The 57,671-nt window shown below is 61.1% G+C and carries 59 protein-coding genes; 36 read left to right on the top strand and 23 right to left on the bottom strand.

Annotated features, from left to right (window positions below; translation table 11 throughout):
• Window positions 1–908 precede the first annotated feature (908 nt).
• The 20 genes from VMH22_06910 to VMH22_06815 form a co-directional block, all read right to left on the bottom strand.
• A complete protein-coding gene (locus tag VMH22_06910; protein ID HTW91425.1) occupies window positions 909–1,814 on the bottom strand; it encodes a TlpA family protein disulfide reductase in 906 nt (301 codons plus the stop codon).
• Between the two features lie 78 nt (window positions 1,815–1,892).
• On the bottom strand, window positions 1,893–2,726 hold the full coding sequence (locus VMH22_06905; protein HTW91424.1) for an arsenite methyltransferase: 834 nt from the start codon (window positions 2,724–2,726) through the stop codon (window positions 1,893–1,895).
• Window positions 2,713–3,087, bottom strand: coding sequence for a metalloregulator ArsR/SmtB family transcription factor (locus tag VMH22_06900; protein ID HTW91423.1), 375 nt, complete (start codon window positions 3,085–3,087; stop codon window positions 2,713–2,715). The genes VMH22_06905 and VMH22_06900 overlap by 14 nt, the downstream gene beginning before the upstream one ends.
• 105 nt (window positions 3,088–3,192) lie before the next feature.
• The gene (carB, locus tag VMH22_06895) at window positions 3,193–6,426 is read right to left on the bottom strand and encodes a carbamoyl-phosphate synthase (glutamine-hydrolyzing) large subunit (GenBank protein ID HTW91422.1); all 3,234 of its coding nucleotides are present in this window, start codon (window positions 6,424–6,426) and stop codon (window positions 3,193–3,195) included.
• A gap of 112 nt (window positions 6,427–6,538) precedes the next feature.
• A complete protein-coding gene (gene carA / locus VMH22_06890; protein ID HTW91421.1) occupies window positions 6,539–7,636 on the bottom strand; it encodes a glutamine-hydrolyzing carbamoyl-phosphate synthase small subunit in 1,098 nt (365 codons plus the stop codon).
• Window positions 7,637–7,862: 226 nt separating this feature from the next.
• Window positions 7,863–8,651: an HAD family hydrolase gene (locus VMH22_06885; GenBank protein HTW91420.1), complete on the bottom strand. Its 789-nt coding sequence runs from the start codon at window positions 8,649–8,651 to the stop codon at window positions 7,863–7,865.
• Window positions 8,652–8,757: 106 nt separating this feature from the next.
• Window positions 8,758–9,297, bottom strand: coding sequence for a DUF2284 domain-containing protein (locus tag VMH22_06880; protein ID HTW91419.1), 540 nt, complete (start codon window positions 9,295–9,297; stop codon window positions 8,758–8,760).
• A 67-nt stretch (window positions 9,298–9,364) separates the two neighbouring features.
• On the bottom strand, window positions 9,365–10,654 hold the full coding sequence (locus VMH22_06875; protein ID HTW91418.1) for a [Fe-Fe] hydrogenase large subunit C-terminal domain-containing protein: 1,290 nt from the start codon (window positions 10,652–10,654) through the stop codon (window positions 9,365–9,367).
• 122 nt (window positions 10,655–10,776) lie between these two features.
• Window positions 10,777–11,205 (bottom strand): ATP-binding protein, encoded by a 429-nt coding sequence (locus tag VMH22_06870; protein HTW91417.1) that lies wholly within the window; start codon window positions 11,203–11,205, stop codon window positions 10,777–10,779.
• 19 nt (window positions 11,206–11,224) lie between these two features.
• Window positions 11,225–11,569 (bottom strand): DRTGG domain-containing protein, encoded by a 345-nt coding sequence (locus VMH22_06865; GenBank protein ID HTW91416.1) that lies wholly within the window; start codon window positions 11,567–11,569, stop codon window positions 11,225–11,227.
• 84 nt (window positions 11,570–11,653) lie between these two features.
• A complete protein-coding gene (gene gltA, locus VMH22_06860; protein HTW91415.1) occupies window positions 11,654–13,090 on the bottom strand; it encodes an NADPH-dependent glutamate synthase in 1,437 nt (478 codons plus the stop codon).
• A 156-nt stretch (window positions 13,091–13,246) separates the two neighbouring features.
• Window positions 13,247–14,080 carry a sulfide/dihydroorotate dehydrogenase-like FAD/NAD-binding protein gene (locus VMH22_06855; protein ID HTW91414.1) on the bottom strand — a complete coding sequence of 278 codons (834 nt, stop codon included), beginning with the start codon at window positions 14,078–14,080 and terminating at the stop codon, window positions 13,247–13,249.
• Between the two features lie 3 nt (window positions 14,081–14,083).
• A complete protein-coding gene (locus VMH22_06850; GenBank protein ID HTW91413.1) occupies window positions 14,084–16,726 on the bottom strand; it encodes a molybdopterin-dependent oxidoreductase in 2,643 nt (880 codons plus the stop codon).
• Between the two features lie 3 nt (window positions 16,727–16,729).
• The gene (locus VMH22_06845) at window positions 16,730–18,601 is read right to left on the bottom strand and encodes an NADH-quinone oxidoreductase subunit NuoF (GenBank protein ID HTW91412.1); all 1,872 of its coding nucleotides are present in this window, start codon (window positions 18,599–18,601) and stop codon (window positions 16,730–16,732) included.
• On the bottom strand, window positions 18,598–19,077 hold the full coding sequence (nuoE, locus tag VMH22_06840; GenBank protein HTW91411.1) for an NADH-quinone oxidoreductase subunit NuoE: 480 nt from the start codon (window positions 19,075–19,077) through the stop codon (window positions 18,598–18,600). Before nuoE ends, VMH22_06845 begins: the two co-directional genes overlap by 4 nt.
• A 48-nt stretch (window positions 19,078–19,125) precedes the next feature.
• Window positions 19,126–19,452 (bottom strand): serine kinase, encoded by a 327-nt coding sequence (locus tag VMH22_06835; GenBank protein HTW91410.1) that lies wholly within the window; start codon window positions 19,450–19,452, stop codon window positions 19,126–19,128.
• Between the two features lie 25 nt (window positions 19,453–19,477).
• Complete coding sequence (locus VMH22_06830; GenBank protein ID HTW91409.1) at window positions 19,478–20,008, bottom strand: hypothetical protein; 531 nt, start codon at window positions 20,006–20,008, stop codon at window positions 19,478–19,480.
• A 164-nt stretch (window positions 20,009–20,172) separates the two neighbouring features.
• Complete coding sequence (locus tag VMH22_06825; GenBank protein ID HTW91408.1) at window positions 20,173–21,138, bottom strand: GNAT family N-acetyltransferase; 966 nt, start codon at window positions 21,136–21,138, stop codon at window positions 20,173–20,175.
• Between the two features lie 4 nt (window positions 21,139–21,142).
• A complete protein-coding gene (locus tag VMH22_06820) occupies window positions 21,143–21,448 on the bottom strand; it encodes a hypothetical protein (GenBank protein HTW91407.1) in 306 nt (101 codons plus the stop codon).
• Between the two features lie 5 nt (window positions 21,449–21,453).
• Entirely contained in the window at window positions 21,454–22,353 is a 900-nt protein-coding gene (locus VMH22_06815) for a cation diffusion facilitator family transporter (GenBank protein ID HTW91406.1), read from the bottom strand.
• Between the two features lie 84 nt (window positions 22,354–22,437).
• On the opposite strand from VMH22_06815, the gene VMH22_06810 reads away from it, so the two are divergent.
• The 22 genes from VMH22_06810 to ribA all read left to right on the top strand — a co-directional run bounded on the left by VMH22_06810 (window position 22,438) and on the right by ribA (window position 42,134).
• The gene (locus VMH22_06810) at window positions 22,438–23,445 is read left to right on the top strand and encodes an ATP-binding protein (GenBank protein ID HTW91405.1); all 1,008 of its coding nucleotides are present in this window, start codon (window positions 22,438–22,440) and stop codon (window positions 23,443–23,445) included.
• Window positions 23,446–24,804, top strand: a complete 1,359-nt coding sequence (locus VMH22_06805) for a sigma-54 dependent transcriptional regulator (protein ID HTW91404.1) — start codon at window positions 23,446–23,448, stop codon at window positions 24,802–24,804.
• Window positions 24,805–24,870: 66 nt separating this feature from the next.
• Window positions 24,871–25,158, top strand: coding sequence for a nucleotidyltransferase family protein (locus VMH22_06800; protein ID HTW91403.1), 288 nt, complete (start codon window positions 24,871–24,873; stop codon window positions 25,156–25,158).
• Entirely contained in the window at window positions 25,155–25,499 is a 345-nt protein-coding gene (locus VMH22_06795) for a DUF86 domain-containing protein (GenBank protein HTW91402.1), read from the top strand. The genes VMH22_06800 and VMH22_06795 overlap by 4 nt, the downstream gene beginning before the upstream one ends.
• A complete protein-coding gene (locus VMH22_06790) occupies window positions 25,468–25,680 on the top strand; it encodes a helix-turn-helix domain-containing protein (GenBank protein HTW91401.1) in 213 nt (70 codons plus the stop codon). Before VMH22_06795 ends, VMH22_06790 begins: the two co-directional genes overlap by 32 nt.
• A 137-nt stretch (window positions 25,681–25,817) precedes the next feature.
• On the top strand, window positions 25,818–25,952 hold the full coding sequence (locus VMH22_06785; GenBank protein HTW91400.1) for a hypothetical protein: 135 nt from the start codon (window positions 25,818–25,820) through the stop codon (window positions 25,950–25,952).
• Window positions 25,945–26,931 (top strand): hypothetical protein, encoded by a 987-nt coding sequence (locus VMH22_06780; GenBank protein HTW91399.1) that lies wholly within the window; start codon window positions 25,945–25,947, stop codon window positions 26,929–26,931. The genes VMH22_06785 and VMH22_06780 overlap by 8 nt, the downstream gene beginning before the upstream one ends.
• Before the next feature lie 4 nt (window positions 26,932–26,935).
• Window positions 26,936–27,577 (top strand): hypothetical protein, encoded by a 642-nt coding sequence (locus VMH22_06775; GenBank protein HTW91398.1) that lies wholly within the window; start codon window positions 26,936–26,938, stop codon window positions 27,575–27,577.
• Between the two features lie 123 nt (window positions 27,578–27,700).
• Complete coding sequence (locus VMH22_06770) at window positions 27,701–28,861, top strand: FtsX-like permease family protein (protein ID HTW91397.1); 1,161 nt, start codon at window positions 27,701–27,703, stop codon at window positions 28,859–28,861.
• A 105-nt stretch (window positions 28,862–28,966) separates the two neighbouring features.
• A complete protein-coding gene (locus VMH22_06765; GenBank protein HTW91396.1) occupies window positions 28,967–30,127 on the top strand; it encodes an ABC transporter permease in 1,161 nt (386 codons plus the stop codon).
• A gap of 50 nt (window positions 30,128–30,177) precedes the next feature.
• The gene (locus tag VMH22_06760; GenBank protein HTW91395.1) at window positions 30,178–30,954 is read left to right on the top strand and encodes an ABC transporter ATP-binding protein; all 777 of its coding nucleotides are present in this window, start codon (window positions 30,178–30,180) and stop codon (window positions 30,952–30,954) included.
• Window positions 30,944–31,801, top strand: coding sequence for an ABC transporter ATP-binding protein (locus VMH22_06755; GenBank protein ID HTW91394.1), 858 nt, complete (start codon window positions 30,944–30,946; stop codon window positions 31,799–31,801). The genes VMH22_06760 and VMH22_06755 overlap by 11 nt, the downstream gene beginning before the upstream one ends.
• Window positions 31,798–32,187: a hypothetical protein gene (locus VMH22_06750; protein ID HTW91393.1), complete on the top strand. Its 390-nt coding sequence runs from the start codon at window positions 31,798–31,800 to the stop codon at window positions 32,185–32,187. Before VMH22_06755 ends, VMH22_06750 begins: the two co-directional genes overlap by 4 nt.
• 10 nt (window positions 32,188–32,197) lie before the next feature.
• Window positions 32,198–32,863: a YHS domain-containing protein gene (locus VMH22_06745; GenBank protein HTW91392.1), complete on the top strand. Its 666-nt coding sequence runs from the start codon at window positions 32,198–32,200 to the stop codon at window positions 32,861–32,863.
• Between the two features lie 1,155 nt (window positions 32,864–34,018).
• Complete coding sequence (locus VMH22_06740; protein HTW91391.1) at window positions 34,019–34,477, top strand: hypothetical protein; 459 nt, start codon at window positions 34,019–34,021, stop codon at window positions 34,475–34,477.
• A gap of 41 nt (window positions 34,478–34,518) precedes the next feature.
• Window positions 34,519–35,889, top strand: coding sequence for a 3'-5' exonuclease (locus VMH22_06735; protein ID HTW91390.1), 1,371 nt, complete (start codon window positions 34,519–34,521; stop codon window positions 35,887–35,889).
• A 1-nt stretch (window position 35,890) separates the two neighbouring features.
• Window positions 35,891–36,586, top strand: a complete 696-nt coding sequence (locus VMH22_06730) for a DarT ssDNA thymidine ADP-ribosyltransferase family protein (GenBank protein HTW91389.1) — start codon at window positions 35,891–35,893, stop codon at window positions 36,584–36,586.
• Window positions 36,529–38,430, top strand: a complete 1,902-nt coding sequence (locus VMH22_06725) for an ADP-ribosylglycohydrolase family protein (GenBank protein HTW91388.1) — start codon at window positions 36,529–36,531, stop codon at window positions 38,428–38,430. Before VMH22_06730 ends, VMH22_06725 begins: the two co-directional genes overlap by 58 nt.
• Before the next feature lie 250 nt (window positions 38,431–38,680).
• Window positions 38,681–38,986, top strand: a complete 306-nt coding sequence (locus VMH22_06720; GenBank protein HTW91387.1) for a cupin domain-containing protein — start codon at window positions 38,681–38,683, stop codon at window positions 38,984–38,986.
• Window positions 38,987–39,189: 203 nt separating this feature from the next.
• Entirely contained in the window at window positions 39,190–40,401 is a 1,212-nt protein-coding gene (locus tag VMH22_06715) for a hypothetical protein (GenBank protein ID HTW91386.1), read from the top strand.
• Between the two features lie 285 nt (window positions 40,402–40,686).
• On the top strand, window positions 40,687–41,538 hold the full coding sequence (locus tag VMH22_06710) for a hypothetical protein (GenBank protein ID HTW91385.1): 852 nt from the start codon (window positions 40,687–40,689) through the stop codon (window positions 41,536–41,538).
• 11 nt (window positions 41,539–41,549) lie between these two features.
• The gene (gene ribA / locus VMH22_06705; GenBank protein ID HTW91384.1) at window positions 41,550–42,134 is read left to right on the top strand and encodes a GTP cyclohydrolase II; all 585 of its coding nucleotides are present in this window, start codon (window positions 41,550–41,552) and stop codon (window positions 42,132–42,134) included.
• A 555-nt stretch (window positions 42,135–42,689) separates the two neighbouring features.
• On the opposite strand, the gene VMH22_06700 is transcribed toward ribA, so the two are convergent.
• Window positions 42,690–43,451, bottom strand: coding sequence for a class I SAM-dependent methyltransferase (locus tag VMH22_06700; protein ID HTW91383.1), 762 nt, complete (start codon window positions 43,449–43,451; stop codon window positions 42,690–42,692).
• 647 nt (window positions 43,452–44,098) lie between these two features.
• Here VMH22_06700 and VMH22_06695 point away from each other — a divergent pair.
• The 5 genes from VMH22_06695 (at window position 44,099) to VMH22_06675 (ending at window position 47,655) form a co-directional block, all read left to right on the top strand.
• Window positions 44,099–45,169: an AIR synthase family protein gene (locus VMH22_06695; GenBank protein ID HTW91382.1), complete on the top strand. Its 1,071-nt coding sequence runs from the start codon at window positions 44,099–44,101 to the stop codon at window positions 45,167–45,169.
• On the top strand, window positions 45,166–45,729 hold the full coding sequence (locus tag VMH22_06690) for a thiamine-phosphate synthase family protein (GenBank protein ID HTW91381.1): 564 nt from the start codon (window positions 45,166–45,168) through the stop codon (window positions 45,727–45,729). Before VMH22_06695 ends, VMH22_06690 begins: the two co-directional genes overlap by 4 nt.
• Window positions 45,726–46,115: a hypothetical protein gene (locus tag VMH22_06685; GenBank protein HTW91380.1), complete on the top strand. Its 390-nt coding sequence runs from the start codon at window positions 45,726–45,728 to the stop codon at window positions 46,113–46,115. Before VMH22_06690 ends, VMH22_06685 begins: the two co-directional genes overlap by 4 nt.
• 155 nt (window positions 46,116–46,270) lie before the next feature.
• Window positions 46,271–46,474 carry a hypothetical protein gene (locus VMH22_06680; GenBank protein HTW91379.1) on the top strand — a complete coding sequence of 68 codons (204 nt, stop codon included), beginning with the start codon at window positions 46,271–46,273 and terminating at the stop codon, window positions 46,472–46,474.
• A 35-nt stretch (window positions 46,475–46,509) separates the two neighbouring features.
• On the top strand, window positions 46,510–47,655 hold the full coding sequence (locus tag VMH22_06675) for a cupredoxin domain-containing protein (protein ID HTW91378.1): 1,146 nt from the start codon (window positions 46,510–46,512) through the stop codon (window positions 47,653–47,655).
• Between the two features lie 155 nt (window positions 47,656–47,810).
• Here VMH22_06675 and VMH22_06670 read toward each other — a convergent pair whose 3' ends face one another.
• On the bottom strand, window positions 47,811–48,203 hold the full coding sequence (locus VMH22_06670) for a cupin domain-containing protein (GenBank protein HTW91377.1): 393 nt from the start codon (window positions 48,201–48,203) through the stop codon (window positions 47,811–47,813).
• A gap of 272 nt (window positions 48,204–48,475) precedes the next feature.
• On the opposite strand from VMH22_06670, the gene VMH22_06665 reads away from it, so the two are divergent.
• From VMH22_06665 to VMH22_06625, 9 genes are all read left to right on the top strand, one after another.
• On the top strand, window positions 48,476–49,474 hold the full coding sequence (locus VMH22_06665) for a hypothetical protein (GenBank protein ID HTW91376.1): 999 nt from the start codon (window positions 48,476–48,478) through the stop codon (window positions 49,472–49,474).
• A 53-nt stretch (window positions 49,475–49,527) separates the two neighbouring features.
• A complete protein-coding gene (locus VMH22_06660; protein ID HTW91375.1) occupies window positions 49,528–49,776 on the top strand; it encodes a hypothetical protein in 249 nt (82 codons plus the stop codon).
• A 139-nt stretch (window positions 49,777–49,915) separates the two neighbouring features.
• The gene (locus VMH22_06655; protein HTW91374.1) at window positions 49,916–50,497 is read left to right on the top strand and encodes a nitroreductase family protein; all 582 of its coding nucleotides are present in this window, start codon (window positions 49,916–49,918) and stop codon (window positions 50,495–50,497) included.
• A complete protein-coding gene (locus tag VMH22_06650) occupies window positions 50,494–50,787 on the top strand; it encodes a hypothetical protein (GenBank protein ID HTW91373.1) in 294 nt (97 codons plus the stop codon). The genes VMH22_06655 and VMH22_06650 overlap by 4 nt, the downstream gene beginning before the upstream one ends.
• Window positions 50,788–50,936: 149 nt before the next feature.
• Window positions 50,937–51,887, top strand: coding sequence for a hypothetical protein (locus VMH22_06645; protein HTW91372.1), 951 nt, complete (start codon window positions 50,937–50,939; stop codon window positions 51,885–51,887).
• Window positions 51,888–52,097: 210 nt separating this feature from the next.
• Entirely contained in the window at window positions 52,098–52,778 is a 681-nt protein-coding gene (locus tag VMH22_06640; protein HTW91371.1) for a sigma-70 family RNA polymerase sigma factor, read from the top strand.
• Window positions 52,775–53,299, top strand: a complete 525-nt coding sequence (locus VMH22_06635; GenBank protein HTW91370.1) for a zf-HC2 domain-containing protein — start codon at window positions 52,775–52,777, stop codon at window positions 53,297–53,299. The genes VMH22_06640 and VMH22_06635 overlap by 4 nt, the downstream gene beginning before the upstream one ends.
• A gap of 30 nt (window positions 53,300–53,329) precedes the next feature.
• A complete protein-coding gene (gene mnmA, locus VMH22_06630) occupies window positions 53,330–54,655 on the top strand; it encodes a tRNA 2-thiouridine(34) synthase MnmA (protein HTW91369.1) in 1,326 nt (441 codons plus the stop codon).
• A 170-nt stretch (window positions 54,656–54,825) separates the two neighbouring features.
• Window positions 54,826–56,397 carry a mucoidy inhibitor MuiA family protein gene (locus VMH22_06625; GenBank protein HTW91368.1) on the top strand — a complete coding sequence of 524 codons (1,572 nt, stop codon included), beginning with the start codon at window positions 54,826–54,828 and terminating at the stop codon, window positions 56,395–56,397.
• Between the two features lie 689 nt (window positions 56,398–57,086).
• Here the strand turns inward: VMH22_06625 and VMH22_06620 are convergent.
• Window positions 57,087–57,419 carry a hypothetical protein gene (locus VMH22_06620; protein ID HTW91367.1) on the bottom strand — a complete coding sequence of 111 codons (333 nt, stop codon included), beginning with the start codon at window positions 57,417–57,419 and terminating at the stop codon, window positions 57,087–57,089.
• Window positions 57,420–57,671 lie beyond the last annotated feature (252 nt).

The following is a 57,671-nucleotide window of genomic DNA, read 5'->3' as shown; positions in this document are numbered from 1 at the left end:
AGAATCCGGCGAAGAGCGAGGGAGAGAACCTGCCAATGAGCTTGGGAGGGACTCTGCCGGAGAGCAGGGCAGAGACTTGGGCAGAGAACAGGGCAATGAGCTTGGGAGAGTCCTTGCCGGAGAGTCTGGCAAGGAGCTCGGGAGAGAGTCTGGTAGAGAGCTTGCCAGAGAGCCTGCCAAAGAGTTGGGCAGAGTCTCTGCCCCGCGCAGGGGTACGTTCGGTCGCTTGCTGGTTAACTGTCTACGATCTGGTCACTTGAGCTGTTTCTCGGCCCGGCTGTTCAGTATACAAAGTTGTATAATTCGCCGGTCGGCCGAGTAGGGCGAGCGCAGGCTTCCACTGCAACCTAGCCCTGTCCATATGTAGTGGTCGGGCCGCTCTCGGCCACAATTCTGCCGTCCACCCCATGGCCGGGAGGCCGCCTACCCCGCAGCCCTTGCCGATGCAGTGCGAGATGAATTGGAGCCTGCAATGACCCGAGCTTTGAGTCGAGCTTTCGGAAGAGCTTTGACGCGAGCTTTCGACTGAGCTTTGCAGCAAGCGATGTGAGAAGCAATGCGCTGAGCTTTGAGGCGAGCGATGCGCGAAGCGATGTGACGAGCTTTGAGTTGAGCAATGGAAGATGCTATGAAGTGAGCTCTTGAGCAAGCATTCTGAGGTACTTTCCAGCGAACTCTGAAACGAGCTTTCCGGCGAGCTTTCAAGTGAGCTTTCAGAGGCGCGTTTGCGGGCGCGTGAAACACCCGAATGGTCGGCCGCGGCGACATTGAAGGTCGTCGCTTGGCAGGTTTGGTACGGTTCCGGATTCGGTCTGCCCGTCTTGGCCTATTCGTCGTCGCCTGATTCGGAGCCGGAGCGCCGGGGTCCAGGCAATTGCCGCCACACGGGCGGCGGCCTAGTTCCTGCCTCAGCCGGCGCTCGTGCCTTTGACCCCGGCTTGCAACGAGTCTGCGGGGAGGTTGAGCGCCGCCACGACTTTCTCGGTTACGCGGTCCCAGACCGGTGAGCCGTTGTATGTCAGGTTGCCGTCCGCGTCCACAAGCACTGCGGTCGGTACATACTGGATGTCCCAGCGGTCCTGCGCGGTCTTGCCGGGGTCGAAGACAATCGCCGCCCCGGTGATTCCGGCGAGGTAGGAGCTTCTAACTTTGGCTTCCGGGTCGCCGATGTTCACGACCACGATTGGTACGCCGTGCTTGTTCAGCGCCTCGGCGACGGCGGGAATCTCTTTGGCGAGAGCCGCCGAGTGCGGGCAGTGGGCGTCCACGAACAGGAGCAGCAGCCCGTTCTTGCCGCGGTAGTCGCGGAGCGACAGCACCTTCCCGTCAAGAGCCGGCAGCCTGGTCGCGGCCAGCAGCGCGGGGACGTCGAGCTCGACCGTGCCGAACTGCGGCGCGTCCGGGCCCGCGTCCGCCTGCTCGGGGTTGAGCCTGCCGGTCCAATCGGCAAGGTCCTTCTCCGAGGGCTGGCTGCCGTGATAGCGCACGTGTCCGAACTTGTCGAGCAACACAAAGCGTGGACACACGGTAGTGCCGAGGGCGTTGGCGACAGCCATCGCCGGGTCACGGACGACCGGGAACCCGAGCGACTTCGCCGTGTAGTGGCCGTCAAAGGTCTGCTGGTCCGGCGTGGGCTCGAGCCGCAGGAAGGCAAGGCCCGGGACGGCGTTGCGGTGCTGCCACTCAGCCATCGAGTCGAGACCGACGCCGCTCAACTTGCAGCCAATCGTGCCGTACTCGACCAGCACCACCCGGCCTTCAAGCTGGTGGGCTTTGAGCATCGCGGCCACCGGCGACTCGCTGTCGGGTTGCACGTGCGCCTTCTTGCCGGGCGAACCACACTCGGCGACGGGCAGGTGGCCGGAGGCCGGGTGCAGTTGCTCTACAATTGCTCAGGCAGGCTTGCGGGCGAAGACCTTGATGCTGACAACCGATTGGGCGGCGGCGAGCAGTTCCTCGCGGGAGAGACCTGAATCGACCATCAACTGTCCGGCTTGCGGGTCGTCGGTCAGCAGGTCAACCGGATAATGTTCCTCGGAGACGACGCGAACGTCGGTGAACCCGGCCCCCGTAATCGCGGCGAGATAGTCGGTCTTGAGCAGAGCGCCGGCCACGCAGCCGACATAGGCCGCGACCGAGTCACGAACCGGGGAGGGCAGTTCCGCGGTCAGGGCAAGGTCGGAAACCATCAGGCGGCCGCCGGGCCTCAGAACCCGGTACGTATCGCGGAAGACCTGGGGCTTGTCCGGGGAGAGGTTGATGACGCAATTGGAGACGACTGCGTCCACCGAGTTATCCGAGACCGGCAGGTGCTCGATTTCGCCGAGGCGGAACTCGACGTTAGCGGCCTGGACCTTGGCGGCGTTCTGCCGCGCTTTCTCAAGCATCTCCGGGGTCATGTCCACGCCGATAACTTGGCCGGTCGGACCGACCTTCCTGGCGGCAAGAAAGCAGTCGATGCCCGCGCCCGACCCGAGGTCGAGCACGGTCTCGCCGGGCCGAAGTGACGCCAGCGCGACCGGGTTGCCGCAGCCGAGTCCGAGATTCGCGCCCTCGGGCAGGGCGGCGAGTTCGGCGTCGGAATAGCCGACCGCGCGGCTGACCGCTTCCGGCGCCGATGTCCCGCAGCAGCCCTTGGTCGAGCCGCAGCACGAACCGCTGGTCCGTGCAACCTTGGCGTAGCCTTCTCTAACCGACTTCCTGATTTCCTCTTCACTCTTTGGCATTGGTTCTCCTTGGGATTCGGCCCGAGCTTACGTCGCGTTCTGAGGCCTTGGGCCGGCGGGCCGTCCGGCGGCCGGACTTGCACTGCCGGGCAAGCTGCCGCGCCAGCCCGAGCAGCTCCAGCACGGAGTCGTCCACGAGCCGGTAGCGCATCCAGCGACCGTCGCGCCGGGACGTGATGACGCCGGCCTGCTCCAGCACCGACAGGTGGTGCGACACAACGGAGAACGAGGTAGGGAAGTGGGGCGCTATCTCGCACACACAGCGTTCGCCAGTGGCGAGCAGCTCTACCATCCGCATTCGGTACTCGCTGCCCAGCGCCGCGAGCAGCGCCGTCGTCAACTGCCTGCTGGTTACATCCATATTTCTAAAATTATAGAAATGTTGCCGTGATGGTCAAGCTGTGAAGCGGGCGGTGTCGTTGTGTCTTTCGCGGCTGCGGGCGGAGTCCGGGAACGGTCGCCCGGCTCAGGCGCGGGGCGCGGCGCTGGCAGACGGGCGCGACCGCATGGCGTAGGCCGAGAGCGGTTTGGCGTCGAGGCCCTGGCGCGGGTGGCGCAGCAGGGCGCGGACGAACAGCCGCGCCAGTTCGGCGTCGTTGATGAGGGGAATCCCGAAGTCGGCAGCGGCCCGCCGGATGCGGTAGCCGTCGGTCAGTACGGTTTCGTCGGCTGTGCGCTTGGGGATGTTGATTACACACTCGACCTTCCGGTCGGCGATCAGTTCCACCACATCCTGGGTTCCGGGCCTCTGGTCCGATACCTTGCGCACAAGCTGTGACCTGACCCCTTGGGCTTCGAGGAACTGGTTGGTGCCGGATGTGGCGTGGATGTCGAACCCGGCCCGTGCTAGTTGTCGCAGCGGTTCGAGCAGCTTGTGTTTGGCATCGTCGCCACCGATGGAAACGAGCAGGGACTTCTTGGGCAGGCGGAGGCCGTTGGCGATTGCCGCCTTGAGCCAGGCCTCTTCGAGCGAGTCGCCAAGGCAGGCCGACTCGCCGGTCGAGGTCATCTCGACGTAGAGCACCGGGTCCGCTCCCTTCAGCCGGGAGAAGGAGAACTGCGGTACCTTGACGGCAACGTAGTCGAGGTCGAGCGTGTGGTACCGGCCGCGTACGTTCTCGCCGAGCATCGCCCGGGCCGCGATCTCGATGAAGTCGTAGCCGGTTGACTTGGAGACAAACGGGAACGAGCGGGACGCGCGCAGGTTGCACTCGATGACCGAGATCTCGTTCTGCCTGGCGAGGAACTGGACGTTGAACGGGCCGTTGATGCCGAGCGCCCGCGCAATGGCCTTGGTGATGCTCTTGGCGCGGCGCACGGTCTCAAGATAGGTGGTCTGGGGCGGAATCACGACGGTGGCGTCGCCCGAGTGGACTCCGGACAGCTCGACGTGTTCGGAGATACAATAGATGACCATCTCGCCGTCCTGAGCCACGCCGTCGATCTCAATTTCCTTCGCACCCTCCAGGAATTTCGAGATGACCACCGGGTTCTCAGGTGAGACCTGGGCGGCCTGACTCAGGTACTGGTCGAGCGAGCGTTCGGTCTTGGCGATGTTCATGGCCGAGCCGGAAAGGACGTACGAGGGCCGGACCAGCACCGGATAACCGGTCTTGGCGGCAAAGGCGCGCGCCTCTTCGATGCTCTTGAGTTCCTGCCAGGGCGGCTGGGCAATACCGAGTTCGTCGAGCAGGGTCGCGAAGCGGTGGCGATTCTCGGCCCGGTCAATCGAGTCCGGGTCGGTGCCGAGGATACGAACGCCGCGGCGGTGCAGGCTGAGTGCGAGCGTGTTGGGTATCTGCCCGCCGACCGAGACCACGATTCCCATCGGTCGCTCGAAATCGACGATGTCCAGCACGCGCTCAAGCGTCAGTTCCTCGAAGTAGAGCCGGTCGTTCGAGTCGTAGTCGGTGGACACGGTTTCCGGGTTGCAGTTGACCATCACGGTGCGATGGCCGAGCTTCGATGCGGTCGTGCACATGCCGACCGAACACCAGTCGAACTCGACCGACGAGCCGATGCAGTAAGGCCCGCTGCCGAGTACCATGACGGGTCGGCCCCGGTCTTCGGGCTTGATTTCCGGGCTATCGCCGCCGTAGGTAGTGTAAAGATAGTTGGTTGCGGCCGGGAATTCGCCGGCGAGCGTGTCGATGCGGCGAGGCCGCGGCAGGACGCTGAGCGCGATGCGCCGTTCACGCACCGCAAGCTCGTTCTCTCCGGTTCCACGGCCGATGGTCTTGTCCGAGAAGCCGAGGCGTTTCAGGCGCAACAGGTCTTCAGCATTCAGGTCGCCGAGCTTCCGGCCGGAAAGCTCCTGTTCCGCACGCACGATTGCCTCCAGCCGGGCGATGAACCACGGGTCGATGCGGCTCGATTCGCATATCTTCTCGGCCGAGGTCCCGTTCGCGAGCGCATGGACGATGGCGAACAGCCGGCGGTCGGTCGGGTTCGCGATTTCGTCGAGCGGGTCGTCGGTGCGAGCCTTCGGGTCGGTCACGCCGTCGTAGCCGAGGCCGAGCGAGCGCACGCCCTTCTGCAGCGCCTCCTCAAAGGTCGCGGCGATGGCCATTGTCTCGCCCACGCTCTTCATCTCGGTGCCGATGCGGCGCGAAGCGGCCCGGAACTTGCGGAGGTCCCAGCGGGGAATCTTGACCGTGACGTAGTCGAGCGCGGGCTCGAAGAAGCAACCCGTCACTCCGGTCACAGAATTCTTGAGGTCGGCAAGCGCGTACCCCAGCGCGAGCTTGGTCGCGACCCACGCGAGCGGGTAGCCGGTTGCCTTGGAGGCGAGCGCGCTCGAACGCGAGAGTCGGGCGTTGATTTCTATCACCCGGTATTCGCCGTTGGACGGGTGAAGGGCGAACTGGACGTTGCACTCACCGACGACCCCCAGCGCGGCAACGATCTTGAGTGAGACGGTGCGCAGATAGTGGTACTCATCATTGGTCAGGGTTTGGGAGGGCGCGACCACGATGCTCTCGCCGGTGTGGATGCCCATCGGGTCCATGTTCTCCATGTTGCAGACCGTGACCGAGTTGCCGAACCGGTCGCGCACGACCTCGTACTCGACCTCTTTCCAGCCGGCGAGGTACTCCTCAACCAAAACGTGCGGCGCATGAGAGAGCGCTTCGGCCACCCGGTGCCGCAGCTCTTCCGGTGTGCCGGCACGGCCGGAGGATAGTCCGCCCAGGCTGAACCCGGCCCGCACCATCACCGGATAGCCGAGCTTCTCTGCGATTGCCAGCGCGCGCTCGACCGAATCGGCGGTGTCGCTGCCGGGAACCGAGACGCCGATCGAACGCATCTTCGCGGCGAACAGCGCCCGGTCCTCGGATTCGATGATGGTCCCGACCGGAGTGCCGAGCACGGCTACGCCCGAGCGCGTGAGCGCGCCGGACTTCCAGAGCTCCACGCCGGTGTTGAGCGCCGATTGGCCGCCGACGTTCAGGAGGATTCCGTCCGGCTTCTCGGCGGCGATGACTTTCTCAACGAAGTCCGGTTCGACCGGAAGCAGGTAGATTTCGTCGGCGAGCCCGGGAGTGGTCTGAATCGTGGCGACGTTCGGGTTCACCAGAATCGTCCGAATTCCTTCTTCTTTCAGGGCCTTGATGGCCTGACTGCCGGAGTAGTCGAACTCGCCGGCCTGCCCGATGCGCAACGCGCCCGAGCCGAGGACGATGACGCTGGAAGGCTTGTTCACGAGGAGGGGCCGGATAATTCAGAATTCAGAATCCAGAAACGAGAATTCAGAATTCCCGGGCATTCTGGACTCTGGGCTCTGCACTCTAAACTCGGGACTGTCCGGTTTCTCATCAAAGCGTTTCCACGAAGCGGTCGAACAGGTCAACGCTATCGAGCGGGCCGGGCTTGCCCTCGGGGTGGAACTGGACCGCGGAGACGGGGCGGCGCGTGTGCCGGATTCCCTCGACCGAGCCGTCGTTCGCGTTCTCGAACCAGACCTGCCAGTCGCGCGGCAGGGTAGCGGCGTCAACGGCGTAACCGTGATTCTGGCTGGTCAGCCGGCAGTGGTCCGTTCCCTTCTCCCGGCACGGCTGGTTCTGTCCGCGGTGGCCGTAGCGGAGTTTGTAGGTACGCGCCCCGGCAGCGAGCGCGATGAGCTGGCATCCGAGGCAGATGCCGAAGATCGGCCGGTTCAGGGCCAGCGCCCGGTGAAGCACTGCCACGGTCGCGCTGCAACGCTCAGGATTGCCCGGGCCGTTGGAAACGAGGATGCCGTCGAACCGCTCACCCGTGTAGTCATAGTCGGCCGGCACCTGCAGAACCTCTACGCCGCGCTTGAGCAGCTCACGGCGGATGGAGAGCTTGACGCCACAGTCGACGAGAATGACTCGCTTCCGGCCTGAGCCAAAACGCTCGGGCTGGTGCACGCAGACCTCGGGCACGATGTTGGTGCTGTTGGGGTCGTACAGCGCCACCGGTTCACCGGAGTAGTCAGAAGGAAGGACTCGGCCAAGCATGGTACCGCGCTCGCGGAGCAGAATCGTCAGCTTGCGGGTATCGATGCCTTCGACCCCGGGCACGTTCTCTTCGACCAGCCATTGGTGCAAAGAGCGTCCGGCAGTGGCGTGGCTCTGGTCCGAGTGAGCGCTGGAAACGATGAGGCCGGAGGCCTGGATGCGCGATGATTCGAAGCAGTCCTTGTCGGCGGCAGGCACCCCGTAGTTGCCGATGAGGGGATAGGTCAGGACCAGTATCTGACCGCGATAGGAAGGGTCGGTAAGGCTCTCAACATACCCGACCATCGAGGTGTTGAACACAACTTCGCCCGATGCGGGCCCATGAAAGCCGAAGCCGGCGCCTGGGAACTTCGAGCCGTCCTCAAGCTCGAGAGTGACTTTCTCTGCTTGGGAGCTTTCTCGGGGATGGGTGTCGGAGGGCAATGCGGCCATATCTTAGTGGGGGGGCGGTGCGGCGCAAGCCCGGCATCCGAGAAGCCAAAGAAACCAGAATTCAGAAACCAGAAAGCAGAAAGCAGAATTGCGGACTGAGGAGTGAAACAGCCCTGATGAACGCGGATGTCCATGACGAGAATGGGGACTGTCACGCGCTGAGTCCGACGCAGGCGCTCCGAGGGACTGTCCCCATTTTCGGAGCAGGGCGCGCTAAACAGGACGGTCACATGCCCGCCAGAGTATCCTGAAGTTCGTCGAGCGAGCGGATGGTTCGCTCCGGGACCATGCCTTCCGGCTGAGGCACGTTGTCGCGGTTGAGCCAGATGGCCTTCATGCCCGTTGCGTGCGCGCCGACAACGTCGGTCTTCGGGGTGTCGCCCACAAACGCCGATTCCTGAGCGCCAACTCCGAGCCGGTCGAGGGCGAGCGCAAATATGCGCGGGTCCGGCTTCAGTATTCCCACCACGCGGGATATCTCGACCGCACCGAAGTAGTTTCTCAATCCGGAGACGTCCAGCTTGGCGCACTGGAGGTCGCACGGGCCGTTGGTGACGACGCCGAGCTTGATACCAGCGGCCACAAAGCGGTCGAGGCACGGCTTCACGTCGGGAAAGGCCACGTAGCGGCTGCGGCGTTCGTGCGGGTAGATGATCGAGAGCTGGTCCGCGAGCAGTGGGTCGCACACGCCGATTTCACACAGCGCCTGGTTCCAGACCTCGTTCCGATACGTCGGCGCCCACTCCCGCAACTGGCGCATCTCGTCGTCGTCGCCGTCGAAGTTGGAACAGAGCGCCTCCCACGACGAGATGTCGAATGCGCTGCCGTGGGCCGCCACAATCGGGTTGGCACGGAAGAGCCGGCGAGCCACCGTGCGCACGGCATCCTTGAGGTCGCCGGGCGGGATGTTGTGCCACTGCTTGGCAATCGCGGCGGTCGCGACCATCGCTTCGTTGGCCGCCAATTCGTCCGGCATCAGGGTGTCGTCGAGGTCGAACAGAATCGCCTTCAACATGAGGCGTGATTTTACCCGAATGCGTCCTGCGTGCAAAGCGATGCGAGCAATGCCCGAGTGCTCATGTGGTCAAGTGGTCCAGTGCGAAGAGGCAGGAACCTGTCAGCTAGTCCAGGAGGATGAGGTTGATGTGTTTCGAGGGTCCGTCTCTGCGGGTAGCGACTTCGAGTTTGATACGGGAGTTGCGCGCGGTCGCGTAGACATCGATGCCGCACGACTCCATCGAGGGTCGCGCCTGCTCCGGATGGCGGCAGTCGCCGGTCAGGTTGCACTCCCGACAGAACCGGCAGGGGCCATCGGCGAGCCCGAACGCCTTGTAGTGTCCGTCGAGGAAGGCGGCCCGCTCCAGCTCTGCCACGAGCCGGTGCATCCCGTGTCGCTTGCGCCTGTAGTCAGCAGGCGTGCAGGCGTAGCTGTAGATGAGCGCGTGGCGGTATTCCGCGAGCATCCGCTTCATCTGCTCAGGCGTGGGTGTGCGCGGCGGGCAGCAGAGCCCGTTGCCAAACCCGTCGCAGCCGAACTGGCACTTGAGCCGCACCCACTCGGCGGTCACCACGTTGGTGACCGGGATGATTTTCGCTTCAGAGGCGCCGCCGGCGAGCGCCTGCCGGGCGTACGGCTTGACGTCTGTGGTAGTCTTCTTCATGCCGGGATACTAGGTGGCCGGTGCGGGCGCGTCAACTCCGGACGAGGCGACACGTCGTTGGCACAGGCTATTTCTTGTAGTGCTTCCCCACAGCCTTGATACGATCTGGTGAAAGGAAAACGCAATCGAGGAGGTCCGCTCTTGATGCCGCGACGTCCTCGGCGTGGTTCTTGCACTTGGGGGCGCCGCACAGGCCGCAGTTCAGGCGCGGCAGAGTTCTCAGCACCTCCTCCGCCCGCTTTCTTCTCATTACTCGCTCCCGCAGGTCGATGGCTTCTCCCTCGGTCTGGCGCGGTTTGAGCGAGCCCCTCAGGGAGAAATCTTCCAGCGCATAACGCCGGTCCACTTCCTGCTCGAACTCGGGACCCGGCTTGGGCATGTTGGCCATCAAATGCAGGTCCCGGCTGCGGGCCTCATACAGGTTTTCGACCGTCAGGTTGCCGCCGAGACATCCTCCCTGGCAGGCATGACACTCGAGGAACTCGATGTTACGTATCTTCCCCTTTTCAATGTCGTCGAACACCTTCATGATTTGCGTGAGTCCCATCAGGGGCACGTAGTGTTCGCGCGAGAGCGCGGGGATTTCCCCTTCCGGAGCTCCCCACTGCAACAGGTGGCCCGCAGTCGCGAGGTCTTTCGGGACATCTCCCGGCTTGACTGCTTCTCGCATCTTGGTGAGAAGGTCGTTGTAAATCTCGGATATGGCCATGGCGCCGTCGAGGTTGCTCTTCGCTTCTTCGGCCGGCTGGAGAATGGAGATGGCTTTGGCCTGACAGGGCGTGATGTAGATGGCGGCGATTTCTTCCGGTTTCAGGCCCTTTTCCGCCGAGTACTTGCGCTTCAGCTCGCGGGCCGCGATCTCGCGCGACACCTCCAGCGGGAGTACGTGTTCGACCATCGAGGGATACGCGACCTGGATAAGTCGGACGACTACCGGGCAGGAGTTCGATATCAACGGGAAAGGCCCGGGCCATTTCTTGACGAGGTCGGTGATGGCCCGGTCGACCAGGGCCATGTCGACGGCATACTCCCACACGGCGTCAAAGCCGAGTTCCAGCAGGGCTCGGACGACATCGGCGGGAGTGACACGGAAACCGAATTGCATGAAAAGCGCCGGCGAAGCGACGGCCACCTTGAATTTGTACTTACCCAGTTCGGCGAACTTCATAGTCGTTGCGGAGATGGCGCTCATCTCGCAGACGCCGAGGCAGGAACCGCAGTCGATGCATAGCTCGGAAATCAGCCGGGCTTTGCCGTTCTTCACGCGGATGGCGTGCGTCGGGCAGGCGCGCATGCACGACATCCGGCCATCGCACTTGTCCGGGTCGATGCGGAAACCGTGTCTCAGTTCAGGCATGCGGTGGCAAAGTCCGAAACTCGAAATCAGAATGACGATTGAAGGCGGGCAATACTCGAAGTCCGAATTGGCCGATTTCCTTCATTCGAGCTTCGTCATTTGCGTAGCGCGTGGCTTCCGTGTCAGCTACATGGACGGGAGCCCAGCCTTATTTTGGCGAACACCCGCGTACCTTTGCCTACCTCGGATTCGATATGGAATTCGTCCGAGTTCTTCTTCATGTTCGGCAGGCCCATGCCGAATCCGAACCCCAGCTCGCGCATCTCATCTGAGGCTGTGGAATAACCTTCCTGCAGCGCCTGCTCAATGTCGGGGATCCCCGGACCTTCGTCGGCGATTTCCAGGCTGACATCGTCGTCGGTCAGAATCAGGGTCAGCGTTCCCCGCTGGGCGTACATGACGACGTTCATCTCTCCCTCGTACGCGACGATCACCGTGCGCCGGGTGTTAGCGGCGTCAATGCACAGGTCGCGGAGCACGAGTTTTATCTCACTGGAAACCTCGCCGGCCTTCTCGAAATTCCTCCCCTGGATTCTGTAACTCTCGCGCAGCAATTCCGCAGACATCAGCCTAGGACACTCCTTTGAGCCCCCTGTTGTAAAGCACGCCGCAGATGTCGAACATGCCCATCGTGGTCGCGAGCACCGGGATCCGCCTCTGTCTGGCGAATTCGATCACTTTCTCGTCGGGGAGCTTGCCCCGGCAATAGATGACGGCGCTGACTCCCGCGATGTCGGCCGTGCGGATGGATTGAATGTTGGTCAGGCCGGTAATCATCAGCTCCTTCGACTTGGCAAAGGCGAGAATCTCGCTCATGCCGTCCGACGCGACGACCTGGGTGACATCGAGCTCAAGGCCGTCCCCTCCGTTCAGGACTTCACAATGGAGAAGGTCCTTGATCTCGTGCAGGGTCATGAGCCAAAGGACGAAGGATGAGGGATGAAGGAGGAAGAAGGAAGGACGAGGGAAGAACGACCAAAGCTATTCTGTTTCATCCCTTCACGATTCATCCTTTCCCGTTTCAGCGTTTCCCATGAGGTACTTGTGCATGGACGCCGCGGCGATTCTGCCGTCGCCCATGGCGCTGATTACCGTCGCGGCGCCGCGGACGATGTCGCCGCCGGCCCAGATGTTCGGCCGGGAAGACTGGGCCGTTTCCGCATTGGTCACGATGCCGCCCTTCTTGCTGATTTCAAGGCCCGGCGTCGTCATCGGGATGAGCGGGTTGGGGCTGTTGCCGATGGCCATGACCACCGCGTCATACGGAACGCGGAAGTTGGACCCTGCGACCGGAACCGGCTTGCGCCGGCCCGAGGCATCGGGCTCACCCAGCTCCATCTTCTGACATTCAATCTCTTTCACCCAGCCGTTTTCGTCGCCGATCAAGCGCAGCGGCAGCGTGAGCAGGTCGAAAATGACGCCTTCCTCTTCGGCGTTCTCCGCTTCCTCGGATCGGGCGGGCAGCTCGTCGCGTCCGCGGCGATAGACGAGGTGCACTTCGGCCGCGCCCAAACGAAGCGCGGTCCGGGCTGAATCCATGGCCACGTTGCCGCCGCCGACCACAGCAACGCGGCACGGCCGCTTCACCGGGGTCTGGTATTCGGGGAAACGGAATCCCTTCATCAGGTTCACACGCGTCAGGTATTCGTTTGCCGAATAGACGCCGTTGAGGTTCTCGCCGGGTATTTCCATGAACCACGGCAGCCCCGCACCCGAGCCGACGAAGAGGGCATCGAATTCCGTAAGCAGATCGTCTACGGTGCGCGTCTTGCCCACGATGAAGTCGGTGAAGATTTTCACACCGAGACTGCGGACGTACTGGACCTCGCGCCGGACGATTTCCTTGGGCAGCCGGAATTCGGGAATCCCGTACGCGAGCACGCCGCCGCAGTCGTGCAGCGCCTCGAAGATGGTAACCTCGTGGCCGCGGATGATGAGGTCGTTGGCCACGGTTATGCCGGAAGGACCGGAGCCGACAATGGCGACTTTCTTCCCGGTCTTGGCAGCCATTTCCGGAACTTGGGTTTTTCCTTCCGATGCTTCCCAGTCGGCCAGGAATCGCTCGATCCGGCCGATAGCAACCGGCTTACCCTTCTTGCCCAGGATGCACATCTTCTCGCACTGCTCTTCCTGGGGACAGACCCGTCCGCAGATGGCGGGCAGCGCGTTGGTCGTCTTGATCGTTCTCACACCCGTGCCGAAATCACGCTGGACAACGCAGTTGATGAAGCCCGGAATGTTGATGCCGACCGGACAGCCCTGGCGGCACAACGGCTTCTTGCACTGCAGGCAGCGTGATGCTTCGGCCACAGCCGTTTCGGTCGGGTAGCCGAGCGCGACCTCGTCGAAGTTCCTGACCCGTTCGATCGGGTCCTGCTTCGGCATGTGGTGCCGGTCCAGCTTCAGCTTGGTCTTTTCCTGCTTTTCTTCAGCCATTCCGAATCAGCTCTTGGTCCGAGACCGAACGGAATTCGACCACCAAGACACAAAGGCACCAAGAATAGGAGATGAGAGCTTGCCGGATAATGCGGGATGCTTAGTGTCTTGGTGTCTTTGTGGTGACATTCCGGGAGTCATCATGAGGTCTGTGCGTTAGAAGTGTGATCGGCAACTGCTGTGCCGGAGCGGGTCCGTTTCCTCCGGGTTGTAGCTCTTGCGTCGTTGCAGGAATTCCTGCCAGTCAATCTGATGTCCGTCGAAATCCGGGCCGTCCACACAGGCGAACTTCGTCTTTCCTCCGACCGACAACCGGCAGACGCCGCACATGCCCGTGCCGTCGATCATTATCGGGTTCATGTTCACGATTGTCTTCCAGCCCAGCGGTCTGGTGGCCATGGACGCGCGCATCATCTGGAACGTGCAGCCATTCACGATAACGAGCTGGGGAGTAATTCCGGCCCGCTGCATCATTTCCGGCAAGGTGTCAATGTGCCCTTTCTGGCCCCTGGTTCCATCCCGCGTAATCGCGAACACCTTGTCCGACACGCTTGCCAGCTTGTCTTCCCAGTAAAGCAGGAAAGAACTGCGCGCCTCGATGAGCGTGTAGACCTTGTTGCCCGCCGCCTTGAGCGCCCGGGCAATCGGGTAGATGGAACCGATCCCGTAGCATCCGCCGACGCAGAGAACCGTGCCGACATTCTCGATGACGGTCTCTTTGCCGAGCGGCCCGGCGAACGTCGGAATCTCATCGCCGGGCTTAAGCCGGGCCAGTTGGGCCGTCGACGCGCCTACCTGCATGAAGATTGTCGTTACTGTACCGGCCTCGCGGTCCCAATCGGCAACCGATAGCGGGATACGCTCGCCGTTCTGGTCGGCCCGCACGATGACGAAGTTGCCCGGCTTCACCGATGCCGCCACAGCCGGCGCGTGAACGGTGAACTCGTGCAGGTTCGGGACGACCATCTTGCGCTCAATGATCTTGTACATTCCTTATGCTTTCCTGACGGACGCTTCCGCCGGGTTCTGCTTGAGTCCGTATAGCGGCAGGAGCGCACTGCGATGGGACAGCCCGCCGAATACGACCGGCCGTGTGTAATAGACGACGCCCTTCGGGCATTCTCGGTTCGACTTGGCCGGACCCGAGACCGTGATCTTATGAGGGACATGACCCAATTCCTCCTGGGAATTGGGATCGTGTCCCAAGCCACCCAAGACCGTCACCGTGACCTGGTCGCCGTCGGCCAGACCGAGGGAAGCGTAATCTTCCGGGCTCATCCGGAATCCCTCTTCCAAAGCCAGCTCGCCGAGTCCGCCCACCTTCGAGGAGATGTCGATGCCCCGATGACGATATCCGCCCGGTTCGGCGACGAGCAGGCAGCGGAAGGGATCAAGGGGTCGAGGGATCGAGGGATCAAGTGCAGGACTCGGACATTCCGACACTGTATCCCTTTGCCCCTGTATCCCTTTGTCCCTCTCGGTGGGCTTCATCCTCTGCGGCAACCGGTCAGGCCGGGCCGGGAAATCAGGTACCGCCGCGTGGATGTCCTTGTCGACATCCTGATAGGTCTGGTAGTTCATCCCGCCGAATCCGAGGGCGTGAGCGAGGTCCGAGAAGATCCGCCAGTCAGGGCGCATGAACCCGGCAACGGCCCCTTCTGTCGGGCTCTCGACTGGAACAACCTTCTGAACCCGGCCTTCCATGTTGATGAGAGTTCCGCCGGCCTCGGCGAAACTGGCCGCAGGAAGGAAGGCGTCGACCTTGAAGGGAGGGAGATACGTATCCTGGACAATCAGAAAATCGCAGTCCGGCCGCTCGAGGAACGGGAGCTCGCCGACGAGGTAGAGGATCTTGGGCCGCTTGGAGCCGGTCAGGACATCGGCAAGGCTGAGTGAATGAGGGAAGGGTTCTGGGGTTCCGGGGTTCCGGGGTTCGGGGAGGACTCCCATCTCCAGCACGCCGCGGGTATTGGCGCCGAAATAGAGCGGGATGAAGTTGGTTCCATCTCGTCCAGACAGTGTTGCGAGGCTCTGCGCGAGTTCGTCGTTGTTCGAGTAGTGGAATACCTGCGGCCCGATAATCACAGTCAGGTCTTTGGTCGCGGAGAGAATCTGGAGGGCCCGCGTCAAAGCCTCGGCTTCTACGCCTGCCTGCTTTGCCACGGCTGCTACCGGGCTTGGGACACGATCCGAAACTCCAGAAGAGTTTCGGTCATGTCCCACGCGGTCCGCGAGGCTTTCGGCAAGGAACTTGAGCAGCAACGCTTCCGCGCCCGGCTGAGGACGGAGCCAGTCGTCGGTATAGCGGGCAAGGTTGCTGTCGCGGGCGTCCATCGTCACCAGCTTGGCTCCCCGGTCGAGGGCCTTGCGTACCTTCGTGCCCACCACCGAGAAGTTGAACCGGGAGTCGAGCCCGACCGCCAGAATCACATCGGCCTGGGCGATGCTCTTGATCGATATCGGCAGCGAGAAGAGCTTGGACCAGAGGTCCGTGCCTCCGGCCAGCTCCATCCGCGCGGTTGAGTCGATGCCGTTCGAGCCGAGGCACTCTCGGACGAACTTCCGGGCCGCGAACAGGCTCTCGTTGGTGAGGTCGGGCGAGGCGAGCATCAGGAATTCGTCGGGACGAATCCCCTTCAACTCGGCAGCCACTTTCTGGATGGCTTCCTCCCAACCGACCTTCCGGAAATAGTCACCCTTCTGCAGCATCGTCCACTTCGCCCGTTCGAAGTGGTGGGTCACTTCCGGCATGCAGAACCTGCCCTTGACGCACAGTTGCCCGTCATTGACCTCGGGGTCGAGGTTCGCGCTGGCCTTGGATAGCCGGCCGTCCTTGTAGTCCAGTTCGAGCTGGCAGCCGACGGCGCAGAACGGGCACGTCGATACCTTGGTGCCGTCCGGCTTGCCGTCCCACTTGGAGGCCTTGTCGGCCAGCGCTCCGGTCGGACAGACATCCACGCAGGCTCCGCAGAATTCGCATCCCGCTTCGACGTGGTTGCGGCCGAAGGCCGGGCCGATCTTGGCGCGCGGCCCGCGATAGGTGAAGGCCAGCACGCCGGTTCCCCGGACTTCCTGGCACATCCGCACGCACCGGCCACACAGAATGCAGATATTGTAATCCCGGTCGTAGAATGGATCGTCGTGCTCGGGTTCGTACCCGTGGTAGTAGATCGGGTAATCGATCTCGGTCAGGCCGACCTTCTCCACGATGTCCTGCAGTTCGCACTGGCGGTCGTTCGGACAGAAACGGCAGCCGGTGGTCACGCCGGTCTTGCGAATAGTTCCCTGGTAGTCGCGGCAATCCTTACTCTCGCCGCAGACGAGACAGCTCGACGGGTGCTCGCTCAAGATGAGCTTCAGAATCTCAACCCGCAGTTCCCGGAGTGTTACCGTGTCGGTCTGGACTTTCATGCCTTCCTGGGCCTTGGTGTTGCAGGAGAGCGGGTAGCCGCGCATCCCTTCGATCTCCACCATGCACATCCGGCATCCGCCGAATGGAGAAAGGTCCTTGTGCGAGCATAGCGAGGGGATGTAGACGCCGGCTAGCTCGGCGGCGCGGTGTACGGTCACGCCCTCAGGGAAAGTCACCGGCTTGTGGTTGATCTCCATTGTCAGCGTGCGTGGCTCTTGTACCATTGCTTATGACTCGATGACGATGGCGTCGCCGGCGATGGCGTCGAAGCGACAGACTTCGTAGCACGAGCGGCATTTGATGCACTTGGTCGGGTCCAGGTTGTGCGGCTCGGACCTCGGACCGGAGATGGCGCCGGTCGGGCACGCCTTCACGCAGCGCTGGCAACCCGTGCATTTTGAAGGGATGACTCGATACACCACAAGGTTCTTGCAGGTCACGGCCGGGCAGCGGTGATCCTTGACGTGGGCAATGAACTCGGGCCGGAAGTACTTCAGAGTCGTGAGCGCGGGGTTCGGGGCCGAGGAGCCCAGTGCACAGAGCGACCCGTTCTTCACTGTCTTGCCGAGCTTCTCCAGCTTCTCCAGGTCGGACGCCTCAGCCTTGCCATCGCAGACCCTTTCGAGAATCTCCACCATGTGCCGCGTGCCGACGCGGCAGGGAACGCACTTCCCGCACGACTCCCGCTGAGTGAACGTCATGAAGTACTTGGCCATGTCCACGATGCAGGTGCCGGCATCGACCACGATGAGGCCGCCGGAACCCATGATCGCACCGGCCTCGGCCAGATGTTCATAGTCGATGGGCAGGTCGAGGAACTCCTCGGAGAGGCACCCGCCCGAAGGGCCGCCGCTCTGCACCGCCTTGAACGGCTTCTGGGTTCCGCCGCCAATGTCGAAAATGACCTGCCGCAGCGTCATGCCGAGCGGGACTTCAATCAACCCGGTCCGCCTGACCTTCCCGACGAGCGAGAAAGTCTTGGTCCCTTTGCTCGTCTCGGTACCATGGCCCGCATACCACTCCGCCCCGTTGCGGATGATGTTGGGCAGGGTGCCGAGCGTTTCGGTGTTGTTGATAATGGTTGGCTTGCCGCGGAGCCCGGCGACGGCCGGGAAAGGCGGACGCGTGCGCGGCATGCCCCGTTTCCCCTCAATCGAGGCGATAAGCGCGGTCTCCTCGCCGCACACGAACGCCCCGGCGCCTTCCTTTATCTTGATGTCGAAGCTGAAATCGGAACCGAGAATCTTCTCTCCGAGGAGCCCGACCTCGCGCATCTGGGTCATTGCCTTCTTCAGGCGCTTGATGGCCAGCGGATACTCCGCCCGGATGTAGATGTATCCGTGCGTGGCGCCGATCGCGTAGCCCGCGATGAGCATTCCTTCAAGGACCGCATGCGGGTCGCCCTCGATGAGCGAGCGATTCATGAATGCGCCCGGGTCGCCTTCGTCGGCGTTGCAGATGAGGTAGCGTTCCTCGCTCTGCTGCTCCCGGCAGGTGGCCCACTTGCGCCAAGTTGGGAATCCGGCTCCGCCGCGACCGCGAATACCGGACCGCTTGACCGTGTCAATGACCTCCTGCCAAGTCATGGAAAGAGCCTTCTCGAAGCCCTTGTAGCCGTCTCGCGCCAGGTACTGATCGAGGTCGTCCGGGTCGATGATGCCGCAGTTACGGAGAACAATCCGGACCTGCGGCTTCAACATCGGCAGGTCGAAGAAGCGGGGGACACCATCGACTTCCTGCTCGCCGAAGTGTCCGGCAAGGTGATACTTCGGGGTCTCGCCTTTCTCGAAGAACCCCTGCAGGATTGGCCCCACGTCTTTCCCGGCGACGTTGGAATAACTGATCCGCGGCCGGCCGGGCATCTGTACGTCCATCAGCGGCTCCAGATAGCAGGGGCCGATGCATCCGACCGGGACGATTTTCGCCTCGAACTGGTGCTGGCCCAGGTATTCTTCGACTGCCTTCTGGGTATCGGCCGCCCCGGCAGCCAGCCCGCACGACCCGGCGCCGATGTAAATGTAAGGGACCGGGCTCTCGCGGATGGCGTCCCATTTGGCCTGCGCCTGTTGCCGTCGCTCTGCAACTACTGCCGGATTCACTTGGTATCCGTCGACTGGTCGCCTCGGTCTTCTTCGAGCAGCCGTTGGACTTTCAGAACCGACATCTGGCTGTGGAACTTGTCGTCGAAGGCGACTACCGGTGCGAGAGCGCAGCAGCCCAGGCAGGCAACGCGTTCGAGGTCGTACTTCCCGTCGGCGGTCGTTTCGCCCGGCTTGACGTTCAGGCGCGCCTGGGTCATCGCCAGAATTTCCTGGCCGCCCCGCACGTGGCAGGCGGTCCCGAGACAGATTTTGATGTGGTGCTCGCCCGGCGGATGGAACCGGAACTGGGCGTAGAAGGTCGCGACGCCGAAAATTTCATTCTCGGATATCTTCAGCCAGCGCGAGATGTCACGAATGGCGTCCGGGCGCAGGTAGCCATCCTGCTCCTGCAACCGCTGCAGGACCGGGATGAGGTCCTCGCGCTCGCCCTTGAACTCCCGTCGGATTGCGGAGATGTCTTTGCGAGAGTTCATCAGGTCTTCCTCGCCCGGTCTCAGGGCAAGAGGTTATTGCGGGTTAGCTCATCCGACCTTGAGCTCGCAGAGCTTCTTGGCCAGGCTCCAGGTGTCTCCCTCGTAGCCGAGCAGCCGAATGCCGGCCTTGTTGGCCAGGGCAACTACGTCTTCGGCCGGAACCCGGTTGCGGGAAAACACGACCGCGGCCACGTCCACGAGATTGGCCGCCGCGATAAGGTTCTTGTGCGTCTGAAGCGTTATCAGCAGATTCCCCTCTTTGATGCCGACGATGTCGCTGACCATGTCGGAGATATAGACTCCGGCGATCTCCTTGTCGGCACCCTCGTTGAAGGTCTTGAGGCCCGTCTTGTTGACCAGTTCAGATACTTTCATCGCGCCATCTCTCCTTTGACAATCGTCAGTACAAATCCGTCAGGCCGAAGTCCGCCAGCACGATTCCCTGACACGTATCAACCGACTTGCGCAGGCTGCAGGGAACGACGACGATCTTCTTGGCCGGATCCTTGATCCCACGGTTGAAATACTCGTTCAACGCGCTCAGGCTTTCGGGCGAGATGCACTTGTTGGGAGAATGAGATGTGTTCGCGCAGAGCGCGGCGTATGCCCAGGTTTTCTTCCCCGGTTCCTGCGTGCCTGCGGCATAGACGCCGCACTTCGGGTCGCACTTTGTGCAGAGCATGAGCGCCATGACGTCCTTCAGCGGCACCACGGTCGAGCACTTGTTGCACTTCAGGTCGAACTGCGAGGCTTGGTAGTGAGCCAAGTGGCTCCAGAAATGCTCGCCCTCGTGATAGTCGTCAATCGGCGCGACCGCCTCCTCCGAGAAGAACGAAATCCGGTTCCGGCAGTGAAAACAACCTTCGATGACCAGGTATCCCGGGCGAACATTGGTCATGGCCCATTCGTGCTGACAAGCGGTTTTGCTCATAGGTACTCCGCGTTTGGTCTAATGGAGAAATATACCCGACAAGTATGTCCTGCGCAACTCAAAACAAGGAGACCTGAAACCGACGCGCCGGAAACGAGCATGGATTGGAGTCTAGGGACGTCCAACTGCGAAGTCAAGGCATCGCCTTGGCGCCGAACCCGGGGCTAGGACGGCGGGCGGCAAAGGCGTTTGTTCCAGACGAGGCGGCGGCGGGCGACGGCGAAACCGAGCCGCTCGTAAAGCTCCATGGCGTTGGTCACGTTCGTTTCGTCCACGCCGAGTTGGGCTTCCTCCATTCCCTCGCGCCGCAGGTGCTTCATCGCGTCAATCATCAGCCGCTTGGCGATGCCGCGGCCGCGAAACTGCTTCAGCACGCCGACGTCCCACAAGCCGCCGCGTTTCTTCTTCAGGTATTCATTGTCCTTCGGGTCGATGCCGTACAGGAGGTAGCCCGCCGGTTGGCCCGCGACCTTGGCGACGGTGACGAAGCCAATGCGGCCACGCTCGTCCCATTTCTTCACGATGTACTTCCAGTTGTCCAAGGTGTCCGGGGCGTAGTTGAAGTGCTCTTTGAATGCCTCGTTGTGGAGTCGCCGCAGCATGTCGATGTCTTCATCGGTGCGACCCAGCGTCACTACCTCAATATCACGGGTCTCGCCGACGCTGGATGGCACGTCGGTCAGGCTTCGGCGCATCAGACAGAAACGGCGAACGATGCGGAAGCCGAGCGCTTCGAGGAAGCCGTTGGACGCCGGGCTATCGAATGCGCTGACCTCGGCTGACTCCATTCCCGCGTCGTGCAGACTGGCGAGCGCCTTCGTCATCAACGCGGTGCCGATACCCTTCCGGCGGTGTTCGGGAAGGACATCCGGGCATGTGACGAGAGCCTTCAGCTCCGTACGGGTCTTGTCGGTCTCGGCCCAGACTTTCGCAACTGGTACGCCGTCCAACTCCGCGAGCAGCCGGGTACGAACACCGACCCATGGCGCATCGTCCCAACGCTTCAGATCCTCGACGGAGGTAGGCGTGAAGTCTTCATCCTCCTGCCATGTCCGGTTGGTGATGTCGACCCAGACCTGCTCGTCCTGACCGGCTACGAAGGGACGGATGGTGAGACCAGATATCGTCATTGACTCAAGGCCCGGGCTTGGCGTCCGAATCATCGCCCCGGCGCCAGCGGATTCGCTCGCCCTTGGCGACAATGATCGCCAGCAAGAGGACGGTCAGAATCGAATCGTAGGCCACGTAGCGCAGGGGATGGATGTCAGGCCGAAACACGCCGAGCCCGCTGACGGCCAGCACGACCCACCCGGCCAGCACCGCCCATCCCTGCCAGCGGTTCGGAAATCCCCAGCCGAGGCCGTAACGCTTTGCAGGGAACCAGGCTTTGTTCTTCCGTCCGTTCAGGCCATCAGCGATTCCGGTCAGGCGCGTCGGCATCTGCGTTATTCGAGGCAGACGTTGTCGCCCGATTTGCATTCGCCGCACTCGAGTTCAAGCGTGACGTGGGCGATGTCGAATTTGTCGGTGAGTGCGCCCTCGAGCTTCGAGAGCAGCGGGTGGAAAGAGCTGACGTTGGCGTCCTTCACGACAAGGTGGGCCATCAAGGCGCGTTCGCTTTCGCCGAGGGTCCAGATATGGAGGTCGTGGACGCCGGTAATCTCGGGTGCGAAGTCGAGGATGAACCGGCGCACCGTCTCGAAGCTGATGTCGTGCGGGGTCGAGTCGATTAGAATCGAGGCCGATTCGCGGAAGACCGAGTACGCGCCGTAGATGACGAACACACTTACCGCCAGCGAGAGAACCGGGTCAATGACGTACCAACCGGTGAGCTTGATGACGATGCCGCCGACAAGGACCGCAATCCAGCCGAGGAGGTCTTCCATTAAATGCCACATGGCGGCGCGGATGTTTAGGCTTTGCCGGTCGCGCCGCAGCATCAGGACCGCGAGGCCATTGACCACGAGACCGGCGACGGCCATGACGATGAGAATCGGGCTCTTCACCGGCTCGGGCGACATGATGCGCAGGATGGCGGCCCGGAGGATGAAGACCGTGAGTCCGGCCAGCACGAGCGCGTTGATGAAGGCGGTCAGGATGCGCACCTTCCGGTAACCGAAGGTGCGGCGTTGGTTGGGCGCGCGTTCCGAAAGCTTCAGGCCGAAGTAGGAGAGACCGAGCGTCAATGCGTCAGAGGCGTCATGGATTGAGTCGGCGACGAGGGCGAGGGAGTTGGCAATCAGGCCGAAGATGAGTTCGGCAACGGCGAACCCGAGGTTCAGGCCGATGGACATGACGAGGCTTCGTCCCTGGCGAGCGGTGCGGTTGTGGTCGTGGCTCGACATCGAGTCCTAGATGTTAGGCATTCAACGACCCACGTTCAAGCCGCGCAGAGTTGACGGTCGCGCCAACCAGCCTAGACTTGGTGCATGAGCCGGTCGATATGGAAGCAGCCGGAGTTCTGGACAACGGTTGCCGCGGTCGTCGTGCTGACCGTCGGGCACTACCTGGCACCGATGCATAACGAGTTCTGGCACGACCTGTTCCGACGCCTCTACTATCTACCAATAATACTCGCCGGGTTCAGATACGGTCTGCGAGGTGGCCTCGTCGCTGCGGTCGTGGTTTCGGTGCTCTTTGTGCCCCACGTGCTGATGACGCGGGCGATGCTTCCACGCCAGGCGAGCGAGGCCGTATTTGAGATACCACTCTACCTTGTAGTCGGTGTCGTGACCGGCATCCTTTCCGACCGGCAGCGCAAGGCGAATGACTCGCTGCGCCGCGCCGAACGGCTCAAGACGCTGGGCGAGATGGCCGCAGGCATGGCCCACGAGGTGAAGAACCCTCTGGCGGCAATCCGCAGTTCGGCCCAGATACTGACCGAACGCCTGTCTGGTAAAGAGGCTGAGCTTGCGCGCATCGTAGTGAGTGAGGTGGACCGTCTCAACCGGGTGGTCAATGAGTTCCTCGACTACGCACGGCCGGCGGCGCTGAAGCGCGAACCGGTTCTGCTCAGCTCGCTCCTTGATTCATGCCTTGAACTGCTGGCGCCCGTGATTGAGCAGGCCGGGGTTACCGTCCGTCGGTCACACTCGGATGGCGAGCACAAGGTGGATGCCGACCCGAACCAGTTGCGCCAGGTGTTCCTGAACCTGATTCTCAACGCGGTACAGGCCATGCAAACCGGCGGGCAGGTGGCGCTGGACGTAAGGCAGGAAGCCGGCTCCACGCGGGTCTCGGTGCGCGACACCGGGCCGGGGATTCCACCCGACAAGCTGAAACAGGTGTGTGAGCCGTTCTATAGCACGAAGCCGGGCGGGACCGGGCTGGGATTGTCCGTTGCCCAGCGCATCGTGGCCGAGCACGGCGGCCGGCTGGAAATCACCTGCGCCACCGGCGCCGGCACGACCGCGACCGTGATTCTGCCGGGAGGATAGATGAAACATCGGATTCTGGTAGCAGACGACGACGCAAGTGTGGCGCAGGTCGTTCGGTTCTTGCTGGAAGAGGAAGGGCATGACACGTCAGTTGTGGCCGATGTCGCCGGTGGGCAGCGCGCGCTCGAAACCGGGCCCTACGACCTTGTCGTTACCGATCTCAAACTGCCCGACGGGACAGGCCTCGACGTGCTCAAGCTGGTCAAGGAAACAAGCCCGGACGTGCCGGTAATCTTGATTACTGCGTTCGCTACGGTCAAGACCGCGGTCGAGGCCATGAAGCTCGGCGCGTTCGACTACGTCCAGAAGCCCTTCGACAACGACCGGCTGAAAGGACTCGTGGCCAATGCCCTGCGCCTGCGCGACCTGAAGCTTGAAAACGTCCGGTTACGGGACGAGGTCGTCGGCAGGTTCGGTCTCAGCGCGATCGTGGGTGCCAGCCCGCAGATGGAGAGGGTGCGCGAGATGGTGCGGCTCGCGGCGGCCAGCGAAGCCGCGGTCATGGTCCTCGGCGAAACCGGCACCGGCAAGGAGCTTGTCGCGCGGGCCATCCATTTCCTCGGCAGGCGAGCGGCGCAGCCGTTCGTGGCCGTGAACTGTGGTGCTATCCCCGAGAACTTGGTCGAGAGCGAACTGTTCGGACATAGGAAGGGCTCATTTACGGGAGCGGTCAGCGACCGCGACGGGCGGTTCGTTCAGGCCGACACCGGCACCATCTTCCTCGACGAAGTGACCGAGATGAAGCGCGACCTGCAGGTGAAGCTGCTGCGTGCGATAGAGGCGCGCGAGGTCCAGCCGGTCGGCAGTACCGATACGCTCAAGGTAGACGTGCGGATTATCAGCGCGACTAACCGCGACCCGATGGCGTGCGTGCGAGATGGTGAGTTCCGGGAGGACCTATACTATCGACTGAACGTCTTCGCCCTGCCGATTCCGCCTCTACGCGAGCACCGGCAGGACATACCGGAACTGGTTGCCTCGTACCTCGTCCAGCGCGGATATGGTCCGGATGCAGTGAGCAAGGAAGCGTTGGAGTTGCTGGCCGAGCATGACTTTCCCGGGAACGTGCGGGAGATCCAGAACGTGATTGAGTCCGGACTGATACTCAGCGGTGGCAAGCCGGTCAAGCCTGAGCACATCGCCGACCGGCTGATGCCCAGTCTGTCATTCCGAGCGAGCGAAGCGAGTCGAGGAATCTCTCAGGAGCAGATGGATGCGCCGACGCTCGCCGAGGTCGAGCGGAGCCATCTCGAAGCCGCGCTCAAGAAGACCGGCGGCAACCAGTCACAGGCAGCACGCCTGCTCGGCATCTCCCGCGCGACCCTCATCTACCGCATGAAGAAGCACGGACTGGGGTAATTGGTGAACCGGGTGCGCTTGACACGAGGTCGGAAGAGCCTAGACTGGCGCTAGAGAAATCTCGACATGAGTGCAGAAGAGTTGAGAGCCAAACGCGAACGTATCATTGGTATCGCGGAGCAATACGGCGCGCGCAACGTGCGGGTATTCGGTTCGGTAGCGCGAGGCGACGCCGGTCCGGACAGCGATGTGGATTTTCTGGTCGAGATGGACGAGAGCAGAAGTCTGCTTGACCACGTCGGATTGGTGCAGGACCTGGAGGATTATCTCGGGCGCAAGGTTGACGTTGTCTCTGAGCGTGCCCTGCACTGGTTCATCCGTGACCAGGTACTTGCCGAGGCGGTTCCACTGTGAAGGACGACAGGCTCTATCTGACGAGTATTCTTGAGTCCATCGGCAACATTGAGGAGTACACCCGCCCCGGACGTGATGCATTCATGCAGTCTCGCATGCAACGGGATGCCGTTGTCCGCAACTTCGAGACAATGGGCGAGGCCGCAAAGCAGGTTTCCAGCGACCTGAGGAAAGCTCACCCTGAGATTCCCTGGCGCAAGGTCGCGGGTTTTCGAGACGTCCTTATCCATGACTACCTGGGCGTGGACGTGAACGAGGTCTGGAACATCACGGAGAGGGAGTTGCCCGACCTCAAGGCAAAGGTCAAGAGTGTCCTGTCCGAACTGGATAGGGGCCGTTGAACCGCCTGCGTCACACGAAGTCGCTAGACTGGGGCGGGCTGCTGCCATCGCTGAAGCCGAACGCAGTTGCCTTGAGGTCGCTCTCAAGAAGACCGGCGGCAACCAGTCGCAAGCCGCGCGCCTGCTCGGCATCTCCCGCGCGACCCTCATCTACCGCATGAAGAAGCACGAGCTCGCCTAGCCCGGACTGTCTGCCTGCAGACAGCCGCTGTAGCATAACAGACAACTTTCACCCAGCCGCAGACGGCCGGTTTCGGTAGCTCGCCTCTAAACGTGCGCAGCTGTCCGCTGGCATGAGGCGTGCTCCCTGCATTACCGATGTGTGGATACGCAGACTCCAACTGGATGTTCAGCCTGACCTCGGTGCTGGTGTTCGCCGCACTGATGGTGGCATCGGTGGTCTTTCTGGTCAGGTCGTTCAACCACAAGCCGGAAGAGCGCAACGATGATTAAGAGGACCTCGACAACCCTTCTTTTCGTCGTGGGTATCAGTGTCGCCGGATCCAGCGTTAAGCTGAACGGTGCGCTGTACCCGCGCTACACATATGGCACCATGGAGTCGGGCTTTGAGTTGATGGGTGCTGAAGGCGATATTCAGGCTCAGGTTACTGGAAGGACTCGCGACATTCTGACTGCCATGATTCAGATTCGAGCCGGCGGTGCGATGTCGGGCTGGACCAGCGGCTTCCATTTCGGCGAGGCCTACGCCTTGTTCCCGCTCGGGCTGTCTCTGCCGACAATCAGAGTCGGGCAGGCGGTCATTCCGTTCGGGCTCCTTGCCGACTATGACATCCACACGCAGATTATTCAAACTCCCTTTGCCAAGACCCTGGGTCTGCGCCTCGATCCTGGTCTTGGCATCCTGGGCCAGCTCGGGCATTTTGACTATAAGCTCTGGGTGTCCAATGGCAATGGACCGGACGCAATGGACAACGACAGAGGCAAAGTAGTCACTGCCCGGGTTGCGCCCAGGTTCCTATTGGGCGACGCCGACGTGACACTCGGACTGAGCGGTCTGGCCGGCTCGCTTCCTTACTGGTCGTTAGATAGCCTCCCCAAGATGGATGAAGGCCCCCAGTCTTGCAGGGTGAAATATAGGCTCGGTCTGGATAACACCACTGACTGGGGGCCTTTGACCATCAGGCTCGAAGGTGTGGCCGGAAAGGATTCGGCGCTGAGTCAGCCGTCCGTCTTCGGCTACTATGGAGAGGCACGTTATGCTGTAACCCGTTGGCTTGAACCGATGCTGGCGTGCGACGGATATATCACCCACGAGGGCTCGGACCGTACGCTCAGCGTGGGTCTGAACTACTACCCGCCGGACATCTCGGCCTTCGAGATACAGACCGCCTTCCAGCGGAACTGCCTGCAAACTGCTGATCAGAACACGGAGGATTGGAATGTTATCGCGCAGGTTGTCGTTCGCTTCTAGGAATATGAACCGCCAAGAATGCCAAGCGCTGCGGGCGAAAACAGGGGACAGTCCCTCGGAGCGCCTGCGTCGAACTCGGCGCGGTACAGTCCCCGTTTTCGCGCTGCTCTTCGCGCTCTCTCTCACTGGCACGGCCCTTGCATCGCTGTGCGTTTGGCGCCAGCCGGACGAGGACATCTCGGCCATATTCGGTTCAGGCAGCTACAAGACCGTGTTCGCGGATATCAGCGATTCCGTCAGGCAGCGGGTTGAACAAAGGCTGGGCCTTCCGCTTGATGCAGACGAGACCCAGTTCAAGTACTTCCCCGTGTTCAAGGGGGAGAACCGCGTTGGTACCGTCATGACGCATGTCGGGAAAGGGCAGTTCGGCGCCATCGAGGTCGTTGTGGCGGTGATTGAGGGCGACTCCGGGCCGGTCATCAAGGCCGTGCGGATTCAGCGCGACCGGGAAAAGGCCAAGGCCGCGCTACGCAGCAAGGAGTTTCTAGGTCAGTTCAAGGGCATGTCGGCAAATGACGATTTCCGAATGACGAATGACGAATCAGGACTGAAGCCGGCGGACGAGGGTGCGGAGAAGGCATCGCAGGCCGTCGCGACCGCGGCCCGGAAACTGCTCATCGTGTACGATGAGCTGGGCCGGCCCTGAGATGGAGTGACCTCGGATGTTCACCACCAAGACACAAAGACACGAAGGGTCTTCACAAGCCGTTCCGGCCCGGACTTGGTGCCTTGGTGTCTTTGTGGTTAAGTTCCCTGTCCGGGCATAATCATGAACTTCATACGCTTCGCACTGAAGAATCTTTTCGCCCACAAGACGCGAACCACCCTGACGCTGGGAAGCATGATTGTGGCCGTGGCGGTCCTGTTCACTCTCGTCTCATTCAACCGCGGCTATGAGAAAGCCCTCAAGACTCAATTGCAGGGCATGGGCATTCACATGATGGTCGTTCCGGTCGGGTGCCCCTACGAGGCCGCCTCGCTCATCCTGAAGGGCGGCAAGATTCCGAACTACCTGCCGGCCGAAGTGTTGCAGGAAGTCCAGGCAATGCCCGAGATTGACGTTGCCGCACCGATGTTCATGAGCGGCATCGTGCGCCCGGACGAGGGCCGGACCGACATCTACGTCGGGATTGACTCAAGCACCCTGCGGCTGAAGAACTGGTGGAAGCTGAAGGGCAAGTTCCCCGAGAAGCCGACCGACGTGATTCTCGGCCACGACGTGACGCTCATCGAGCTCTCGCACGTCGGCGACCAGATCTACGTCCCGGAAAAGGACCTGACGCTGGACGTGGTCGGCGAACTGGAGCCGACCGGTAACGAGGACGACGGATTCTTCTTCGTGCCGCTCGCGACCGCGCAGAAGATGTTCGACCAGCCGGACAGGCTGACCGGCATCTCTATCCGGCTGAAGAACCCGGACGACGCTCCGGTTGTAGCATCGCGGCTGGGCAAGATCAAGGGCGCGGAAGTGATTACCATGGGCGAATTGCTGGGCACGATGATGACCCTGATGGGCTCGGCCAAGTCGCTGCTGCTCTCCATCGTCATGATTATCATCGTCATCTCCGCGCTGGGCGTGCTGAACACGGTGCTGATGTCGGTGTTCGAGCGGACCAAGGAAATCGGTGTGATGCGGGCGACCGGTGCTTCTCAAGCCCACATCTTTGGGCTGGTCTGGATCGAGACCCTGATGCTCTCGCTGCTCGGTGGAATCGGCGGGCTCGGCATGGCCCTCGTCGGCTCACGGGCGCTTGAGAGTCTTGTGAAGAAGTTCCTCCCGCTCGCGCCCAAGGGCAGCGTGATTGCGCTGGAGCCGGGCAGCTTCCTTCTGATTATGGCGTTCGTGCTCGGCATCGCGGTCGTGGCCGGTTTCTACCCCGCGCTGCGGGCCGCAAGAGCAAAGCCGATTGAGGCGCTGAGAAGTGAGTAACAGAGTAGTGGTCAAGTGGTCTAGTGGTCGAGTGCAGGGGCGCGGCGCGTCCGTCTGCTTCCTCACTGGATCACTAGATCACTAGATCACTGGAGCACTTTCCCCATGATTTGGTTCAAGCTGTCATTCAAGAACCTGATTCGGCGTAAGACGCGCTCGACACTGACCGTGCTCGGTGTAGCCATTGCCATCGCTGTTCTCTATTCGTTGTTCCAGTTCCAGCAGGGCTACCAGGCCCGGCTCAAGGGCGAGCTCGGCGCACTGGGCGCGCACGTGATCGTCGTGCCCAAGGGCTGTCCGTACGAGGCCGCGACGATTGCTCTCCACGGCGGCAAGTGGCCGCGCTACATGGACGAGAGCCTGCTTGCCAAGGTGAAGGCAAACCCGGGCGTGGCTGAGGCCGCGGGCGTAATCATGGATGCGGTTTTCGCTCCCGGCGACAAGAACGTCATCCTGCTTGGGATTGACGAAGACTACATGAAGCTCAGGCCGGCCTGGCGCATCAGCGGTCACTGGTTTGCCGCCGATTCCGACGTCATAATGGGTTCTACCGCCGCGCAGGATGCCGGGGTCAAGACCGGTGACTACTGGGTGGTGCCGGAGAAGAACGTCCGGCTCCACGTTGCCGGCGTGCTCAGCCGCACCAACACGCAGGACGACGGGTTCGTATTCCTGCCACGCAAGACTCTGCAGAAGATTTCCGGGCTCGAAGGCAAGCTCGTGCTGATTCTCATCAAGGCGAGGCACGTGGACCAAACCGACGCGCTGGTCGCTTCGCTCAAGGCCAGCGAAGTGGACATGAACGTCTTCCCGCTATCCGAACTGCTCGGTACCATCAGTTCGCTGATGGCGAGCACCAAGGTGTTCGTCTCAGCCATCATACTGATTGCTGTCATCCTCGGCGGCGTCGGCGTCCTCAACACGGTGCTTATGGCGGTGTTCGAGAGGACCCGCGAGATCGGCATGATGAAGGCGATGGGCGGCTCACGCGGCGACGTATTCAAGCTGGTCTGGGCCGAGACAATCCTCACCACCGTGCTCGGCGGCCTGGCCGGCGTGGCCATTGCGCTCGTCTCATCGCGGCTCGTCGAGGCGATTATCCGCGGCATGATACCGTACGCGCCCAGAGGTTCGCTCATCGGGTTCTCGCTGCCGACTCTCTTGATGTGCGTCGGCCTGTCGCTCGTGCTCGGGCTGGTCGCGGGTTTCTACCCCGCGTTCCGGGCCGCGAGCGTGAAGCCGGTCGAAGCGATAAAGGCGGAGTGATGAAGAACAGGGGTCAAGGAGTCGAGGAATCAAGGAGTCTAGTGTCCGGCTTGAATCCTGGAATCCTGGAATCCTCGAATCCTGCGGTACAAGCCCGCGGCCTTACGCGAGTCTATCGGCGTGGCGCAGAGACTATCCACGCCTTGAAGGGCATCGGCCTCGACGTCAAGTGCGGAGAGTTCGTTGGGGTCGTCGGGCACTCGGGCGCGGGCAAGACCACGCTGCTCAATCTCATCGGCCTGATGGACCGGCCAACCGAAGGCAGCCTCCAAGTGCTGGGCACCGACGTCGCCCGACGTGGAGTTCGCCTCGACGCGCTCCGGCGCAAGAACATCGGGTTCGTGTTCCAGGAGTTCTATCTGATGCCGGCCCTGACCGCGACCGAAAACGTCCTGCTGCCCACAATGTGGGGCAAGGGAAATGGCGAGAACATGAGGGATAAAGAGATAAAGGGACAAAGGGATAGAGTGGGAGAGTCCGGACACTTGATCCCTCGATCCCTTGATCCCTCTATCCCTCGGGAGAGAGCAAAGCGACTTCTCGACCTCGTCGGTCTCGGCCACCGCATGACGCATAAACCTTCTGAGCTCTCCGGCGGCGAAATGCAGCGCGTCGCGGTGGCCCGGGCGCTTATCAACCGTCCGCGACTGCTGCTGGCCGACGAGCCGACCGGCAATCTGGATACTGCTATCCGCGATGGCATCTTTAACCTCCTTCAGGCCTTAAGCCGGGACTCCGGGCTGACGGTAATTGTGGCAACACATGACCTGAGTCTGGAGTCCCGGTTTACGCGGGTTATTCGATTGGAGGACGGGAATGTCGTCTAGCGCCGGAAAACTGGGACAGTCCCACGGAGCGCCTGCGTCCGACTCGGCGCGGTACAGTCCCCATTTTCCGGGCGTGGCCCGCGCGCCACTTCTCGTCGCGACTGATCTATGGCGTAGCTACCATCGGGGCAGCGAGACTATCCACGCGCTGGCCGGACTCAACCTGACCCTGGCGCCGGGCGAAATGATCTCGATTGTCGGCCGGAGCGGGTCGGGCAAAACTACGCTACTGAACCAGATCGGCTGCCTGGACCGGCCGTCAAAGGGAAGCCTGAAGATTGCCGGCACCGAGGTCACGGGTTTGAAGGAACAGGAACTGGTCCGGTTCCGGCGCGACCACATCGGGTTCATATTCCAGCTCTTCTACCTGATACCGACGCTGACGGTGGAGGAGAACATTCGGTTGCCGCTCATCTTCGCGCGCAAGCATGATGAAACGCGGGTAAGCGAGCTGATTGAGCGGGTCGGCCTGACCAAGTCGCGCCGGGCGCTGCCGAAGCAGCTTGACGGCGGGGACATGCAGCGGGTCGCTATCGCGCGCGCCCTCGTGAACCGGCCGCGGATACTGCTCGCGGACGAGCCGACCGGTAGGCTGGAGAAGAAGTCGCGCGGCGCGGTACTGGCGATCTTCCAGGAACTGGCGCGGGAAGGACTGGGCATCATCATGGCAACACACGACCCGGAGCTGGCGGCAGAGGCAGACAAGAAGATTGAGATTTCGGACGGAAGAATCGTAAGCGAAGAGTCTTACCACAAAGACACAAAGACACTATCGGAGAAGATAGAACGAAGTCAGAAGTCAGAAGCTAGAAGTCAGAATGCAGAAGTATGGATAGGAGAATCATGAAGTACATCACTCTAGGGCTAGCAGTGTTGATAGTCGCCGCGGTCGTTGTCGGCTGCGGCGCGAAGACGGCGGCCGGAGGGGCAAAGTCCAATGCCTACGGGAAGGCCATCCCTGCTGATATGGCCGTAACCACGGCCAAGGAAATCCTCACCAACGCTCAGGCGTGGGAAGGTAAGGATGTGCTCGTAGCCGGCAAGATAACGAGCGAATGCCCGTCCGGGGGCTGGGTGTGGGTGCAGGATTCAACCGGACTGATCTATGTCAACATGCATCCGACCAACGTGTTCATACCGCAGCACGTGCATGGCGGGGTGCGGGCGATGGGCAAGGTCGTGCTTGAGTCGGGCCAGGCCTCCGTAGTAGGAACCGGGCTCGAACTGAACTAGAAAGGAACCAATGAAACTCTTGCTTACAATCGGAATCACGCTGACGATGGCAGTCGGGGCAGCGTTTGCGCAGTGTGCCATGTGCCAGAACGGCTCAAGCTGTTTATCGATGTCGAGCCAAGGCGGGCTTGCCGGTCTGAAGCTCGTGAGCCTGAACGGCGACACGGTCAGGCTGTCCGAGCACATCGGCAAGATGCCGATGCTCATGGTCCTCGCCGGTACCGATGAGGCCTCGGGCAAGGCCGTGGACGTCGTGCAGGCGGCAGTCTCGTCCCAGGGCGACCAACAGCCGATGCTGGTGTACGTGCTCGCGGCCGGCACCAAGGCGACCAAGGCATTTGCGAAGGCGCACAATCTCACCGGCCTGGTGCTGGTTGACCAGAAGAAGACGGCGCTAGCAGCGGCCATGGTCGACACGATGCCCGTGGCGCTATTCATCGACCAGTCAGGTGCGTTCGTGAAGGCCGACGCGAAGCTCAGCGATGCAAGTGTAAATGATGGGATAATCGCAATGACGAAGAGCGAACCGATACTCAAGGACCCGGTCTGCGGCATGACCGTGGACAAGAAGACCGCGGCCGCGAGCTACGACTACCAGGGCAAGACCTACTACTTCTGCAGCGAGGCCTGCAAAGACAACTTCCTCAAAGCCCCGCAGAAGTACCTCTCCAAGTAGAAAATGGGGACCGTCCCGCCCAAATGGGGACTGTACCGCGCTGCTCGTTCCTACGGTGCCCCGGGCACGTCCGACGCAAGCGCTCCGTGGGACTGTCCCCATTTGGGCCTCTGAGGGACTGTCCCCAGTTTCGCCTGTACATCCCCGCGACGCGTCCCTCGCGTCGCTCCGTGGACGTGTCCCCTTGCACTGGAAAATAGGGACGCTACCGCGCCGCTCGTTCCAACGGTGCCCAGGGCACGTCCGACGCAGCCGCTCCGTGGGAGTGTCCCTCACTTTCCGGCCGTCACGTGGGCTTGTCCCCATGCGCTGATTGCGCACTGGCACATGACTCTGCAAGTCACTAGGCAAGCGACCTGCTGAGTCATCCGGCAAGTCAGTCGGCGAGTGACCTACCGAGTCACTCGGCGGGTCAATCCCCAAGTCACTCGGCAGGTAACTCCCCAACTGACTCATGAGGTCACTCCGCGTGTCAGTCGGTACGTGACTCGGTAGCTCAGTCGGTAAGTCACCTGCCGAATCACTCGCCGAGTCAGTCGGCAAGTCACTCGGTAAGTCAGTCCGCGAGTGACTCGGTGAGTCACTGGGGGAGTCACTGGGGGAGTCACTGGGGGAGTCACTCGGGGAGTGACCCGGGGAGTGACTCCAGGAGTGGAAGGTTGAGCAGCGCATCGAGTGGGCTATAGTCTTTAAAATCAATCTGTTATGGCTGTGGAACGCTCAAGCCAGCGGGCCAGAAACGCTGCAACTTCACGCTGTGGCGCGCAGGATGGAAAGGCCGGGCGAGCAGGCTGGCTGCTACGACCAAACGAGCCGCGCGTTCGGAGGCAAAGTGCAATCTCACGCGCGAGCATGGTACGCTGACCGACCCGCGTGACGGCAGAGCTCTCAGCAACAAGGCAGCGGCGACCCAGCTCTGCGCAGAATCCTGCAACATGCGAACCGACGCCAGCGCGCCCTGACGCCAACTGGAGGGTATCGTCTGGTTGTGTCCAGCAACTCGCGCCTGCGGCGCGAGCCGTCTTCGACATCGACGTACCGAAGTAGCTGCCAGTACGCAGTTCCTGCCCTCGTCCGGCCGCGCACATGCTTGACTATGGATAGCGCGACATTAACATTCTGACTCATGTTGGCGCATAGCGTTGGAGGCTTGCTATGGCAGTGAACGCGGCGGCCAAGGCAGACAAGAGCCAGGAGCGTTTCTATGACGCCCTGAGGGAGCTGTTCGTCGGCGCGAAGGTTGAGGGCCAGTCGGGATTCATCAACCTGATGCGGATCAAGTCGCGCTACTACACTGACGGCGTCTTCCCCAGGCTCCAGAAGGACATCGAAGCCGCGCTCAAGCCGTTTCCGGGCTTCAGGCAGGAACTGTTCGACAAGCTCTACGACTTCTTCCACCGCTACTTCAGCCCGAGCGGCTCAATCTACTTCCAGCACACCCCGGCCCACAAGAACATCTACGAGAAGGTCTACACCGATGACCGGGACGTTGTGCTCTTCTGGAAGACCCACATGCTCTACTACGTCAAGACCGACCGGCTGTTTGCCCTGTTTCGTTCGTCCGGAATACAGGGCCGAGACTGCAGAGACTTCAGCGCCTGCTTTCAGGTCTGATATCCATGCCCCTACCAACTCCTGTCGGTAAGCAGCTGGAGGTGCTCTATCTTCCGGCGACTGGTCACGTTGCTGTGCTAGGGACGGCAGGAAGTGGCAAGACGACGCTGGCAATACTCCGCGCAGTTCACCTTGCTGATGCCCAGACGGCTCACGGCGGAAGTACCCTGCTCGTCACCTTCAACAAGGCTCTTGTGGCATACCTGAAGTACCTGCACGGGGATTCAGTCCCAGGGGTAACGGTGGAGAACTACCACCAGTTCGCCCGGGGCTATCTCTCCTCGCGCGGCAAGCTGAGACCCAGAGCAATCTGTCCAGATGACGAGGCCCGCCTACGGCTGATTACTAACGCCATGTCCGTGGTCCAGCACGCGCAAGGCCGCGTTCCCCCGCTCGAAAGAAAGCCGGAGTTCTTCCTCGACGAGATCAAGTGGATTGAGCAACACGGACTCAAGTCCGACCGTGAGTATCGCAAGGCCGAGCGTGTTGGAAGAGCAGAGTCTCGAGTCGTCAAAGACCAACGAGCACTCATGTATCAAGTCTTCGAAGAGTATCGTAGGTTGCGCAAGAAGAGCGCGTGGGACTTTGACTGGGATGACCTTGCTACGGCCGTGTACGGGGAGCTGGTTGCAGATACTGGACCGCGACTCTACCGCCACATCGTGATCGACGAAGGACAGGACTTCTCACCCGAGATGATACGCTCCCTTGTGCGTGCCGTGCCAAACGACGGATCGGTCACCTTCTTCGGGGACGTTGCTCAGCAGATCTACGGGCACCGAATGACCTGGCGCTCGGCAGAGTTGAACATTAGGACGCCTTGGTACTTCACTCAGAACTATCGCAATACAAGGGAAATAGCCAGGCTGGGTCTGGCAATATGCCGCATGCCGTACTATGCCGGGCTGCCAGACATAGTCGAGCCCGTGGCCCCGCGAGCCGAAGGGCCGCCGCCGGCACTTGTGCGCTGCGAGTCTGCCGATGAGGAGATAAGTTTCGTGGCGCAACTCGCTCGAACTGCATCCACGAGGCAGAGCGTCGCAGTACTGGTCCGCGACCGCAAGGACGAGAGACGCATCGCGGCTAAGCTGCCAAACACGTCCATCAAGTTACACCGCGGGATGCCGCGATGGGTAGATGGACCTAGTGTCCAGCACGGAACGTACCACTCTGCGAAGGGGCTGGAGTTCGACATGGTCATAATGCCATTCTGCAGTTCGACCAGGCTGCCCGATCCTGCCAGCACTGAGGCCCTTGGGGTGGAAGACGCGCAGATACAGGACGGGAGACTGATATACGTCGGTGTGACCAGGGCACGAACAAACCTGGTAATAACGTACACCGGCTCAGCCACTGCATTGCTGCCTATGGACCGCAGCCTATACTTGGAGCAAGAAGCTGGACAGCTGTGATTTGATTAGAGCCGAGGCGCGGCGTCGAGGCATCACGAGGCTATGCCACTTCACACCGTCACGCAATCTGGCGCACATCGCGAATGACGATGTCGGCGTACTGTCCACGAAGAGGCTTAGAGAGGAAGAGAGGGCGTTGTTCAACCCAACCGATTTGAAGAGGCTAGACCGGCACGAGAACTACGTCTGCTGCTCGATACAATACCCAAACGCATGGTACCTTGACAAGGCCAAGGCCGATGAGCCGCTCTTCAAAGACTGGGTCGTGCTGCTTATTACGCCAGAACTGCTTTGGGAAAAGGAGACACTGTTCTGTCAGAGGAATGCTGCAGCCGGCCTCGGAGCGGGTGTTCAGGGCGGCTGCGAGGCGTTCAAGTCGATGTTCGCAGAATGCACGCGCGGAGCATACGGCAAGACATTCCGCCGATCCGCCAAGCAACTTCAGTCCTGCCCGACGGACCAACAGGCCGAAGTAATGATCATGGATGCCGTACCTCACGGAGCTATCATCGGAGTTGCTGTCGTCGATGAGACCCAAGCGCGGAATGAGGTGTCGAGATTACGGATCGCCAAGGTTAAGAGACAGTCGTTCAAGTTTGTCGTCGCCCCTACCTTGTTCGACAAGCACGAACTGGACAAATGCATCAAGAGCGGTACGCTTCCTCCAGAGCACCCATGGAAACTCGGCAGAAAATGATCGGCTCCGGAAAGCATCACAACGCCGGGTCAGAAGCGCCGGACAAGGCGGTGGGCGCCTTTCTGGGGGCAGCCGTCGGAGACGCACTGGGTTGGCCGTGTGAACGTCCAGATCGCACTCTGTCCGCAGACCGCGCACATGCCGGACTGGAGTTCTATCGTTGGCGTAGACGAGTCGGTACTCGATTCATGCGTTTTGAGGAGACCGTCGAACCAGGTGAATACAGCGATGATACGCAGCTACTGATCTGTACGGCCAGAAGCCTGCTTCGGGGCGCAGACTGGTTAGTATGCTTCACGCGTCGCGAACTCCCGATGTGGAGTATCTACGAACGCGGCGGGGGCGCGAGCCTCAAGCGAGCTGTTGCCGGGTGGACGTCTGGGAGACCCCCTTGGCTGGCCAAGACCGAGCAGTCCAAGAGTGACTACTTCAATGCGGGCGGAAATGGAGTGGCGATGCGGATCATGCCGCATGTACTCCGCCGGGCCTCGGACGAGAGTTACTTGAATACTGCGTCGGAGATAGTGGCCAACGGCGTGTGCACGCACGGCCATCCGCGAGCTCTAGTTGGAGCGCTAGCATACGGGTATGCAGTCCGTCAGGCCATCAGAACTCGTGGCACGCTCGCTTACGGCGCGCTTCTCCAGGATCTAATGGATAGCAGCTCGGCCTGGGCGCAAGAACCGGAGCACACCGACCACATCGCCGAGTGGCTTCGAGCCGCGCACGTCACGACAAGGGGCGAATACACGCGCATGTGGCACATGGCGGTCGACGAGCTATTTCACATGATCCGCCTTGGCTCCGAGGCGATGCGCAAGGGCCCACTGCCTATCGAGGAAGGATACCTGCGCGAGATCGGCTGCTTCGACCGCAGGATAAACGGCGCGGGCACAGTATCGGCTGCGGCAGCCGTGTTCCTCGCTTCACGTGCGGCGGCCCACCCTATTCACGGCCTGACCCAAGCGGCCTTCGCAAGCGGCACGGACACGGACACAATCGCTTCAATGACTGGCGCCCTACTAGGAGCCATACATGGAGTGGAGTGGATCAGCGATCTGGCAACTCATGTCCAAGATTCGGACTACATAGTCAAACTGGCACGGATGACAGCGGGAGGACCTGACGCGCCACGCCCAACGCCATGCAGTAAAGACGTCGGGACTGCCGCCATCACTGCATTCTTGCGTACGCTTGCTCGCACCGAGCCCGATTCCAGCATTAGCATGCCGGACGGCGGTAGGGCCCTCGTGCTCAAGAGGGAAAGCACGCCCAACAAGTCGGGTTCGTTGGCATCGGCCGTCTGGAAGCTGAGGACGGAGGACGACCAGACTATCTACGTCAGGCGGTTCTTTCGGGTCCCCGCGACTGGGTCCATGCATTCTGCGGTTCCGGACGAAGCGGCTCCAAGGACCGTCCTGCAGTCAGGCGACATAAGCATCGGGGCTAGGCTGCGTGTACAAGATCTATCCAGCACTGCGCGCTTCTACGAACATCTGCTAGAGCTACCAGCCAGGCGGTTATCAGACAGGCACGTAGTGATCGGCGACGTTTTGCTGCTTGAGGAGGAGACGAACTGGAGTCCACGGATGCAGCGCGAGCTATTTCACTCGGGAATGGTCATGAATCTGACGTTCCGTGTTCCTGAGGTGGAGCAGTATGTGATGAGGGCCACAAGAGCCGGAGCCCGCATCGATTCGGAGTCAGTGCTTGAGTCAGGCACCCGCTATTACGTTTGCCGGGACCCCGACGGCAACGTGTTTGAATTGTGGGAGGCCGAACCAACTAGCAGGGTCGCCGAACATCCCACTCGCCCACGTCGGCAGAACGCGAGCAGCAGTTGAGAGACCGTGCCCAATGGCAAGGACGCGCGGAGTTACGGAGGCTCCCCAACGCCGATGAACCTGGGATTCGTCAAAGCGCCGATGGAGGCTCGAAACATGGGGAGTGTCCCTTTCTTGCCGAACATGAGAGTAGGGGTATGATTGACGTGTGCGTGCGCCGTGGCGTACACTGGCGACTGACCGCAGGAACGCGGCGCTTGCCGTCTGCATATGGTTTGTATCTAACAAGGCCCGTCAGAAAGGAGTCAAGATGGAACCGATCAAGACTGAATGGGGAGAGGTAGTCAACCTTGGACAGACTAAAGAGTTTAGCTGCTCGCTCCTGCGCGTGATGCCAGGTCAGAAGATCCCCAAGCACTATCACAAGAGAATGAGAGAGATCGAGGTCGTCGTAGGCGGTGAGGCCTTGGTCAATGGCGTGAAGAGGTCAAAGGACAGCTGCATTGTGTGGGAGACGGGGCAGCCACACGAGTATGTCAATACTGCGAGTCAGACGTTAGAGGTCATATGCCTGGTCTGGCCGCCGTACGATCCGGCTGACGAGATTCCAGTCTAGAAGCCAAGCTCTCGGCTTGGCTCAATAGAGAGATGCCGAACGTGTCCGTGCCGGCCACGGTCAAGTACCCCTTTGCGGCTCGGGAGAGGATCGCTCGCAGGTGTCGAGATCTGCAGCTCAAATCGGGAGGATGGCCCACTAATCTGCCGCAAGACAATGAGAGCTGCATCTGGACTACAGCAGATGTGCTGCTATCACTTACCTTGGCACGAGCCCCGATCGCCGACTCGGCCGGCGCCGTTCAGTACATTCTGACGCATGAGCGATATGAGGATTGCTGGACGGATGGGAACCTCTTTCCCAAGCCTCGCATCAGCATCGGCAACACGGCCCTTGCCGCGCACGCACTCGTGCTTGCCGGCAACGTGAGTGATGCCGAGGCACCATTGACAAGACTCCAGCAGGTCAGGAATCCTGACGGTGGGTGGGGCGTCATGCCGGGAGACATGGTGAGCAGAGTAAGGACCTCATTCTATGCGCTCATGGCTCTGCTAGACTGCCTGCGGAGCACCCACGCACCATCAGTTGTGGACCGATCTCTACTCCAAGCCAGCTTAGACTGGCTCTGTACTTGTCGGACGGGCACGAATGGGTTTGGTCGCAACGTTGGCGACCCGTCTGATGACGTGTCCTGTACTGCCATGGCACTGACGGCGCTCGTTTCCGCCGTGGCCGCTGGATTCCACGTCAGGGCCGGAATCATCAGTGATGGGTTCGAGAAGCTGAGACACTGCGGCAGAGACGGAACGTGGATGCCGACCCAGGAGACATTCGTTGGGCACATAGACGGTTACGGCCCGTTCATAGTGCCTATCCGTAGCAGTGGGAGTCCCAGGGTGTTCATAGCGTACGCGCTAGCAGTGATGAATGGCATGGTCAACATTATTGACGCACCCTTCGCTCAACTGCTAGCGGAGCTAGATAGCCGCTGCTATGACGGGCTCTACCATCTTCCCCTTGGGCCTGAGGACGTACGCGTGTGGGAAGCACCGTACTGGCTTGTTGGTCTGAGGTACTTCGAAGATGTTGTGCTGAAGGAACTGGAGCAGGGCGTGCTGCTTTCCTCCGCCGGATGGGACAACGAGTACAGCGGGACGTTCAAGCAACTGCAGCAAGTCTCGAAGGACAAGGCGCGGCTGGAGGCCAAATACCAGCGTGCCATGCGCACTACACGCTTGTCCATCATCTTGGCCGCCGTCATGGTCATTGCTGTGGTTGCGTTGTATGCTGTCCGTTATTGGGCTGCACTCGTGAAGTGGTTCTCGGTGCTGCCGGAGTTGGACAAAGTCCTAATAGGCGCAGTGTTGGCGCTTGTGTTAGAAGAACTGTACAAGGGGTATCTGCGAAAAGGAATCACCAAGTTAGTACGTGGCAAGAAGCAAGGACCTCACGACACGGGTCACGGGCGGGCGTGAATTATGGCTCTGGGACAACCTGAGTGCGGACGAAGTGACCGAGAACTACGCAATATGCTGCATGACGTAGTCCAGGCGAATTCAGTGCTCCATTCGAGGGCGCCGTTCAGGAGCGAGAGACCATTCCCGACGACGCTCGTTGTACCAACCTACTTGGAAGGACGATTCCGAGAGTGCTTCAGTTTCATACCGTGGACCAGTGGCTGCAGTTGGTATCACAAGAGCGGCTGTTTCTTCTGTGGATTCTGCTCTGCGAAGAAGCATCGGGGTGGCGTCTCAACCGCTATGCTGAAGGAGCAGGTCGACGCGGCGTTCAGTGGTGGTCAGATCGGAAGGTACGAAGTAGTCGCCTTCTACCCCTGCTCACTATGGGACTTGGCAGAAGTGCCTCGGGAGGTCAGGTTGTACGTTTATGACCGCATTCGTGCCCTCGACGCTGCCAAGTACATTATCCTCGAATCAAGACCCGAGTTCATTACTGAAGAAGGGCTGTCCGAGTTGCGCGCATGCCTGCCAAAGCAGGAGCTTGTGGTTTTCCAGGGCCTTGAGACTGCGAATGATGGCGTTCGCGGATTCTGTGCGAACAAGGGCTACACCTTTGCGGAATTCTCCGCGAAGGTCCAGATGTTGCATGACTTCAGGATCATGGCGGGAGCGCAGTTGATGTTGAAGCTCCCCTTCCTAACCGAGGCCGAAGGAGTGGCAGACGCAGTGAATTCGATCCGGACGTGCTCCAAGCTGGGGATAGACGCCATGGTACTACAGGGCACGGTCGTGTGTGAGCACACTGTGACGAAGCTACTGCACCTCAAGGGGCGTTTCCGGCCGCCTTGGCTCTGGAGCATTGTGGAAGTACTGAAGCGCGTTGAGGAAGTGCACCGCAACAAGGTCGTCGTGGAGGGTTTCACACTCGACTCGCTCAACATCGAGTACGCTCACAACTGCGAGAAATGTTCTCCGCGTGTGATGGCCGACTTAGCGCTATTCAACCGGACTAGGGACCTTGGTTTGTTCGACCTCACACGATGCTCGTGCATGGACGACTGGCGGAGAGCCATTGATGGTCCGTCAATGCCTTTGATGTCTAGATTACGCGATGACTACGCGTCCGTTGTGTCTATGCTAGCCGAGTCCTGACGAGATCTGACATGAGAATCGCGGCCGTTGCCGACCTACCCTCTCGCTACGGTCGGTTCCAAGTCATCGCTTTCGTGGACAGCCACGGGGAATCGGCGCATGCTGCATTCGTGCACGGAGAGGTGAGCGGGTCGGAAGACGTGTTGGTCCGACTTCACTCCGAGTGCCTGACGGGTGACGTCGCTGGCTCGCTGCGTTGCGACTGCAGGGATCAACTGGAAAGCTCTCTCAAACAGGTCGGGCAGTCCGAGCGTGGAGTCGTGCTCTACTTGCGTCAGGAGGGAAGGGGGATAGGGTTTGCAAACAAGATACGCGCCTATGCTCTTCAGGACAAAGGGATGGACACCGTGCTGGCGAATGAGGCCCTGGGATTTCGGGACGACGAACGAGAGTATGAGACTGCCTCCCTAATGCTGAATGTGCTTGGCGTGAGGTCGATTCGGCTACTGACGAACAATCCGCGCAAGATGGAGGGTCTGGCTAAGTATGGCGTTAAGATTGCCGAGCGTGTCCCTCTCATTGTCCGACGCACCGAGCACAGCGAGTTCTATCTCGACACGAAGGGCCGAAAGTCCGGGCACATCCTCGACGGATAATTCAGGGGACGCAACAAGAGATTCTTGGCGCAACGTCATTCCAGATCGTAGACGACAGCGCGAGCTGCCAGCGGCAGCCGCAGTCAGCAGAGAGCAGTTAGGGAGTTAGGCGCGGCCAAGGGCCGCGAGTGTCCGGTTACCAGTTGCCATTGTCCAGTGCGGGCCTCCGCTTTTGGTTCCCCGGTCTCGCGCAGCTTCTATGAGGGCTGGGACTCGAATCGGCCGAATGTCGCCAACTTCATCAACATCGGGGTCGGTACGGACGCCCGGAAGTGGTGCCTGCGGCACTGCTTCGCATCATCCTGCAGTTGGTCGGCCGGGGCGTGAGGATTGAGCCGCTTGAGGGCAGATGCCAGCGGCTGAAGTTCCTCAACAACGCCGGGCCAACGTCCAGACGTTCTGCTACAACCGCGACGCGGCACAGTCGGACGAACTGCATCGCCGGTTCTGGGTCGTCTCACTGCGGAGGTGCTGCAGCAGGTCGGCGCGTAGCGCCCATCGGTATCCTACTGCGGACACGGCGGTAGCGGGTGTGGTCGCAGCCGCTGACCAGTCTCAGCGGCGGCGGGAGATGAAGAGGAGGGTGGCGGCGGAGTCGCGGGCGCGGAGGGTCATGAGCACGAGTTCCCAAAGGACACTTGCGAGGTAGAGCGGGACGAAGAAGCCGAAGTAGTGGGATTGGTAGTAGCTGACGACTTCTTGCTCGACCTCAAAGCCGTGTTCTTCGAGTAGCCGGCGGAAGGCCGAGGAGTAGCAGTGGTCGTACCAGGTGTGGAAGCGTTGAGTGCCTGCCGTTTCCGGATGGAGGCCGTGGACGAGCCGCTGTTTGAGCCGGTCGGGCAGGAGGCGGCTGGCGACGGCGAATGGGGCGTTGCGGCCCGGAAAGAGATTTATGAACCAGCCGCCGGGTTTGAGCACGCGAAGGGCCTCGTCCATGAAGTGAGCCGTATCGGGCAGGTGTTCGAGTACGTGTTTGGAGGTGACGATAGCCACTTCTCCGTCCGCGAAGGGGAGATGTGAGGCGATGTCGGCCACGCGCCATTCGTCGGCTTCGATGTTGCGGCGCAGGTCCTCGTCGGTCACGTCAACCGCGATGATGCGAAGCCCGGCCGGCTTGTACTCCGCGTATGGGCAGAGTCGGCCGCCGCCGGCGTCCACGATGATTGACCCGGCGGGCAGGGCCTTCATCTTCTCGCCGACCGTGCGCTCGTAGAGGAGGGAGATGTCGAGCCGGCGCTGGGGCAGGCGACGTTCGATTGCGGCGCAGATGCGGCGATTCAGGCGGACGAAGGCACGGAGCACGGAGTATTCTAACACAAAGACACAAAGACACGAAGAGAAGATGACCGCCAAGGAGGCAAAGCGTCGGGGCCGGATAGTCCAGAATTCAGAGTCCAGAGACCAGAGTGCAGAATTGCGGACTCGGAGCGGAAGTGAGAACCACGGATTAACACGGATGAACACAGATACCGAGGAACCGAGTCGGTCATCTTACCACAAAGACACAAAGACACGAAGTAGAAGTGAGAACCGCCAAGGACGCCAAGCGTCGGGGCCGGATAATCCAGAATTCAGAATCCAGAGACCAGAATGCAGAATTGCGGAATCGGAGCGGAAGTGAGAACCACGGATTAACACGGATGAACACTGATACCGAGGAACCGAGTCGGTCATCTTACCACAAAGACACAAAGACACGAAGCAGAAGTGAGAACCGCCAAGGACGCAAAGCGTCGGGGCCGGATAATCCAGAATTCAGAGTCCAGAGACCAGAGTGCAGAATTGCGGACACGGAGCGGAATCGAGAACCACGGATTAACACGGATGAACACAGATGTGGGAGAGCGGATTGGACTTGGTTCCTGGCTGGAATTCTGGATTCTTGTCTCTGAATTCTGACTTCTGAATTGTCTGGGTCGGCTGTCATGGTTTGACGGTGGCCGTTTCAGGCGTAGAATTAGCAGGTGAAAGAGAAACTGCCGGAGATCGGCAAGATCTCCCAGCAGGTCTTTGAAGAGCTGATTTACCCGCGGCTGGGCGCGAAGAGCCGGAATGTGCTCGTCGGCCCGATGCACGGCGTGGACACCGGCATCATCCGCGTCGGGAACCGCGCGCTGGCGCTTACGACCGACCCGGTCTTCATCGTCCCGGAATACGGCTGGGAGCGCGCCGCCTGGTTCGCCATCCACATTCTTCTGTCGGACGTCGTCACCAGCGGGCTCGCGCCGCGGTATCTGGCGATCGACTTCAACCTGCCGATGGACATCACCGAGAGCCAGCTAGAAGTCGTCTGGAAGACGATTCACAGCGAGTGCAGGCGATATGGGGTGACGATTGTTACCGGCCACACCGCGCGGTACGGGAACTGCGGGTACCCGATGGTCGGCGGCGCGACCGTCGTGGCCGAGGGCGGGCTCGGGGATTACGTCGCACCCAGCTTCGTCCGACCCGGCGACGCCATCATCGTCACCAAGGGTCCGGCCATCGAGGCATCAGGGATCTTCGCGGCGATGTTCCCGGAGCGACTCAAGGAGAAGTTCGGGACCGCATTTGCGCAGAAGGCGGAGAAGCTCTTCTGGAAGATGTCGGTGGTCGAGGACGCGCTTGTCGCGAAGAGCGTGGGCGTGCGTGCGAAGGGCGTGACCGCGATGCACGACGCGACCGAGTGCGGGCTCTGGGGCGGGCTGTACGAGATGGCCCAGGCCGGCAGATTCGGCGTGCGGGTTGTCAAAGAGGCGATTCCGGTGATGCCATGCGTGAAGGAGATCTGCGACCTCTACGGCATCGACCCTTACAAGTCTATCAGTGAGGGTACGCTCATCGTGATGTGTCGGCCGAACAAGGCCGAAGCCGTGTTGACCGCGCTGCGGCGGAGACAGATTCCATGCGCGGCAGTGGGTGAAGTTACCCGCCGGGGCATGATTCTGGTTGAGGACGGCAAAGAGAAGAAGCTCGTTCACCCGGTGGTGGACCCATTCTGGCCGGCGTACTTCAGCGCCATCAAGGCGCAAGTCCCAAGGACAAGAGCCAAATGACAAATGAGGAAGGGAAGCTCGCCGAGGCCGTGGCGATGCTGGAGGGCTGTCGGGAGTTCAGCGCGCTGGTGCCGGAGGTGCGGGTGAACATCGTGTACGCGCCGGAGGGCGCGACCGACGCAAGCAGCGTCCTCGGGGTCGACGGACGGATTACCGTCGTCGCCGGCATGCCGAAGGCGGCGGGGCCGATTCGCGCCGGAGTGTCCGACCACATGGCACGGCTGGTGGTCGCGACCGGCCGTCACGACCCGACCATTCGGGCCGGGCTCAATTTCCGCTGGAACGAGATGATATCGAGTTACGTGCAGGGGTACTGCGCTGCCAACGGGGTAGCATTCGGCAGTATCGATCGGACGGTCGAACCCAGGGAGCTGATCGGCAAGGACAAGGGTTCGATCCCATGGAAGGTCAACCATCTGGTCAAGACCTGCGGCAAGGTGCCGCCGGTCTTTTATGAGTCACGCGGCTGGGGCAAGGAGCCGCTTTTCTTCCTCGTAGGCCCGGACCCGACCGGAGTCGCAAGCAGAGCAATCGAAATCGCGAAGGGGCTGGCATCATGAGCAAAGTGGGACCGCGAAAACTGGCCGCAGTCTGTTATGACCATATCGGCGGCGCACTTGGCGAGAGCCTGTACGACGCCTTGGTGCGCAAGGCGTGGCTGAGTGCCGACAGCGGCGCGCTGCGAGTGACCCCAAAGGGGCGAAGGGAACTGGGCGCGCTCGGAGTTCCCGTCGAGGAACTCGACGTGAGCGGGCGCAAGCCGGTCAACGCCTGCGTTGAGCGTCACGCCGGGATGTTCTATGCGCACATCGGTTCTCAACTGGGCTCGCTTATCGCCGCGGCGCTGGTCGAGCAGGGCTGGCTGGAAAGGTCGGGCCGCGAGTTCCATATCACGCCGGTGGGGCGGCGCGGGCTGCGCAAGCTCGGAGTCAAGCTCACGACCTAGCACGGCCGCCCGATTCTCCGTAGAGATACAGTAGTCTTCCAGTAGAACGGCTGGGCCGCGGCTGAGATCGCGCTCGCCGCCTCGTGCTTCTCAACAACAGCCAGCCGGGCATGAAACTTGCAGTCCTGGTGTCAATGAAGTTGAAGGAGAAGTCCATGAACAACACAGGACACGGGTCGGTCGTGAGCCCGGAACTAGTCGTGATGGCCGCGGGCGTCGTCACTGCCAGTGACGACCTCGCCCCGGAGACAATCGGTGACCTCATGCTTACCCGGTTGTCGCACGCTCAATCGGGATTCAGCGACCCGGTTCGGAGCTACATTTCGGCTTGCCAGGGGACAACCGAAGCCGGACGTTGAACGGATTGACTGGAGGAGGGGCGATGGACAACAAGATGCGTATGTTCGCGGCAAGCCCGGTTCTTTTCGCGGGAGCTCTATGCGCACTATTCGCTACGGCCGTGTATGCGGTTGAGCCTGCCGGCGACTTCACGTTCGTGCAACTCTCGGACATCCATTGGGGTTTCAGCGGTCCGACCGTGAACCCCGATGCGCGCGGCACGCTGGCGAAGACCATCGCCCTCGTGAACAGCCTGAATCCCCAGCCGGACTTCATCGTTTGCACCGGCGACCTTACCCACACTACGAATGACCCGGCCGAACGCAGGCGACGGATGACTGAGCTGCGGGAGCAATTGAAGGCCCTGAAGGTGAAGGACATTCGATTCCTCCCGGGCGAGCACGACGCAGCGCTGGACACCGGGGCAGCGTATAAGGAGATCTTCGGCCCGACACACTACACGTTCGACCACAAGGGCATTCACTTCATCGTCCTGGACAACTGTTCAGACCCGCTGGGTCAGCTCGGCGATGCCCAGTTGCGCTGGCTGGCAGATGACCTGAAGAAGCAGGACACGGCCACGGCTCGTCTGGTGGTCTTTACCCACCGACCGCTCTTCGACCTGTACCCGGACTGGGACTGGTTGACACGCGATGCTTCCAAAGCGACCGACTTGCTGGCCCCCTACAAGAACGTGGCGGTTTTCTACGGCCACATCCATCAAGAGAACGTCCACGTGGACGGCAACATAACGCAATACGCCGCCCCGGGTTTGATGTACCCGCTGCCGGCGCCGGGCTCGCAGCCGAAGAAGGCCCCGATGCCGTGGGATTCGATGCAGCCATATCGCGGTCTCGGGTTCAGGGCAGTCAAAGTGCAGAGCGCGCCGTCGGGCTACGTCATGACCCAGTACGCGGCGGACCAGATGACTCCGGTGGTGAACATCACCGCGAAGAAGTTCGCCTTCGAGCCGAATCAGATAACGCTCCGGTCCGGTACGCCGGCCATCATCGAGCTTACGTCGCTCGACCGCCAGCATGGGTTCAGCTGTCCGGGGCTGGGGATTCGCGTTGATGTGAACCCGGGCGTCATCACCCGGGTGCTTGTGAGCCCGGCCAAGCCGGGCTCGTATCCCTTCCACTGCGATGTCTTCTGTGGTGAAGGGCACGGTGACATGATGGGGACTATCATCGTCAAGTAATCTGATTGCGCCGGTGTAACATCTCAGGATACGCGGGAGGGTTTGCTACGCCGGATGGTACGGCCCGACTGTGCGAGGGGTGAGCGGCGGAGATTGAGAACGGGCCGCGCCGAGGGGCGCGGCCTTCTCGTAGGTAGCCGGTCCGTCAGCTGACGCTAGAGGCGCGCCGGTCTGCGCCGAGGCTTCGCCCGGTTGCCCTCCGGTTCTATATCTCGCGTTTCCACCATCAGCATGACGGTTTTCTTAGGAGCCCGCGGCCGATGCGGGACCTTCATTGGGATTACTACGCCCTGGCCGGGGCCGAGCTCGATTGTTCGGGCCTTGAGGTCGATCAGGAGCCGGCCTTCGAGCACGAAGAAGAACTCGTCTTCGCGGTCGTGCTTGTGCCAGTGGAACCGGCCTTGGACGATGCCCAGCCTGACTACGCTGTCGTTCACCCGCACCAGGGTCTGGTTGAACCATTTCTTCCTGCACGTTGCGACAATCGCCGGCACATCTACAATCTCAAGATGGCCGTGCTTGATGCCGGTATCGATGCTGTACTTCATGGCCTGCGGCTTACAGCTAACGGCTTACGGCTCACAGCTTTCAATGAGAGCGCCTAATACATGACATTTCAGCCTCCTCACCCCCAACCCTCTCCTCAACGAGGAGAGGGAGCGGAAAGTTCCCTCTCCCTTGAACGGGAGAGGGTAAGGGTGAGGGTGAAGTGACAGGTAATTCATGCCCGGAGTAATAAGTGTCAGCTCGCATTTCCCGATTGTCAAGAACTGTCGGCCACGCTTGACCGTTCTGTCCGGACGCGGGATAATCAACGCGAGTGAACCAGAGTCAAGCGAGATTCCGCACGATATCCGTGTGCTTGGTCGGACTGACGGTGGTTATCGCGTGCCTTGCCGGCTGCAAGAAACCTTACCCATTCCTCGCTGACCGCTACGTGAAGATCCCCTCCGACGCCGTGAAGGGCACGCCCGCGAACGACCCGTATCCGCCTTACACGGTTTCGGCCGAATGGGAGTCGCCGGTGCCGATGCCGGGCCCGGTGAACACTGCAGGCGCCGAGGACTCGCCATTCATTACGCCCGACGGTAAGGAGTTCTACTTCTTCTTTACTCCCGACGTTCGGGTACCAGTCGAGAAGCAGCTACTCGACAGCGTGACCGGTATCTGGTCGTGCCGGCTGGAAGGCGGGAACTGGACCGAGCCGGAGCGAGTTATCCTGAATGACGACGTCGCGATGGACGGGTGTGAAGATGTCTTCGGCGACACCATGTGGTTCGCGTCGGCGCGCACCGGCAACTACGGTGAGCTGGACTGGTACGTTGCAACCCGCCGCAACGGCGTGTGGGAGAACTGGCGAAACGCCGGCCGGCAGGTGAACGAGACGCTCAAGTTCGGGGAATTACATCTGAGTTCGGACCATCAGACGATGTACTTCGGCAAGGCAGGCCAGTACGGCGGGCTCGACCTCTTCAAGTCGGAGCGAACCGCATCCGGCTGGGGCGCGCCCGAGAACCTCGGCCCAAACGTGAACGGCCCGAAGGATGAGAGCCAGCCCTTTCTTTCCTCGGACATGAATGAGCTTTTCTTCACCGGCTGGAATGATACGATAATGGGGCCGTGTGTGTACCGCTGCAAGCTGGACAGCAGCGGGAACTGGGGTAGGGCCGAGCTGATTGCGGCCCGGTTTGCCGGCGAGCCGACCCTGGATGACTCGGGCAACCTGTACTTCACGCACCACTACTACACCGGCGGCGATAGCAGTAGAATGTTGGAGGCAGACATCTACCTCTGCCGCAAGAAGCTGCGGCAGAGGTAATGACGAAGTACGAATGTCGAATGACGAATGACGGAGAAGAAAGGAAGCAGCAGATGAACTGCAGAACAATAATGGCCGTGACTATCAGCAAGCGAACAGCGGAGGCGGTCAAGGTGCAGGAGGTGCTGACCAAGCACGGCTGCATCGTCAACCTGCGGGTCGGGCTGCACGAGGCGGGCGACGTCTGCGCGGACGCCGGGCTTGTGCTTCTCAACCTCTGCGGCACCGACAAGGAAGTCGCGGCCCTCAAGACCGAACTGAACAAGATAAGGGGCGTGAAGGCCAAGACGATGAAGGTGTAAGACACAAAGAGGAAGGGATGAAAACAGGAAGGGCTGAATCGCCAAAAGTCGGAGTTCGGATTTCATCCCTTCCGCTTTCTTCTCGGTGTCCTTGTGTCCTGGTGGTTGAATTCGGGTTCTGGCATCAGAAGGAGGCGGCATGAATGTGATTGACGCAATCAACACCCGGCGTGCGTATCGGTCACTCGCGCCAGTCGAGATAGCCGAGGAACTGATACGTGACCTCGCACGGTGCGCACAGCTTGCGCCAACCTGCAATAACAACCAGCCGGCGCGGTTCGTCTTCGTCTGCGATCCGCAGATGCTCGAGAAGATGAAGCCGGTCTTCAGCCGGGGCAACGTCTGGTGCCATGCTGACTCGATGGTGGTTGCGGTTCTGGCCGAAAAGGACGCGGACTGCGTCATCAAGGACCGTCTCTACTACCTGTTCGACACCGGGATGCAGACCGCCTTCCTTATACTGCGGGCGACTGAACTCGGCTTGGTGGCGCACCCGATCGCGGGCTACAATCCAGATGCCGTGCGTGATGCGCTTGGGATACCGCCGCAGTTCGAGGTCGTGACGCTCGTGAACGTGGGAAAGCACGCGGACGCCATCAGCCCGGTGCTCTCGCCGAAGCAGGTTGAGCAGGAACACACGCGTCCTGAGCGGCTGCCGCTCGAACAAGTCGCGTTCTTTAACCATTACACGGCCCCGGTTCCAAGGGAGGACCCCACATGATTCAACTGCGGAAGCTGCACCTGCTCATCGGGTTCATACTGGTGCCATTCCTGTTCATCCAGGCAGTCACCGGGTTTATGCAGGTGCTTGGGATGTTCCCGTCGCTGGTTGTCCGTCTCCACTCATGGGTTATTGTCTTCCGTTCCTTTGGCCTTCTCGTAGCAACGGGTCTAGCGTTCCTGGCAGTCACCGGCTGCATCCTGTACCTGTCGCAGCGCAGCCAGCAGGCGAAGAGGAAGGCTAAGGCGAAGGCTGCCGCGGCCGCTTCCAAACCGCTACCTTCCGCGTGAGTTTGACCCGTCGCGGCTGGTGCGTAGACTGGTGGCGTCCACGGTGTCGGCAGTGAACCAGACCACTGGAGAGCTGTCGGCAGCAAGGTCAACCGTGGAACTGGTGGAGCAGAATTCTGAAGGTGAGTATCAGAACAGAGGAGAATCGGATGAGAGCTTTGACGGGAGTGATGCTGGCTGCGGTCGCGGTGATGGCGTTCGCTAAGGGCGGGACCACGCCGGCCGCGGGTTTGCCGGAGATGACGAACCTTGAGCACGGTACGATGTCCTTCTGGCACGATGTGAAGTTCACGCCGGACACGACCGACCCGACCGGCAAGCGCGGCACCTGGTCCGGCTGGTTCCACCAGGATGTCGTGGATGCGTCCAAGCTGAAGGACGGCATTATCCGCGGCAAGATTGACGGTCAATGGATGGACCTGAAGGTGGAAAGCCTGCCTGATGACTTCTGCAAGTGGAACTTCGGGAAGCGGCAGGAGCAGCTCGTTACGATCAAGAAGATGATGGCCGCGCCCGAGGGCTCGATGGGCGCAATGATGCAGCCGGAGATCTCCGGGCCGCACAATGCCATGGTTGCAAGCCACGGGATGAAGCGGAAGGACTCGGACTTCGACATCAACAACGCAGTCAAAGGCACGGGCTGGCTGCCCAAGCCGGAGAAGCTGCCGGAGATGATCTCGCTCCTGAAGCAGACCTGGAACGACTCAATGGACAAGAAGCTGGTCCTGCTCGAGAGCCTCTATACAAAGGCGACGGACGTCTTCGACCGCACCAAGCAGGCGTCGCTGGAGCTCTATGCTCAGCCGAACTTCGAGACCCACACTTTCCTTAATCAGATGACTGACCCGGGCGTGTCGGTCGTGTACCTCGACCTGCCGAAGTCGTACGAACTGCGCTGCGTCGCCCAGATGCTCGACCCCGACGACCCGGGCCTGTCTGCCTACGAGAAGCAGGTCGTCGAGTACATCAACCTTATTCACGACTACTTCCACGGTCAGTCGCCGCGCCGGTCCATCGGCGTCATCTACCATGTGGTACAGGTCTTTGACAACTCGCCGGGCCGGATGCGCGGCCAGAGGGTCGTGCCGCAGCTGCCGTAGCCGATGTGGCGGGGCAGCCCGGAGTTGAACCACAAAGACACCAAGGCGGAGCGAAGGAAGAAGGCCCGAGTGATTAGTCATCAGTTCTCCTGTTCCGGCGCGTCCCATCTCATTCTTTCCTCTTTGTGGCTTTGTGGTAAGCTCCCTCCGTGGTTTTCCGCGCAGGCGGGCCGGGTTGACATCTTCCGGCCCGTAACTATCCTAAACTGAATGCCAGGCAACACTCTTCCCCAGGAAGCGCATGAGGCTCTGCCCGTACCCGACGACGTACTGGTGCGGCGGATTCAGGCCGGAAACACCGAAGAGTTCGATGAGCTGGTGCGCCGCTACGAGCGGAAGGTCTACAACATCACCTACCGCCTGATGGGTAACGAGCAGGACGCGAGCGAGGCGCTGCAGGACGCCTTCCTGCGCGCGTACCGGTTCATCGGCAGGTTCCAGTTCAAGTCGTCCTTTTTCACCTGGCTGTACCGGATTGCGACCAACGTCAGTCTGAGCAAGCTGCGCAAGCGGGAGAAGATAGATACGGTGTCCATTGACCAGCCGGTCAATGAGGCCGGAGACCTGCCGTTCGAGATACCGGACCTGAAGTACGGCCCGGAGAAATTGATGAAGCAGCGCGAACTCCGTGACGCGATTCAGAAGTCGGTCGAGGAATTACCCGAAGACTACCGCTCGGTCGTGGTCCTTCGTGACCTCGAAGGGTTGAGCAACGAGGAAGTGAGCAACGTCCTGCACCTGTCGGTGGCGGCGGTGAAGTCGCGCCTGCACCGCGGCAGGCTGGTGCTGAGAGAGAAGCTGGCAGGCTACCACGATGAAGTCGCAACGGCAGCTCGCCCGGCTGGTGTTGAGAAGGTAGCTGAAGAACCGTCTGTAAAGGAGCGCGCATGAGGAAACGCAAGAAGACAACTAACGAGCGCCGCGAGTGCACCAAAGGCCACGAACTGATTGCCGAGTACGTACTCGGAAGGATGGACACCGAACCAACCAGCGATGAGTTGCGGCTGCACGTCAAATCATGCACGAACTGCAAGCGATTGCTCCTTAGGCTTGAGCCTCTCGTGCCGCGAAGCCTTGAGCCTCAAGTGCGCTTCCGGGTCAGACCCGACCGCGAGATGCCGGTGGCGGTCGGCGAGGAATTCGCGTTGTCTCCTTTGCGAGAGCAAGGCACGGAATGCCGAGAGTGCACCGAAGTCCACGCACTGATTGCCGAGTACGTCAGCGGCGAACCGAACGAAGGGTTTCCCCTGGAGCTTCTTCTACACCTTCTGTCATGTCCAAACTGCGATTGGCTTATGCCGGTACTAGTACAAGTCGTTCGTACCGGCACGTTACCAACATCCCGAGAGATGCCGATGGAGGTCCGCCGGGATCTCTGGATCAAGATCCGGGGCGAGCTCCGCTCCGACTAGGCCGGGTACGCGCCCTGACCCCGGCCTGCCTTGAGCAACCACTCCTCGACAACCGTTGGTGCGTCGCATCAGTCCGGGCCGACGCGCGTCCTCGTGGCGATGAGCGGCGGCGTCGACTCCTCGGTCGCAGCAGCCCTGCTCAAACAGCAAGGCTATGACGTGGTTGGCGTCACGATGCGGCTCTACGACGAAACTCCAAACTCCAAACTCCAAACTCCGAACCTCGGCGCTCGGCGTTCGGCGCTCGGCGTTCTGAACGATGGTGGGCGAGGATGCTGTGGGTTTTCGGGGTCGCGGGATGCAGCCCGCGTGGCTGCGAAGCTCGGGTTTCCGCATTACACGTGGGACTTCCGGGCGGATTTCGAGTCGTCGGTCATAGAGGACTTCTGCGCCGAATATGGCCGCGGAAGAACTCCGAATCCCTGTCTCAGGTGCAACGAAGAATTGAAGTTCACGCAGCTATTAGATCGCGCTCCACAACTCGGCGCTGAGTTCATCGCTACCGGGCACTACGCCCGCATAGCGGCGCGGGACATGACCGGAAAACGGGGACTGTACCGCGCGTCCTCGCGCTCCGCGGGACTGTCCCCGCTTTCCGGGGAGCCTGGGGCAAATGGGGGACAGTCCCTGGAAGTCGCGCAGGGCCCCGGGAAGGGACGGTCCCCATTTGCCTGGCAACTACTGAGAGGTGTGGACGTCAACAAGGATCAGTCCTATTTCCTCTACGCCATGAATCAGGCACAACTGGGCCGCGTGCTGATGCCGGTCGGCGACCATACCAAGGCGCAGGTCAGGGACATCGCGCGCAAGCTCGACCTGCCCGTGGCTGAGAAGCCCGAAAGCCAGGACATCTGCTTTGTCCCGGACAACGACTACGAGGCCTTTCTGAGGCAGCGCAGGCCCGGGCTGTTCCGCTCCGGGCCGGTGCTGGACGTGTCGGGTAATGTGCTCGGGCAGCATGAGGGAATCGCCGGCTTCACCAAGGGGCAGCGGAAGGGCCTGGGCTTGGCCTTCGGTGAGCGGCGGTACGTCGTCCGGCTCGACCCGGAGAAGAATGCAGTCGTGCTCGGGACCGAAGCCGAAGTCCGGGAGCGCGTGGTCGAGGCCGGGGACGCCCGCTGGGTGTCCGGCTTTGCTCCGACCGAGCCATTCCGCGCAGAGGCGAGGGTGCGCTACCAGGGCAAGGGCGGCGAGGCCCTGGTCGAGCCGGCCGGCAACGGTCGTGTTCGAGTGACCTTCGATGAGCCGCAGTGGGCGCCCACGCCCGGCCAGGCGGTCGTGTTCTGGCAGGGCGATACAACTCTGGGCGGCGCCACCATCGGGTCGGAATGTGGCGTGCGGCGTGATGGTAGATGATTCATGCATGCAAGTACAAAGGACGAAGTACAAAGGACAAAACAAGTATCAAGGACAAAGTGGAAGGCATTGAGTCCTGATTTTGTCCTTTCCCATTTGTCGTTGATTAGTCCTTTGTCCTTATCACTTTGTCCTTCAGTTGGGTGATGCTGAGAACTTAAGGAGGTCATGTGTCGATAATTCTGCTGCTAGTGCAGGCCATGACGGTGAACTCGCGGGTGGATTCGGTCGTCGTCTACCCTCATCAGGTTCTGGTCGTGCGGAACGCGAGCGTCACCTTATCCGGGCCGGACGAGTTGGTCTTTCCCAGGCTGCCGGGGGCGCTCGACGACAACAGCGTGCGCATCAACGCGCCGGGAATCCGTGTCGGCGAGGTGCAGGTACGGCGCGGGTACATGGCCGAGCCTACACCCGAGGTGAGTCGCCTGCAGGTGCGCGCGGAGAGCCTGGAGGACCAGTTGAAGGGGCTGAACGACGAGGATTCGGTCCTCAAGGCAAAGGAAGGATTCCTCAACTCCGTCAAGCTCGGCGCACCCGAGATCATCTCCAAGGACCTGCAGCAGGGCAAGATCGCGCCCGAGTCCTGGCGCGGGGCGCTGCAGTTTGTCGGCGACGAGCTGCTGAAGGTGAAGGCCCGTCAGGTGAAGCTCGGCCGCGAGAAGGGGGAGATGCAGAAGAAGGTCGACGCGGCGCGGCAGGAGTACAACGACGCGAAGGCCGCGATAGAGAATCGGAAGGAAGTCAGCTTCAACTTCTCGGCCGATGCCGGCACCTACGACCTGCGGCTTTCCTACGTGATTGCCAACGCGGCTGACTGGAGCCCGTACTACGAGCTGCGCGCGAATCCCGGCGAAAGCAAGGTGGGCCTGTCCTACTTCGCGAAGCTGGGGCAGCGGACCGGCGAGGACTGGAACGATGTGCGCGTCGTCCTCTCGACGACCACACCGGTGCTCGGCGTTACTGCGCCTGAGCCCTACCCCTGGTATCTGTCTTTGCAGGAACCGGAACATGCCGTCTTCAAGAGCCGTGCTATCATGCCCGCGCCGGGGGCGGCCATGGACGTGGCCAAAGCCGGAGGCGTGATGGCAGAAGAGCAGGAGGTAGCACAGCCGGTTGAGACCGGCATCTCGCTGCAGTATGTCATTCCCGGCCGGGTGAGCCTGAAGTCGGGCGAGCAGGCCAAGAAACTGGGGCTCAAGCAATTGTCTCTGCCCGCCGAGTTTGAGTACTACTCCCTGCCGCGCGCGACCCAGCAGGCCTTCCTCACCGGCAAGATGGCCAACACGAGCGACTTCGTGTTCCTTGCCGGCAGCGGCAACACCTACGTCGGCGACGAATACACCGGCTCGACCTCGCTGCCGAACGTCGCTTCCCAGGAGTCCACGCTTGTCAGCTTCGGCATCGACGAGCGGGTCAAGGTGAAGCGCGAGCTGGTCAGAAGCTTCAAGTCAACCGGCGGGTTGTTCTCCAAGACTGAGAAGCAGAGCTACGCCTATCGGACCACGGTCGAGAACCATACGTCTAAGCCGGTCGCCATCAAGGTCGTCGAACAGGTGCCGGTGTCGCAACAGGGCGAGATCAAGGTGACGGTCACCAAGGTTGAGCCGAAGTTCCTCGAAGAAGACAAAGACAAGGGAACCTACAGCTGGAAGCCGACAATCGACACCGACGGCAAGTTCATCATCAACTACGAGTTCACGGTTGAGTACCCGACCGGCAAACGGGTACAGGGGCTCTTCTAGACGGGGGCATGCCGCCAAACGGGGACTGTCCCTGAGCTTGAATGGGGACAGTCCCCGTCAAGCGACTCCCAGGGACTGTCCCTATTCGGCCCGGACTGACGCGCCGGAGAAGGCCAACTGCAGCAGACTCCTCATTGCGTTCCTTCTCGTGTCTCAAGAAGTATCCGGAGAAGTACGCCGGGAAGTACCGGCAGAAGTATCCTCAGTTGCGTAGTCGCTTGCATAGGCACATGTGTCTTCAGCCGTGTAGCAACCTGTGTCTCGACTTGTGCAAGAAGTTGCTCGCGGAGTTGAATAGCGAGAAGTTCGAGAAGTTGTTCCACAAGAAGTACAAGAAGTTGTTCGTGTTGTTGTTCGGCAAGTTGTTCGTCTTGAAGTACCTGTAGTTGTAAGGTTAGTTGTACCTCGTGCTGTATCGGCAGATGCAACCGGGGGAGCGGTCCCTGGGCCGCCCACTGGGCGGCAGAATTGTGGCCTGAGATCGTCTACACCACTACATATAGATGACAGTCAGGCCTTTGGAGTACGGCAGCAGAGTTGCCGCTTTTCCCGAACGGCACGCGGCTCTCTGCGAAAATGGGGACTGTACCGCGCGTCCGCGCGCTCCTTGGGACTGTCCCCATTTTCGATCTTGCATCGCGTCAAGACGCCTTCTGGGGCATTGGGATCGTGTCCAATTCCGGGTTGAGTCAAAGCGCTCGCATCAGGACTCCGCGGTTCGATGCCGTTATGAACTCGGCAGTGGCATAGACACTGACGGCGTGACTTGCTGTCGCGGTCGCCTCACGACTGAACGCGCAGGTCAGGTTGGAACTCGCTGCGAGGCTCATCGCGCGACTGACTGCCGGGCCGAGGCTGGCGTTGACGTCCCCACTCAGAGTGGCGCTGAATTCGCCATTCTCTGCGCCGTTGGCCGCCGCGCTCAGCCCCGAACTCGTCGCGCTACTGACAGCCGCCCTAAGTCCTTGATTGACGGCCACATTGAGAACCGCGTTGTATGCGGCTCTGAATGCCGAAGTCACTCCCGGATTGACCCCCCTGTTGGCTGTTTCCGTGCCGGGTCTGGAGACTCACCCACGGCTTTTCGGGATAACAGCAGATGGAGCAACTCAGGAAGCAATTCTCCGAGCAATCTAGTGTAGTGCGTCACACGCTTCTTTGCATTTGGCTATCTTGCGCATGATGCTTTCGACGGTGGCGATCCAGACGAATATGTGCGGGTTCTGGTTGCTGGTGGCGATGTAGTCCGCGATCGCCTTCTTCAGAACAGGTAC

Source organism: bacterium, assembly GCA_035505375.1.
Lineage (GTDB): Bacteria > Hydrothermota > Tepidihabitantia > Tepidihabitantales > Tepidihabitantaceae > UBA2258.
This window is presented reverse-complemented; position numbering and strand designations above follow the sequence as displayed.

Coding starts and splice junctions, on each gene's coding strand:
- VMH22_06905 (HTW91424.1), bottom strand. CDS start 2,726: ATGCCAAAGAGTGAAGAGGAAATCAGGAAGTCGGTTAGAGAAGGCTAC.
- VMH22_06710 (HTW91385.1), top strand. CDS start 40,687: ATGCTGAAGGAGCAGGTCGACGCGGCGTTCAGTGGTGGTCAGATCGGA.
- VMH22_06670 (HTW91377.1), bottom strand. CDS start 48,203: ATGAAGTACAGCATCGATACCGGCATCAAGCACGGCCATCTTGAGATT.
- VMH22_06780 (HTW91399.1), top strand. CDS start 25,945: ATGATTAAGAGGACCTCGACAACCCTTCTTTTCGTCGTGGGTATCAGT.
- VMH22_06750 (HTW91393.1), top strand. CDS start 31,798: ATGAAGTACATCACTCTAGGGCTAGCAGTGTTGATAGTCGCCGCGGTC.
- gltA (HTW91415.1), bottom strand. CDS start 13,090: ATGGCTGAAGAAAAGCAGGAAAAGACCAAGCTGAAGCTGGACCGGCAC.
- carA (HTW91421.1), bottom strand. CDS start 7,636: ATGGCCGCATTGCCCTCCGACACCCATCCCCGAGAAAGCTCCCAAGCA.
- VMH22_06720 (HTW91387.1), top strand. CDS start 38,681: ATGGAACCGATCAAGACTGAATGGGGAGAGGTAGTCAACCTTGGACAG.
- VMH22_06820 (HTW91407.1), bottom strand. CDS start 21,448: ATGCCGACGCGCCTGACCGGAATCGCTGATGGCCTGAACGGACGGAAG.
- VMH22_06865 (HTW91416.1), bottom strand. CDS start 11,569: ATGACCCTGCACGAGATCAAGGACCTTCTCCATTGTGAAGTCCTGAAC.
- VMH22_06800 (HTW91403.1), top strand. CDS start 24,871: ATGAGTGCAGAAGAGTTGAGAGCCAAACGCGAACGTATCATTGGTATC.
- VMH22_06765 (HTW91396.1), top strand. CDS start 28,967: ATGATTTGGTTCAAGCTGTCATTCAAGAACCTGATTCGGCGTAAGACG.
- VMH22_06825 (HTW91408.1), bottom strand. CDS start 21,138: ATGACGATATCTGGTCTCACCATCCGTCCCTTCGTAGCCGGTCAGGAC.
- VMH22_06770 (HTW91397.1), top strand. CDS start 27,701: ATGAACTTCATACGCTTCGCACTGAAGAATCTTTTCGCCCACAAGACG.
- nuoE (HTW91411.1), bottom strand. CDS start 19,077: ATGAACTCTCGCAAAGACATCTCCGCAATCCGACGGGAGTTCAAGGGC.
- VMH22_06635 (HTW91370.1), top strand. CDS start 52,775: ATGAGGAAACGCAAGAAGACAACTAACGAGCGCCGCGAGTGCACCAAA.
- VMH22_06655 (HTW91374.1), top strand. CDS start 49,916: ATGAATGTGATTGACGCAATCAACACCCGGCGTGCGTATCGGTCACTC.
- VMH22_06675 (HTW91378.1), top strand. CDS start 46,510: ATGCGTATGTTCGCGGCAAGCCCGGTTCTTTTCGCGGGAGCTCTATGC.
- VMH22_06650 (HTW91373.1), top strand. CDS start 50,494: ATGATTCAACTGCGGAAGCTGCACCTGCTCATCGGGTTCATACTGGTG.
- VMH22_06685 (HTW91380.1), top strand. CDS start 45,726: ATGAGCAAAGTGGGACCGCGAAAACTGGCCGCAGTCTGTTATGACCAT.
- VMH22_06885 (HTW91420.1), bottom strand. CDS start 8,651: ATGTTGAAGGCGATTCTGTTCGACCTCGACGACACCCTGATGCCGGAC.
- VMH22_06785 (HTW91400.1), top strand. CDS start 25,818: ATGTGTGGATACGCAGACTCCAACTGGATGTTCAGCCTGACCTCGGTG.
- VMH22_06775 (HTW91398.1), top strand. CDS start 26,936: ATGAACCGCCAAGAATGCCAAGCGCTGCGGGCGAAAACAGGGGACAGT.
- VMH22_06835 (HTW91410.1), bottom strand. CDS start 19,452: ATGAAAGTATCTGAACTGGTCAACAAGACGGGCCTCAAGACCTTCAAC.
- VMH22_06660 (HTW91375.1), top strand. CDS start 49,528: ATGAACTGCAGAACAATAATGGCCGTGACTATCAGCAAGCGAACAGCG.
- VMH22_06745 (HTW91392.1), top strand. CDS start 32,198: ATGAAACTCTTGCTTACAATCGGAATCACGCTGACGATGGCAGTCGGG.
- VMH22_06830 (HTW91409.1), bottom strand. CDS start 20,008: ATGAGCAAAACCGCTTGTCAGCACGAATGGGCCATGACCAATGTTCGC.
- VMH22_06805 (HTW91404.1), top strand. CDS start 23,446: ATGAAACATCGGATTCTGGTAGCAGACGACGACGCAAGTGTGGCGCAG.
- VMH22_06855 (HTW91414.1), bottom strand. CDS start 14,080: ATGTACAAGATCATTGAGCGCAAGATGGTCGTCCCGAACCTGCACGAG.
- VMH22_06810 (HTW91405.1), top strand. CDS start 22,438: ATGAGCCGGTCGATATGGAAGCAGCCGGAGTTCTGGACAACGGTTGCC.
- VMH22_06880 (HTW91419.1), bottom strand. CDS start 9,297: ATGAAGAAGACTACCACAGACGTCAAGCCGTACGCCCGGCAGGCGCTC.
- VMH22_06900 (HTW91423.1), bottom strand. CDS start 3,087: ATGGATGTAACCAGCAGGCAGTTGACGACGGCGCTGCTCGCGGCGCTG.
- VMH22_06640 (HTW91371.1), top strand. CDS start 52,098: ATGCCAGGCAACACTCTTCCCCAGGAAGCGCATGAGGCTCTGCCCGTA.
- VMH22_06740 (HTW91391.1), top strand. CDS start 34,019: ATGGCAGTGAACGCGGCGGCCAAGGCAGACAAGAGCCAGGAGCGTTTC.
- VMH22_06645 (HTW91372.1), top strand. CDS start 50,937: ATGAGAGCTTTGACGGGAGTGATGCTGGCTGCGGTCGCGGTGATGGCG.
- VMH22_06680 (HTW91379.1), top strand. CDS start 46,271: ATGAACAACACAGGACACGGGTCGGTCGTGAGCCCGGAACTAGTCGTG.
- VMH22_06755 (HTW91394.1), top strand. CDS start 30,944: ATGTCGTCTAGCGCCGGAAAACTGGGACAGTCCCACGGAGCGCCTGCG.
- VMH22_06815 (HTW91406.1), bottom strand. CDS start 22,353: ATGTCGAGCCACGACCACAACCGCACCGCTCGCCAGGGACGAAGCCTC.
- ribA (HTW91384.1), top strand. CDS start 41,550: ATGAGAATCGCGGCCGTTGCCGACCTACCCTCTCGCTACGGTCGGTTC.
- VMH22_06850 (HTW91413.1), bottom strand. CDS start 16,726: ATGGTACAAGAGCCACGCACGCTGACAATGGAGATCAACCACAAGCCG.
- VMH22_06875 (HTW91418.1), bottom strand. CDS start 10,654: ATGCCTGAACTGAGACACGGTTTCCGCATCGACCCGGACAAGTGCGAT.
- VMH22_06725 (HTW91388.1), top strand. CDS start 36,529: ATGCATCAAGAGCGGTACGCTTCCTCCAGAGCACCCATGGAAACTCGG.
- VMH22_06690 (HTW91381.1), top strand. CDS start 45,166: ATGACAAATGAGGAAGGGAAGCTCGCCGAGGCCGTGGCGATGCTGGAG.